50 protein-coding genes, 1 tRNA gene and 2 rRNA genes (2 of these 53 only partly in view) are annotated in these 57289 nt (G+C 65.9%); 30 read left to right on the plus strand and 23 right to left on the minus strand.

All coding sequences use genetic code 11. The annotated features are described in order from the left end of the window. The 18 genes from BSQ44_RS07845 to BSQ44_RS07930 all read left to right on the plus strand — a co-directional run. Positions 1-863 (plus strand): 23S ribosomal RNA (locus BSQ44_RS07845) (it extends 2045 nt beyond the left edge of the window). Between the two features lie 275 nt (positions 864-1138). Continuing rightward, a 5S ribosomal RNA gene (rrf, locus tag BSQ44_RS07850) occupies positions 1139-1253 on the plus strand. Positions 1254-1479: 226 nt separating this feature from the next. Continuing rightward, positions 1480-1556 (plus strand) — tRNA-Met (locus BSQ44_RS07855). 452 nt (positions 1557-2008) lie between these two features. Beyond that, the gene (locus BSQ44_RS07860; RefSeq protein ID WP_072602793.1) at positions 2009-2722 is read left to right on the plus strand and encodes a FadR/GntR family transcriptional regulator; all 714 of its coding nucleotides are present in this window, start codon (positions 2009-2011) and stop codon (positions 2720-2722) included. A 99-nt stretch (positions 2723-2821) separates the two neighbouring features. After that, positions 2822-3958: a sugar ABC transporter substrate-binding protein gene (locus BSQ44_RS07865; RefSeq protein ID WP_072602795.1), complete on the plus strand. Its 1137-nt coding sequence runs from the start codon at positions 2822-2824 to the stop codon at positions 3956-3958. 103 nt (positions 3959-4061) lie between these two features. Next, the gene (locus BSQ44_RS07870; RefSeq protein ID WP_072602798.1) at positions 4062-5573 is read left to right on the plus strand and encodes a sugar ABC transporter ATP-binding protein; all 1512 of its coding nucleotides are present in this window, start codon (positions 4062-4064) and stop codon (positions 5571-5573) included. Continuing rightward, the gene (locus tag BSQ44_RS07875; protein ID WP_072602800.1) at positions 5570-6610 is read left to right on the plus strand and encodes an ABC transporter permease; all 1041 of its coding nucleotides are present in this window, start codon (positions 5570-5572) and stop codon (positions 6608-6610) included. The genes BSQ44_RS07870 and BSQ44_RS07875 overlap by 4 nt, the downstream gene beginning before the upstream one ends. A 9-nt stretch (positions 6611-6619) precedes the next feature. Then, complete coding sequence (locus tag BSQ44_RS07880) at positions 6620-7570, plus strand: ABC transporter permease (RefSeq protein ID WP_072602803.1); 951 nt, start codon at positions 6620-6622, stop codon at positions 7568-7570. Between the two features lie 59 nt (positions 7571-7629). Then, a complete protein-coding gene (locus tag BSQ44_RS07885) occupies positions 7630-8493 on the plus strand; it encodes an SMP-30/gluconolactonase/LRE family protein (RefSeq protein ID WP_072607927.1) in 864 nt (287 codons plus the stop codon). A 192-nt stretch (positions 8494-8685) separates the two neighbouring features. Next, positions 8686-9705 carry a substrate-binding domain-containing protein gene (locus BSQ44_RS07890; RefSeq protein WP_072602805.1) on the plus strand — a complete coding sequence of 340 codons (1020 nt, stop codon included), beginning with the start codon at positions 8686-8688 and terminating at the stop codon, positions 9703-9705. Positions 9706-9789: 84 nt separating this feature from the next. Further along, entirely contained in the window at positions 9790-11322 is a 1533-nt protein-coding gene (locus tag BSQ44_RS07895) for a sugar ABC transporter ATP-binding protein (RefSeq protein ID WP_072602807.1), read from the plus strand. Positions 11323-11336: 14 nt separating this feature from the next. Continuing rightward, positions 11337-12338 (plus strand): ABC transporter permease, encoded by a 1002-nt coding sequence (locus BSQ44_RS07900; protein ID WP_114579934.1) that lies wholly within the window; start codon positions 11337-11339, stop codon positions 12336-12338. A 1-nt stretch (position 12339) separates the two neighbouring features. Next, entirely contained in the window at positions 12340-13320 is a 981-nt protein-coding gene (locus tag BSQ44_RS07905; RefSeq protein WP_072602809.1) for a sugar-binding transcriptional regulator, read from the plus strand. Beyond that, positions 13310-14305, plus strand: coding sequence for an aldo/keto reductase (locus tag BSQ44_RS07910; protein WP_072602811.1), 996 nt, complete (start codon positions 13310-13312; stop codon positions 14303-14305). Before BSQ44_RS07905 ends, BSQ44_RS07910 begins: the two co-directional genes overlap by 11 nt. A gap of 56 nt (positions 14306-14361) precedes the next feature. Further along, positions 14362-16095: a glycerol-3-phosphate dehydrogenase/oxidase gene (locus BSQ44_RS07915; RefSeq protein ID WP_072602814.1), complete on the plus strand. Its 1734-nt coding sequence runs from the start codon at positions 14362-14364 to the stop codon at positions 16093-16095. Beyond that, positions 16086-16928 carry a class I fructose-bisphosphate aldolase gene (locus tag BSQ44_RS07920; RefSeq protein WP_072602816.1) on the plus strand — a complete coding sequence of 281 codons (843 nt, stop codon included), beginning with the start codon at positions 16086-16088 and terminating at the stop codon, positions 16926-16928. Before BSQ44_RS07915 ends, BSQ44_RS07920 begins: the two co-directional genes overlap by 10 nt. Beyond that, positions 16921-18426, plus strand: coding sequence for an FGGY-family carbohydrate kinase (locus BSQ44_RS07925; protein ID WP_072602818.1), 1506 nt, complete (start codon positions 16921-16923; stop codon positions 18424-18426). Before BSQ44_RS07920 ends, BSQ44_RS07925 begins: the two co-directional genes overlap by 8 nt. Positions 18427-18617: 191 nt before the next feature. Next, positions 18618-19049 carry a MarR family winged helix-turn-helix transcriptional regulator gene (locus BSQ44_RS07930; RefSeq protein WP_072602820.1) on the plus strand — a complete coding sequence of 144 codons (432 nt, stop codon included), beginning with the start codon at positions 18618-18620 and terminating at the stop codon, positions 19047-19049. A gap of 111 nt (positions 19050-19160) precedes the next feature. Here the strand turns inward: BSQ44_RS07930 and BSQ44_RS07935 are convergent, their stop codons facing one another. The 7 genes from BSQ44_RS07935 to BSQ44_RS07965 all read right to left on the minus strand — a co-directional run bounded on the left by BSQ44_RS07935 (position 19161) and on the right by BSQ44_RS07965 (position 27202). Next, positions 19161-20762 (minus strand): SDR family oxidoreductase, encoded by a 1602-nt coding sequence (locus BSQ44_RS07935; protein ID WP_072602822.1) that lies wholly within the window; start codon positions 20760-20762, stop codon positions 19161-19163. A gap of 30 nt (positions 20763-20792) precedes the next feature. After that, positions 20793-21380: a flavin reductase family protein gene (locus BSQ44_RS07940; RefSeq protein ID WP_083534574.1), complete on the minus strand. Its 588-nt coding sequence runs from the start codon at positions 21378-21380 to the stop codon at positions 20793-20795. Positions 21381-21479: 99 nt separating this feature from the next. Then, a complete protein-coding gene (locus BSQ44_RS27260; protein WP_072602824.1) occupies positions 21480-22013 on the minus strand; it encodes a nuclear transport factor 2 family protein in 534 nt (177 codons plus the stop codon). Positions 22014-22031: 18 nt separating this feature from the next. Continuing rightward, positions 22032-24146, minus strand: coding sequence for an acetate--CoA ligase family protein (locus BSQ44_RS07950; protein ID WP_072602826.1), 2115 nt, complete (start codon positions 24144-24146; stop codon positions 22032-22034). Next, positions 24131-25048 (minus strand): SMP-30/gluconolactonase/LRE family protein, encoded by a 918-nt coding sequence (locus BSQ44_RS07955; protein WP_072602828.1) that lies wholly within the window; start codon positions 25046-25048, stop codon positions 24131-24133. Before BSQ44_RS07955 ends, BSQ44_RS07950 begins: the two co-directional genes overlap by 16 nt. 69 nt (positions 25049-25117) lie before the next feature. Next, complete coding sequence (locus tag BSQ44_RS07960) at positions 25118-26341, minus strand: ABC transporter substrate-binding protein (protein ID WP_072602830.1); 1224 nt, start codon at positions 26339-26341, stop codon at positions 25118-25120. An 84-nt stretch (positions 26342-26425) separates the two neighbouring features. Beyond that, positions 26426-27202, minus strand: a complete 777-nt coding sequence (locus BSQ44_RS07965; RefSeq protein ID WP_210187926.1) for a glucose 1-dehydrogenase — start codon at positions 27200-27202, stop codon at positions 26426-26428. A 365-nt stretch (positions 27203-27567) separates the two neighbouring features. On the opposite strand from BSQ44_RS07965, the gene BSQ44_RS07970 reads away from it, so the two are divergent. After that, entirely contained in the window at positions 27568-28347 is a 780-nt protein-coding gene (locus tag BSQ44_RS07970; protein ID WP_072602832.1) for an IclR family transcriptional regulator, read from the plus strand. A 38-nt stretch (positions 28348-28385) separates the two neighbouring features. Here BSQ44_RS07970 and BSQ44_RS07975 read toward each other — a convergent pair whose 3' ends face one another. The 15 genes from BSQ44_RS07975 to BSQ44_RS08045 all read right to left on the minus strand — a co-directional run bounded on the left by BSQ44_RS07975 (position 28386) and on the right by BSQ44_RS08045 (position 45315). Then, the gene (locus tag BSQ44_RS07975; protein WP_072602834.1) at positions 28386-29360 is read right to left on the minus strand and encodes a branched-chain amino acid ABC transporter permease; all 975 of its coding nucleotides are present in this window, start codon (positions 29358-29360) and stop codon (positions 28386-28388) included. After that, on the minus strand, positions 29360-30241 hold the full coding sequence (locus tag BSQ44_RS07980) for a branched-chain amino acid ABC transporter permease (RefSeq protein ID WP_072602836.1): 882 nt from the start codon (positions 30239-30241) through the stop codon (positions 29360-29362). Before BSQ44_RS07980 ends, BSQ44_RS07975 begins: the two co-directional genes overlap by 1 nt. Positions 30242-30244: 3 nt before the next feature. Beyond that, positions 30245-30991: an ABC transporter ATP-binding protein gene (locus BSQ44_RS07985; protein WP_072602838.1), complete on the minus strand. Its 747-nt coding sequence runs from the start codon at positions 30989-30991 to the stop codon at positions 30245-30247. Then, a complete protein-coding gene (locus tag BSQ44_RS07990; protein WP_072607931.1) occupies positions 30984-31736 on the minus strand; it encodes an ABC transporter ATP-binding protein in 753 nt (250 codons plus the stop codon). The genes BSQ44_RS07985 and BSQ44_RS07990 overlap by 8 nt, the downstream gene beginning before the upstream one ends. Positions 31737-31823: 87 nt before the next feature. Then, entirely contained in the window at positions 31824-32987 is a 1164-nt protein-coding gene (locus BSQ44_RS07995; protein WP_072602841.1) for an acyl-CoA dehydrogenase family protein, read from the minus strand. Beyond that, complete coding sequence (locus BSQ44_RS26505; RefSeq protein ID WP_072602843.1) at positions 32987-33763, minus strand: enoyl-CoA hydratase/isomerase family protein; 777 nt, start codon at positions 33761-33763, stop codon at positions 32987-32989. Before BSQ44_RS26505 ends, BSQ44_RS07995 begins: the two co-directional genes overlap by 1 nt. Before the next feature lie 15 nt (positions 33764-33778). After that, complete coding sequence (locus BSQ44_RS26510; protein ID WP_072602845.1) at positions 33779-34900, minus strand: acyl-CoA dehydrogenase family protein; 1122 nt, start codon at positions 34898-34900, stop codon at positions 33779-33781. A gap of 108 nt (positions 34901-35008) precedes the next feature. After that, positions 35009-36679: a long-chain-fatty-acid--CoA ligase gene (locus BSQ44_RS08010; RefSeq protein WP_335622623.1), complete on the minus strand. Its 1671-nt coding sequence runs from the start codon at positions 36677-36679 to the stop codon at positions 35009-35011. Continuing rightward, positions 36676-38325, minus strand: a complete 1650-nt coding sequence (locus BSQ44_RS08015) for a flavin-containing monooxygenase (RefSeq protein WP_072602847.1) — start codon at positions 38323-38325, stop codon at positions 36676-36678. Before BSQ44_RS08015 ends, BSQ44_RS08010 begins: the two co-directional genes overlap by 4 nt. 703 nt (positions 38326-39028) lie before the next feature. Further along, positions 39029-39910: a VOC family protein gene (locus BSQ44_RS08020; RefSeq protein ID WP_235633364.1), complete on the minus strand. Its 882-nt coding sequence runs from the start codon at positions 39908-39910 to the stop codon at positions 39029-39031. Positions 39911-39923: 13 nt separating this feature from the next. Further along, complete coding sequence (locus BSQ44_RS08025; RefSeq protein WP_072602851.1) at positions 39924-41234, minus strand: TRAP transporter large permease; 1311 nt, start codon at positions 41232-41234, stop codon at positions 39924-39926. A gap of 4 nt (positions 41235-41238) precedes the next feature. After that, positions 41239-41718 carry a TRAP transporter small permease gene (locus tag BSQ44_RS08030; protein WP_072602854.1) on the minus strand — a complete coding sequence of 160 codons (480 nt, stop codon included), beginning with the start codon at positions 41716-41718 and terminating at the stop codon, positions 41239-41241. Positions 41719-41720: 2 nt separating this feature from the next. After that, positions 41721-42746: a TRAP transporter substrate-binding protein gene (locus BSQ44_RS08035; protein ID WP_083534578.1), complete on the minus strand. Its 1026-nt coding sequence runs from the start codon at positions 42744-42746 to the stop codon at positions 41721-41723. A gap of 11 nt (positions 42747-42757) precedes the next feature. Next, entirely contained in the window at positions 42758-44404 is a 1647-nt protein-coding gene (locus tag BSQ44_RS08040) for an FAD-dependent oxidoreductase (protein ID WP_157894544.1), read from the minus strand. A gap of 53 nt (positions 44405-44457) precedes the next feature. Next, positions 44458-45315 (minus strand): fumarylacetoacetate hydrolase family protein, encoded by an 858-nt coding sequence (locus BSQ44_RS08045; protein ID WP_072602861.1) that lies wholly within the window; start codon positions 45313-45315, stop codon positions 44458-44460. Between the two features lie 107 nt (positions 45316-45422). Here BSQ44_RS08045 and BSQ44_RS08050 point away from each other — a divergent pair, with 107 nt between their 5' ends. Continuing rightward, on the plus strand, positions 45423-46157 hold the full coding sequence (locus BSQ44_RS08050; protein ID WP_083534580.1) for a GntR family transcriptional regulator: 735 nt from the start codon (positions 45423-45425) through the stop codon (positions 46155-46157). Beyond that, complete coding sequence (locus BSQ44_RS08055; protein WP_157894545.1) at positions 46150-47397, plus strand: MFS transporter; 1248 nt, start codon at positions 46150-46152, stop codon at positions 47395-47397. Before BSQ44_RS08050 ends, BSQ44_RS08055 begins: the two co-directional genes overlap by 8 nt. Before the next feature lie 127 nt (positions 47398-47524). Here the strand turns inward: BSQ44_RS08055 and BSQ44_RS08060 are convergent, their stop codons facing one another. Further along, complete coding sequence (locus BSQ44_RS08060) at positions 47525-48394, minus strand: MurR/RpiR family transcriptional regulator (protein ID WP_162276732.1); 870 nt, start codon at positions 48392-48394, stop codon at positions 47525-47527. A 147-nt stretch (positions 48395-48541) separates the two neighbouring features. On the opposite strand from BSQ44_RS08060, the gene BSQ44_RS08065 reads away from it, so the two are divergent. The 9 genes from BSQ44_RS08065 to araD form a co-directional block, all read left to right on the plus strand. Continuing rightward, a complete protein-coding gene (locus tag BSQ44_RS08065) occupies positions 48542-49831 on the plus strand; it encodes an ABC transporter substrate-binding protein (protein ID WP_083534584.1) in 1290 nt (429 codons plus the stop codon). A gap of 85 nt (positions 49832-49916) precedes the next feature. Further along, entirely contained in the window at positions 49917-50837 is a 921-nt protein-coding gene (locus BSQ44_RS08070) for a branched-chain amino acid ABC transporter permease (protein WP_072602865.1), read from the plus strand. Positions 50838-50839: 2 nt separating this feature from the next. After that, entirely contained in the window at positions 50840-51865 is a 1026-nt protein-coding gene (locus BSQ44_RS08075) for a branched-chain amino acid ABC transporter permease (protein ID WP_210187927.1), read from the plus strand. Then, entirely contained in the window at positions 51862-52611 is a 750-nt protein-coding gene (locus tag BSQ44_RS08080) for an ABC transporter ATP-binding protein (RefSeq protein WP_072602867.1), read from the plus strand. Before BSQ44_RS08075 ends, BSQ44_RS08080 begins: the two co-directional genes overlap by 4 nt. Continuing rightward, the gene (locus tag BSQ44_RS08085) at positions 52604-53299 is read left to right on the plus strand and encodes an ABC transporter ATP-binding protein (RefSeq protein ID WP_072602869.1); all 696 of its coding nucleotides are present in this window, start codon (positions 52604-52606) and stop codon (positions 53297-53299) included. The genes BSQ44_RS08080 and BSQ44_RS08085 overlap by 8 nt, the downstream gene beginning before the upstream one ends. 2 nt (positions 53300-53301) lie before the next feature. After that, positions 53302-53925: an ATP-binding cassette domain-containing protein gene (locus BSQ44_RS08090; RefSeq protein WP_072602871.1), complete on the plus strand. Its 624-nt coding sequence runs from the start codon at positions 53302-53304 to the stop codon at positions 53923-53925. Further along, positions 53922-54923 carry a Gfo/Idh/MocA family protein gene (locus BSQ44_RS08095; protein ID WP_083534586.1) on the plus strand — a complete coding sequence of 334 codons (1002 nt, stop codon included), beginning with the start codon at positions 53922-53924 and terminating at the stop codon, positions 54921-54923. The genes BSQ44_RS08090 and BSQ44_RS08095 overlap by 4 nt, the downstream gene beginning before the upstream one ends. Next, positions 54920-55741: an SDR family NAD(P)-dependent oxidoreductase gene (locus BSQ44_RS08100; protein ID WP_072602873.1), complete on the plus strand. Its 822-nt coding sequence runs from the start codon at positions 54920-54922 to the stop codon at positions 55739-55741. Before BSQ44_RS08095 ends, BSQ44_RS08100 begins: the two co-directional genes overlap by 4 nt. Next, positions 55738-57289 carry the 5' portion of an L-arabinonate dehydratase gene (araD, locus tag BSQ44_RS08105; RefSeq protein ID WP_072602875.1) on the plus strand. Its footprint extends 188 nt past the window's final position, so only the first 1552 of its 1740 coding nucleotides appear in the window; it begins with the start codon at positions 55738-55740; the stop codon falls past the right edge of the window. Before BSQ44_RS08100 ends, araD begins: the two co-directional genes overlap by 4 nt.

The following is a 57289-nucleotide window of genomic DNA, read 5'->3' on the forward strand; positions in this document are numbered from 1 at the left end:
CCGTGAAGATGCGGGGTTCCTGCGGTTAGACGGAAAGACCCCGTGCACCTTTACTATAGCTTTACACTGGCATTCGTCTTCGCATGTGTAGGATAGGTGGTAGACTTTGAAGCGCGGGCGCCAGCCTGCGTGGAGTCACCCTTGAAATACCACCCTTGTGGATATGGATGTCTAACCGCGGCCGTCATCCGGGTCCGGGACAGTGTATGGTGGGTAGTTTGACTGGGGCGGTCGCCTCCTAAAGAGTAACGGAGGCGCGCGATGGTGGGCTCAGACCGGTCGGAAATCGGTCGTCGAGTGCAATGGCATAAGCCTGCCTGACTGCGAGACAGACAAGTCGAGCAGAGACGAAAGTCGGTCATAGTGATCCGGTGGTCCCGCGTGGAAGGGCCATCGCTCAACGGATAAAAGGTACGCCGGGGATAACAGGCTGATGACCCCCAAGAGTCCATATCGACGGGGTTGTTTGGCACCTCGATGTCGACTCATCGCATCCTGGGGCTGGAGCAGGTCCCAAGGGTATGGCTGTTCGCCATTTAAAGCGGTACGTGAGTTGGGTTCAGAACGTCGTGAGACAGTTCGGTCCCTATCTGCCGTGGGTGTAGGAATATTGAGAGGATCTGTCCCTAGTACGAGAGGACCGGGATGGACGTATCTCTGGTGGACCTGTTGTGGCGCCAGCCGCATAGCAGGGTAGCTATATACGGAACGGATAACCGCTGAAGGCATCTAAGCGGGAAACCGGCCTCAAAACGAGTATTCCCTATCAGAGCCGTGGAAGACCACCACGTCGATAGGCCGGGTGTGGAAGCGCAGCAATGTGTGAAGCTTACCGGTACTAATAGCTCGATCGGCTTGATCATTCTCATTACTTGTGCCCATCGCCGAAGGCGATGGTCGGTTTGTCCTCACGGATGAGCGCGGCTTCGCCGCCATCCTCCGGACGGGGCGGCGCATCGGCGCCGACGGCCAGTCGGCCTTGCGGGCTTCGCCCGGAAGGCCAGGGCTGCGCAAACCAGGCGGAAAAGACGAGGAACACGGACAAAGCGGCCGGGGCAGGGGCATTCCCTACTCCCCATTCGCTACTCCCTGCTCCCTCACCCCAGCTTCTCGAAAACTTTAGTGTGCGCTTTGTCGACCTGGTGGTCATGGCGGGGCGGCTGCACCCGTTCCCATTCCGAACACGGCCGTGAAACGCCCCAGCGCTGATGGTACTTCGTCTCAAGACGCGGGAGAGTAGGTCGCTGCCAGGTCTACAAATCGCACACCAAAAGCTTCTCACTTCACGATCACGCCGCACAAGCGGCCAAAAAGGCCGCCGCAAGCGGCCTTTCGTCATTCGCAAGACAGCCGATACCCGGCGATCGCAACCACGCGAACGCCACCCGCCCCGGACGCCGCCCCTCGAAGGAACGCACCGGCGCAGGCACCAGAAAAAGTCCGGGCTGTCCCCGGCCGGCAAAACGCCGATATCCTTGACGCGGGGTGGAGCAGCCCGGTAGCTCGTCAGGCTCATAACCTGAAGGTCGTAGGTTCAAATCCTACCCCCGCAACCAAATCAACGCCGCCAATCAAACAAGATTGGCGGCGTTTCGATTCAAAGGGTGGCGGGGCCGAGGCGTGGACACGGCGGGGCAACGGGCAAAGTGGCGGTTGGGGACGACGTCGCTGAGCCGCCGGGCCCAAGGGCATACACTCAGTCAGCTGTCACTTACCGAATCTTTATGGCGATCAGTCGTACCTCGTAAGCGACTTCGGACGCCGGCCGACTCTCGAATCATATTCTGATCCCTTCCCGCGCAATATGTTTTTGGTCGTACAAATGGATGGGCGAGTTTCATCTTGATGCCCGCGCAAGCGGCATGCCTGCTCCACTTTTGGCGAAACATAACCCGCGTAGCCACGAATGCAGCATCATTCACCCGGTTGACTCCGCCCCGGGCTTCGCCTTTACTTCTCTGGTCCAACAAATAGAGATTTCGGCAGGGTCCGTGGGCGTGGCGAGAGCATGAGCGGGAAGGCGGGCGAGGTCGCGGAGGGCGGATCGGCGGTGGATGCCGTGGTGCGCGAGATCCGCAGGTTCATCGCCGAGTCCGGGCTCACCGTGGGCGACAATCTTCCGACCGAGCGCGAGCTCTGTATCCGCTACAGCGCGAGCCGCAACACCGTGCGCGAGGCGATGCGTATCCTGAAGGCTTATGGAATGGTCGACGTTCGCCCGAAGGTCGGCGCGACCATCACCGACAACCGCATGGCGCGGGCCTTCGAGCTTTTGTCCTTCAACACCATGGAAGTATCGCGCAAGACCTTCTCCGACGTGCAGGGGTTCCGCGACCTTTTGGAGGTCGGCTCGGCCGATCAGCTGCTGGAGCGCGTCGCCCACCGCGATATCGAGGAGCTCTATGCCATCAACGGTAGGCTCGCGGACATCCACGATCTGCAGCAGGCCTCCGAGGTGGACTTTTCCTTCCACGTGCGCCTGATCGCGATCCTCGACAACGCGGCCATGCTCGACGTCTACAACGTGATGAAGCCGGTGATCATGCGCATCATGCAGAAGGGCAAGACGCGGCGCACCTTCATGACCGAGACATATTCCGAGCATCAGGGGGTGATCGATGCGCTCGCGGCGAAGGATCGTCTCTCGTTCCAGTACAGGCTGCGCAGCCACCTGATGACCGGCTTCAGGAACTTCAGCGAGGAGATGGCGGGAGCGGCCTGAAGCCGTGGTGGAGGAAACGCGCCCGCGAGGGCGCAGGGGCAGGTGCGCCGGCCCCGCGGAAAGGTCCGCGAACGGTGCCGCCAAGGGAGGAAGTGAAAAATGAAAGCATTGTTGAGTTCAGCCGCCGCGGTCGTCGTCCTGGCGCTCGGCACCCAGTTCGCGCTGGCCGGTCCGCAGATGGTGTCCGGTCCAGGTGTCGAACCGGAATGTTTCGCGCCGTGGTCTGCCGACACCAAGTTCATGCAGTGGGAAGCAAAGCCCGGCCCGTACCGCATCGCGGTGGTCAACGGGTTCGTCGGCAACACCTGGCGAATCCAGATGATCAAGACGGCGAAGGCCTACGCCGAGGACCCGGCCGTCAAGGACAAGATCGAGGAATTCAAGGTCGTGTCGACCGGCACCGACGCGCCGGCCCAGCTCGGCGCCATCGAGGACTTCATCAACCAAGGCTATGACGCCATCGTCACCATCGCCGTCGCACCCGACGGCTTCGACCGGGTGATCCGCCTGGCCGACAAGAACGACGTGGTCATTGTGCCGTTCGACAACGTCCTCGACACGGACAAGGTGATGCAGGTCAACGAGGACCAGCTCGAGATGGGCCGCAAATGGGGCCAGTTCGCCGTCGACGAGCTCAAGGCCAAGGGCATCACGTCGGGCAAGATCCTCGAGGTGCGCGGCCTGCCAGGCAACTCGGTCGACCGTGACCGCTCCGTCGGCATCCACGAGGTGTTCGACGCCAATGGCGGCCCCTGGGACATCGTCACGGTCGTCGGCAACTGGGACGACGGCACCACCCAGAAGGTCGTGGCCGACGCGATCTCGGTGCATGGCGAGTTCGCGGCCGTGGTGGGGCAGGGCGGCTCCAACGGCGTCGTCCAGGCGCTCATGGACGCCAAGCATCCCTGGGTCCCGATCGCCGGCGAATCCGAGAACGGCTTCCGCAAGGCCATCGCCATGCACTCCGACGAGGGCCTGAAGGGCATCTCGATCGGCCAGTCGCCGGGTCTCGTCGCGATCGCCATGAAGGCCGCCATCTCCGCGCTCGAGGGCAATGTCATGCCGCAGCTGATCTCGGTTCCGCTGCCGGTCGCCACCTACAAGGACCTGAAAGACGGCGAGAACTTCTGGTCCGACCTTCCAGACAACTTCTTCACCGTGAATGAATTCCCGCCCTGCGGCGTGAACATCTCCGGTCCGGCCATCATGGCCAAGGACGAGAGCGACGTGAAGTAGCGTCGGTCCTTTCATCGGCCCCGGGGGATCGCCTCCGGGGCCAGCCTTTCGCGTCGCCATTTTCCCAGAATTCTATACCCTGTCGCCGACGGGAGGAGATCCGTTGACCGAACCGATCGTCGAGTATCGCGGAATCTCGAAGTATTTCGCCGGCATCCGCGCTCTCGAGAACGTCGACTTCGCGTGCCGGCCGGGCACGATCCACGCGATCCTGGGCGAGAACGGCGCGGGAAAATCGACCCTGATCAAGATCATGTCCGGCGTGCTCGCGCCCGACGCCGGCGATATGCTGCTCGAAGGCCGGCCGGTCTCCTTCACGTCCCCTGACGAGGCCACCCGTAGCGGCATCGTGTGCATGTTCCAGGAACTGTCGCTGGTGCCGGACCTGACGGTCGCCGACAACATCTGCATTTCCGATCCGCCGCGCCGCTTCGGGCTGATCGACCGTCGCGCTCAGGTGCGCCGGGCGGAAGAACTCCTGGCGCGCGTGCGCTGCGAGGACGTCGACCCCCGCGCACTCGTCCGCGAACTCTCTTTGTCGCGCCGCCAGATGGTGGAGATCGCCAAGGCGCTCGGGCGCGATCCGAAGGTGCTGATCCTCGACGAGGCGACCTCGGCGCTGACCTCGCGCGACGTCCAGACTGTCTACGATCTTCTCGCCGACCTCAAGCAGCGCGGCGTGGCGAGCCTCTTCATCTCGCACCGCATGCACGAGGTCGAGGCGCTCTGCGACACGCTGTCGGTGTTCCGCAACGGCCAGCACATCGAGACCTTCGCCAAGGGCGCCCATTCCGACGCCGAGATCGTGCGGCTGATGATCGGCCGCGACGTCGAGGCGCAGTTTCCGCCCAAACCCGCGCCGAAGGCGGCCGACCCGATCCTGACGGTGAAGGACCTGCGCTGGGAGAACCGCCTCAACGGCGTCGAAATCTCCATCGGGCGCGGCGAGATCGTCGGGCTCGGCGGGCTGGACGGCCAGGGCCAGAAGGAACTGCTCTTGGCGCTGTTCGGGGTGTTGCGCGGCGTGTCAGGCTCAGTCGAGATTGCGGGCAAGCGGGGCATTCCCGGTTCGCCGGACGCGGCCAGCAGCGGCGCCACGCGCATCGCGCTGGTGCCCGAGGATCGCAAGACCGAAGGGCTGATGCTCGGCATGCCGATCGCCGACAACCTGCTCGCCGCCTCCTTCGGCCGCGTCTCGCGCGGCCCGTTCATCGATCCGTCCAGAGCAGCGACGGCGGTGCGAGACGGGTTGGCGAAGCTGCAGGTCAAGATCGGCGCGCCGACGGACGCGGTCATGACGCTGTCGGGCGGCAACCAGCAGAAGGTCGTCATCGCCAAGTGGCTGATGATCGACCCCGACATCGTGCTCCTCAACGATCCCACCCGCGGCATCGACGTCGGCACCAAGCAGGAGATCTACCGGCTGATGCGGTCGCTGGCCGACGAGGGCAAGGCGATCCTGTTCTATTCGTCCGACTATGCCGAGCTGATCGGCTGCTCGGACCGCGTCTACGTTCTCTATGACGGCCGCGTGGTCAGCGAGCTCGAAGGCGACGCCATCACCGAGGAGGGCATCGTCGCCGCCTCCCTCAACCTCGACGTCGAGGCAGCATGACGTCCGTCCCCGTCGTGCGCTGGCTGCGGCAGAACCGGGGTTTCGCCGGCGCGCTCTTCCTGCTCGCGGCGATCTACCTTGTCTACAACATCATGCATCCGCGCGGCTTCTCCTCCGCGGTCTTCGTGCAGAACTCGAACGAGGCGGTGGCGCTGGCCTTCGTCGCCATGGCGCAGACTGTGCCGGTGCTGCTCGGCGGCCTCGATCTCTCCGTCGGCGCGGTGATGACGCTGACGAGTTGCATCGCGTCTGAACTGGTCAGCGGATCGCCGGGACAGATCCTGCTCGGCATGGTGCTAACGCTTCTCTCCGGCACGGCGTTCGGCCTGATGAACGGCCTGATCGTCGTCTACGGGCGCATCCAGCCGATCATCGCGACGCTCGCCACCGGCGCCATCGCCATCGGACTGGCGTTATGGGTCCGTCCCAAGCCGGGCGGCGACGTCGATGGCGATCTGAACTGGGCTCTGACCAACACGGTGTGGGACTTCGCCGACACCTACGGCTTCGACACGAATTCGCCCTGGCTCGCGCCTTTCGCCGACCTGCCGGTGCCGATCCTGATCCTGCTCGGCGTTGCGATCCTGGTCTGGGTGCCGTTTCGCCGCTCCGTCACTGGCCGCACGGTCTATGCCGTCGGGTCCGCGGAAGGGGCGGCCTACATGTCGGGCCTGCCCATCGCGCGCGCCAAGATCGCAGCCTTCACACTGGGCGGGTTCTTCGCCGCCTGCGGTGGGCTCTATCTCGCCATCCAGACCTCGTCGGGCAATGCCGACGTGCAGCAGGCCGGCGCCTATACGCTGAACTCCATCGCGGCCGTCGTGCTCGGCGGCACCTCGCTGCTCGGCGGCGCGGGCGGCGCCATCGGCAGCCTGGTCGGGGCGCTCATCCTTCGGGTCATCTCGTTCTATTTCCGCATCCTGTCTATCGATCCGCTGCTCCAGCCGTTGATCGAGGGACTGGTCCTGCTCGTCGCCGTGTCGTTCGGGGCCATCCGCACGCTCAGGGTGCGCAACAAGCTCGATCTCTTCCGCTGAGGTATCGCCATGTTCGCCAGGCTCTCACCCGAAGACAGACCGATCGCCATCGCGGCGCTGTTTATCGTCGCGATCCTGCTCGCCGGCACGGCCTATACGGTGTCCACCAGCGGCACCGTCCCGCTGCTGTCGCCGGGCTATCTCCTGCAGCAACTGCAGACCGGCGCCTTTCTCGGCATCTGCGCGGCGGGCATGATGATGGTCATCCTGCTCGGCCACATCGACCTGTCGATCCCCTGGACGCTCGCCGCGGCCGGCATGACCGCCACCGCGATCGGCGGCGACCTCGCTTTGCCGACGGCGCTCGCGGTGGGGCTGGCGGTCGGGCTGGTCAACGGCTTCGGCGTCGCCTACCTGCGCATTCCGTCCATGATCTTCACGCTCGGCGTCGACACCGTGCTGCGCGGGCTGATGGTGGCGCAGACCGGCGGTTTCGCCCCGCAGGACCGCGCCACGCCGCTGATGCTCTTCCTGGCCAAGGACAGGATCCTCGGCATCCCGGTCGCGATCTTCGTCTGGGCGGCGGTTTCGGTGGCCATCTCGGTCATCCTCACCCGCACCGCCTTCGGACGCTCGATCTATGCGACGGGATCGCGCGAGGCGGCGGCCTATCTCTCCGGCATCCGGACCCGGCGCGTCATCATCGGCGCCTTCGTCACGTCCAGCCTTTGCGCGGCACTCGCCGGTTTCCTGCTCACGGGCTATTCGGCCAAGGCGTATCAGGGCATGGGCAATGCCTTCCTGCTGCCGGCGATCGCGGCGGTGGTGCTCGGCGGTACGCACATCCTGGGCGGGCGCGGGCGCTATGCCGGCACGCTGGTCGGCGTCATCCTGATCGTGCTCCTGAACTCAGTGCTCTCGATCATGCAGATGCCGGAGGCCGGGCGGCAGATCATCTACGGCGCGGTAATCATCGGCATGCTGCTCGTCTACGGCCGCAACACCCGCGTCACGTCCTGAGGGAGCAAGCACCCGTGCCCGCGCATCACTACGACATCCGCGACGAGCGTTTCGCCCGCATGATCCACGTGAACGCCGCGCCTGAGATCCTCTGGTCCGGCGGGCGGTGGACGGAGGGGCCGGTCTACTTTCCCGCCGGCCGCTACCTAATCTGGTCCGACATTCCCAACGACCGGATCATGCGCTGGGACGAGATGAACGGCGCGGTGGCTACCTTCGAGCAGCCCTGCCGCAACCAGAACGGCCACACGCTCGACCGCCAGGGCCGGCTGATCGCCTGCGAGCACCGCGGGCGCTGCGTCAGTCGCTATGAGTTCGACGGGTCCCGCACCATGCTCGCCGAGCGCTTCGACGGCAGGCGCCTGAATTCGCCCAACGACGTGGTGGTGAAATCGGACGGCTCGATCTGGTTCACGGACCCCTCCTACGGCATCGACGGCGACTACGAGGGAGACGCCTCGGAGATGGAGCAGGACGGACGCCACGTCTACCGGATCGACTTGGACGGAAGCCTGTCGCGGGTCGTGGAGGACATGAAGCAGCCGAACGGCCTCGCCTTCTCGCCCGACGAGACCTTTCTCTACGTCGCCGACACTGGCAGGACGCATTTCCCCGACTGTTCGCCCGACATCCGCCGCTACCTGGTCGCCGAAGACGGAAAGTCGCTCGGCGCGGGCGAACCGTTCGTCACCTGCGATGCTGGGCTTTTTGACGGCCTCCGGCTCGATACGGCCGGGAACCTCTGGTGCTCGGCGGCGGACGGCGTGCACTGCTTCGCGTCCGACGGGACGCTGCTCGGCAAGATCCCGCTCGACGAAGTCGTGTCGAACCTGTGCTTCGGCGGACCCAAGCGCAACCGGCTGTTCATCACCGCCACCACGTCCCTGCGCTCGATCTACGTCAACGTGCGCGGTGCCGGCTGAGGGCGCAGCCCGCCGACCGTCGCTGCAAGAAATTTCACGGCATAGAAATTCGTGCAATCCTGTTGACAGGCACGTCCTGCGCTGGTTGTATTCCCGGCGTTGCGAGAAACATCGCAGCCTGAAAACTCTTGCAAACACCTCGCGATGCCATCAGCATCGGGCGTGAGGGCGGGAGACCAAGCGGAGGAGAGAATGACGAGATTTTCATTGGCCCGGCCCCTGGCCGCGGCAACGATCACGGCTGTCCTGGCGACTTCGGGAACAGCCTTCGCGCAGAGCAAGTTCCAGTGCGAGCCGGGCGAGACCTACGTCATGAACGTCATGGTTTCCGCGCATCCATACTGGGTTCCCGTCTACCAGGGATTCAAGCAGGCGGCGGAAGCCATGGGCTGCGAGACCGTCTTCTCGGGCACGCCCGACTACGACATCGCCAAGCAGATCGCCTCGTTCGAGCAGGACCTGATCAAGAATCCGGCCGGCGTCCTGCTTCACCCGATGCAGTCCGATCCCTTCATCGATCCGATCGACCGCGCGGTCGACGGCGGTGTGGCGATCGTGACCTTCGCGGCGGACTCCCCGAAGTCCAAGCGGATGGCCTACATCATCTCCGACAACGTCGCCGAGGCGAAGTTCGCGGCCGAGGAGATCGTCAAGCAGGTCGGCGACAGCGCCGAATACGCCGTGCTCGAAAACCCTGGCCAGAGCAACCACGACCTGCGCGTGACGGCGCTGATCGCCTACATGGAAGACAACTATCCCAACATGAAGCTGGTCGGCCGCCAGGCCTCCAATCAGGATTCCAACGCGGCCTATCGCGCCACGGCGTCAATGCTGCAGGCGAATCCGAACCTGAAGGCGATGTGGATCCCCGAGGCCGGCTCGGCCGAAGGCGCGGTCGCGGCCGTGCTGGAAGCCAAGGCGGACGTGCTCATCCTGCACGCCGACGTGACACCGACGACGTTGGAGCACATCAAGGCGGGCAACATCCACATGTCGCTCAATCCGAACCAGGGCATTCAGGGTTTCGTCGGCTTCGTGGCGACCTTCATGGCCGCGCATTCGGACATGTTCGACCCGTTCAACGACTACAAGACCTCCGGCTACAACCCGATGCAGATCCCCTTCATCGACAACGGCTTCGCGGTCATCACCAAGGAGAACGCCGACTCCTTCGACCTGAACAAGTACATGGAAGGACGCGATCCGAGCTGACCGCCCCGGATCGTGAGAAAACCCCCGCGCCGGCCACGGTCGGCGCGGGACCCCGAAAAATCATTCATCCACTGGATTGATCGCATGCCGGCAGGCGCGGACGACGACCTGATCCTTCAGATACGCGACCTGACCAAGTCGTTCGGACCGATCCGCGCCCTTCGCGGCTTGGGTTTCGAGCTGCGGCGCGGGGAGATCCACGGGCTCGCGGGAGAAAACGGCGCGGGCAAGTCGACGCTGATGAACATCATCGACGGCATCCTTCGGCCCGACAGCGGCGAAATCCGGCTCGACGGCGTTCCCGTCGACATCACCTCTCCGGCGATGGCCCAGAAGCTCGGCATCGGACTGGTGCACCAGGAGATCGCGCTCTGTCCCGACGTCTCGGTCGCTGAGAACATCTTCATGGGCGTCACCAGCACGAGCCGCGCGATGCTGATGGACTACCGGGCGATCGAGAGGCGCGCCGGCGAGATCCTGCACCGACTGGGCGACATCGATCCGGCGGCCATGGTACGCACGCTCTCGATCTCCCAGCAGCAACTGGTCGAGATCGCCAAGGCGCTGACCCTCGACTGCCGCGTCCTGATCCTCGACGAGCCGACCGCCGCGCTGACCGAGCGCGAGGCGCAGGTGCTCTTCGACATCATGCGCCGGCTCGCGTCGCAGGGCATCTCCATCATCTACATCTCGCACCGCATGGTGGAGATCTTCGACAATTGCGATCGCGTCACCGTGCTGCGCGACGGCCAGTACATCGCCACGATGAACGTGGCCGATGTCAGCCCCCGCGATGTCGTCAGCGCCATGGTGGGGCGCGTGATAGACGAACTCTATCCCCCGAAGCAGGCGGCCGAGGAGAAGTCGGGCGAGATCATCCTCGACGTCCGCGGCCTAAGCGAGAAGAGGCGCTTCCGTGACGTCTCGTTCCATCTGCGCAAGGGCGAGATCCTCGGCCTGGCGGGCCTAATCGGCGCCGGGCGGAGCGAAATCGTCAAGGGCATCTGCTGCCTCGAAGGCGAGGTGTCCGGCGAGGTGCGGCTGAACGGCCGGACGCTGAGGCTCGGCCACTATGCCGACAGCATCCGCGAGGGCATGGTCTATCTGTCGGAGGACCGCAAGGGCGACGGGTTGTTCCTCGACCTGTCGATCGCCGCCAATGTCTCGGCGCTCGCCGTCGAGCAGGTCGCGACCGGCGCCGGCATTATCGACGACCGCTCGGAGACGGCGCAAGCCGAGAAACTAGGCTCGCGCCTCGGCCTCAGATGCGGCCATGTCGGCCAGCCCGTGTCGGCGCTCTCGGGCGGCAACCAGCAGAAGGTGGCGATCGCCAAGATGCTGTCGGTCGATCCCAGGGTCATCTTCCTCGACGAGCCGACACGCGGCGTCGACGTAGGCGCCAAGGCCGAGATTCACCGGATCCTGCGGGAACTGGCGCGCGGCGGCGTCGGCATCGTCATCATCTCGTCGGAACTGCCCGAACTGATCGGCGTGTGCGACCGCGTGCTGGTGGTGCGCGAAGGGCGGATCTCGGGAGAGGTGGCGGGCGATGAGATGACGGAGGATCGCATCATGTACCTCGCCTCGATCGGCGAAGACCGCAAGATGGCGTCGTGAGGGCGGAGGAGACGATGGCGATCGCGGAGACGCGACGGGGGACGCAAGGGGACACGACGAGGCCGACGGGCCTGATCCGGCGCCTGTTCAGGATGCGCGAGACGGGCCTGATCCTGATCATCCTCGCCCGGTTCGTCGTGATGTCCTTCGCCTCGCCCTACTTCCTGACCTGGAACAACATGCGCGCCATGGCGATGGCCTTCGCGGTCGAGGGCATCGTCGTGGTCGGCATGACGATCCTCCTGATCTCCGGCGGGATCGACCTGTCGGTCGGCTCGGTCACGGCGCTGGCCATGGTCATCGCCGGGCTCCTGTTCCTCGCCGGCGTCGATCCGTGGGTCGCCTCGGCCATGGCGATCGCGGCGTGCACCGCGATCGGCGCCATCATGGGCTTCTTCGTCACCCGTGTCGGCCTGCATCACTTCATCGTCTCGTTGGCGGTGATGGTGATCGCGCGGGGACTTTGCCTTCTCGGCACCGGCGGGAGACCGCTCGGCCTCTACACCTTGCCGCCCGAGTTCAAGTTCCTCGGGCAGGGCTCGCTCGGTGTGGTGCCGGTGGTGATCGTCATCTTCGTGGTGGTGGTCGTCGCCTTCGATTTCCTGCTCCGGCGCACCACCGTGTTCCGCAAGGTGTTCTACACCGGCAGCAACGAGAAGGCGGCGGCCTACTCCGGCATCCGCACCAAGAAGGTGATGTTCCCGACGACGACGCTGTGCTCGGCGCTTTGCGGCGTCGCGGGTGTCATCTATATGGCCCGCTTTGGTTCGGCCCAGCCGACCTTCGGCGTCGGCATGGAGCTGAACGTCATCGCCGCGGCCGTCATCGGCGGTGCGAGCCTGTCGGGCGGGTCCGGCTCCATCGCGGGCGCCATCCTGGGAACGATCCTGCTCTCGGTGGTGTCGAGCTCTCTCGCGCTTCTCGACGTCTCGGTCTACTGGCAGGACATCATCCGCGGCTCCATCCTGCTCGCCGCGGTGACCATCGACCACTACCTCAACAAGCGGCGCGGCTGACATGGCGGACAACAAGGACGACTTCGAGGCGATCCGGCAGATCTACACGGTGCTCATGCTGCACTTCGTGGACGGCATGAAGCAGTCCGACATCGCGCAGGCGATGAACCTGTCGGCCTCCAAGGTCAACCGGCTGATTTCCCAGGGCCGCAAGCTCGGCATGGTGCGGATCGCCATCGAGAGCCCGTTCCAGGGCCTGGTCGACCTGGAAAAGCAACTGACGGCCGTGGACGGCCTCTCGGGCGCCATCGTCACGCCGACGGTCTCCGGCAGTCCCGACACGACCTTGCAGCAGGTCGGCCGTGCCGCCGCCAACCAGTTGCTCGAAACCCTGCGCGACGGCGACGTGATCGCCATTACCGGCGGCAAGGCGATCAGTGCCGTGGTCCAGAACATGCAGCCCGAACGCAGCTTCGACGTCACCGTCGTGCCGCTGACCGGCGGGGTGCAGGGCAAGTTCTACACCGACGTGAACCATCTCGCGACGCGGCTGGCCGAACGGCTGGGTGGACGTTCGATGCTCCTGCACGCGCCCCTCTTCGCCGAGAGCCGCCAGCAGCGCGACACTCTGATGGAGATGGCGTCCATCCGCGACGTGCTCGATCTCGCACGCAAGGCGGCGATCGCGCTCGTCGGCATCGGCTCCATCGCGACGCCGGGGTCGAGCTACTACGACCTCCACCCCCTGCCGAACCTCGATCGCGACGAACTGGTCAAGAGCGGCGTGCGCGGCGAGTTCCTGGCGCATCTGATCCGCGAGGACGGCAAGGTCGCCGACCATCCCCTGAATTCGCGTCTCGTCGCGCTCGAACCGGCCGAACTCGCCCGGTGCCCCCGGACCATTGGCGTGGCGGCCGGCCCAGAGAAGGTGCTGCCCATCCGCGCCGCGCTCAACGGCCGCTTTCTCGACACGCTGATCCTCGACGAAGAGACGGCGGGCGCCGTCCTTCAGACCATGGAGCCTATGCAGAATGTCGCATGAAATGCTTACCCGCGAGATCGGCGGTTCGGGGGTCGAGGCCTCCGCCGTTGGCCTGGGAACCTGGGCCATCGGCGGCTGGATGTGGGGCGGGACCGACGAGGCGCAATCCGTCGCGGCCATCCAATCGGCGATCGGGGAAGGCATCACGCTGATCGACACGGCACCCGCCTACGGGCAGGGACTGTCGGAAGAGATCGTCGGCAAGGCGATCAGGGGGGGCCGCGACGAGGTCGTGCTCGCCACCAAATGCGGCCTGGTTTGGCATACCACGAAGGGCAATCACTTTTTCGACTATGACGGCCGGCCCGTGCACCGCCATCTCGGCCGCGAATCCATCTTCCACGAAGTCGAGCAGAGCCTGAAGCGGCTCGGGACCGACTACATCGACCACTACATCACCCACTGGCAGGACCCGACGACGCCGGTCGCCGAGACGATGGAAGCGCTGAAAGACCTGAAGCGGCAAGGCAAGATCCGCTCGATCGGCGCCAGCAACCTGTCGGTGGGCGACCTCGACGCCTATGTCGCCGTGGGCGGCCTGGACGCGATCCAGGAAGAGTACAGCATGGTCAAGCGTGACATCGAGCGCACGCTCCTGCCGGTCTGCGCCCGCCACGGCATTTCCACGCTCTCCTACTCTTCACTGGCGCTCGGGCTACTCACCGGTCGCATCGGGCCCGAACGGGTGTTCACCGGAGACGACCAGCGCAAGGACAATCCGCGCTTCTCCATCGCCAACCGCCAGAAGGTCGCGCGCCTGATGGCCGAGATAGGGCCGCTGGCGAAGGCGCATGAGGCGACACCCGCGCAGATCGTCATCGCATGGACGATCCGTCAGCCAGGCATCACCTTCGCGCTGTGCGGCGCGCGCGATCCGGGGCAGGCGCGGGAGAATGCCCGGGCGGGTCGCATCCGGCTTTCCGACGAGGAGATCAAGACCATCAGCGAGGCAGCGACGCGACATCTGATCGAACTCGACGCCTGATCGCCGAACCCGAGAGAAGAAGGAACGACGCCGTCCCCGACGGCGAACGACGAGCCATGCCCGGACAAAGAGACGACATCCTCGAACAGCTGCGCCGCGACGGCGCGTTCGACGTCGTCGTGATCGGCGGCGGCATCAACGGCATCGGGGTCTACCGCGAACTGGCCCTGCAGGGTCTGCGCGTGCTCCTCGTCGAGCGACGGGATTTCTGCTCGGGATGCAGCGCCGCGCCGTCGCGTATGATCCACGGCGGGCTGCGCTATCTCGAGAATGGCGAGTTCGACCTCGTGCGGGAGTCGCTGCGCGAGCGCGACGCGCTGCTGTCCAACGCGCCGCACATGGTTCGCCCGCTGCCCACGACGATCCCAATCGACGGCGTGTTCTCGGGCCTCCTGAACGGCGCGGCGGCGTTCCTCGGTCTGTCGGGCAAGCCGGCCAGCCGCGGCGCCTTGCCGATCAAGCTGGGGCTCCTGCTCTACGACTGGACGACCCGGCACCGGCGCCTGATGCCGAAGCACCGCTTCCGCGGCGCGCGCGAGACGATGCGGCTCTGGCCTGCGCTGACCAGGCGGCGGCGATTTTCCGCAACCTACCACGATGCCTGGATCAGCCATCCCGAGCGTCTGGGGGTGGAACTTCTGCTCGACACCGCGCGGCTGGCGCCGGGCTGCGTCACACTGAACCACGCCGAGCTGTCGCGTTCGGGCGATGGCGGCTTCGTGGTGACGGATGCGGTCGGGGGCGCCGTCCTGCCGGTCACCACCCGCGCCATCGTCAACGCCACAGGCGCCTGGCTCGACGAGGCGCTCGAAAAGCTATCCGAATCGGAGGCGGCGGCGCACGCCTTCATCTCCGGCACGAAGGGATCGCACCTGATCCTCGATTGCCCGCCACTGCATGAAGCGCTCGGCGGCCACATGATCTATTTCGAGAACGGCGACGGCCGCGTCTGCATCGTCTTTCCCTACCTCGGCAAGGTGCTCGCCGGTTCGACCGACATCCGCGTCGACAAGGCCGCGCGCGTGCGCTGCGAGCCGGAGGAACGCGACTACATTCTCGGCGCGGTTCGCGAGGTCTTTCCCGGCATCGAGGTGACGCCGGCCGACATCGTGTTCAGCTACAGCGGCATCCGGCCCCTTCCGAAGAGCGACCACGCCTTCACCGGACGGATCTCGCGCGGCCATTTCGTCCATCGGCTCGCCGGCCCCGTACCGCAGTTCTGCATGGTCGGCGGCAAGTGGACGACCTTCCGTGCCTTTGCCGAGCAGACGGCCGACATCGTGCTGGAGGAACTGCGACATCGGCGAGCGCGCGATACAATCGATCTTGCGATCGGCGGCGGCGCGGACTTCCCGAAGGACGTCGCCGACCTCGAGGCGGAACTCGCGGCGCGCCACGGCATAGGCGCCGCCCGCGCGGCGCATCTGGCCGATGTATACGGCACGAAGGCCCGCGACGTGCTTGCCTTCTGCCTCGGCCGCCACGACGACACCACGCTCGTTCCCGGTTGCCCGATTACCGCCGCCGAGATCGTCTTCCTCACACGCAGCGAATACGTCGTGCGGCTCGAGGACATGCTGTTGCGGCGCACGCCGCTGGCGATCCGCGGCGAGGTGTCGGCGGCAATCATCGAGGAGGTCGCCTCGATCATGGCGGCCGAGCTCGGCTGGAGCGAGGAGCGGCGGAGATCGGAAATCGCTACGTTCGTCCGCGACCTCGCCGATTATCACGGCGTCTCGCGCGAGATGCTCGAACGAAGAACCAGCGACAGGAGTGACGTATGCGATTGAGCACCAAGGCCCGCATGAACCGGATGTTCACCAACGGCCGATGCCTCGATGTGGCGGTCGATCACGGTGTCTGCAACGAACCGGGCTTCCTGGTCGGGCTGGAGGACATGCCAGGCGTGGTCGACACGCTGATCCGGGCGAAACCCGACGCCATCCAGATGACCTACGGACAGGCGGACCTCCTGCAGAACCGGCCCGAGAAGGACAAGCCGTCGCTGGTCATGCGCATCGACATGGGCAATCCCTACAATGCCCAGCGCCACCGCTCCATGTGGTCGATGCTGCAGAATCACGAAGAGCCGATAGTCGGCGCGCTGGAGATGGATGCGGCCTGCGTGGTCGTGAACCTTTTCATGCTGCCCGACGAGCCGGAACTCTTCCGGCAGTGCGTGGAAAACATCAGCCGGGTGCGGGCGGACTGCCATCGCTACGGCATGCCGCTGATGATCGAGCCGCTGGTGATGCTGCCCAACGAGGTGCGCGGCGGCTATCAGGTCGACGGCGACGCCGACAAGATCGTCACGCTGGTGCGCCTCGCCTCCGAGATGGGGGCCGACATCATCAAGGCCGATCCGACCGACGATCCGCAGGACTTCCACCGCGTCGTCGAGGCTGCGCGCGTGCCCGTGCTGGTGCGCGGCGGCGGCAAGGAGGACCTGAAGGCGGTGCTAGGCAAGTCCGCCGAACTGATGCACCAGGGGGCACACGGCATGGTCTACGGCCGCAACATCTATCAGCATGCCAACCCGAAGGCGGTGGTCGACGCGCTGATGGCGATCATCCATCGCGGGGCCGACGGCGCCGAGGCCTGGGACGTCTACGGCCGTGGCTGAAGGCGGTCCCTATCTGCTCGGGCTCGACGCGGGCAACACCGTCATCAAGGCGGTGCTGTTCGACGCGACGGGCCAGCAGATCGCCGCCCACGGCATCGACGGGGCCACGCACAAGCCCGCTGCCGGCATGGTCGAGCGTTCCGTCCCGGAGCTCTGGGAGAATGCACGCACGGCGATCGCCGGCTGCCTCGCCACCGCCGCCATCGATCCCGGCGCGATCGCAGCGATCGGCACTGCCGGCCACGGCAATGGGCTCTATCTCCTGGACCGCGACCGCGAGCCACTGATCGGCATCCAGTCGCTGGACATGCGCGCGGCAGCACTCGCGGCCGAACTCGATGCGGCGGTGGGAAAGGAGCTTCACGCGATCTGCCTCCAGCGGCCGTGGCCGTCGCAGACGCCGGTGCTGCTCGCCTGGCTGAAGCGTCACCGCCCCGAGATTTATCACCGGGCCGGGACATTGCTCTTCGCCAAGGACGTGCTCACCACGAGCCTGACGGAGGCCCCCGCCAGCGACATCTCCGACATGTCCGGCGCAGGGCTGCTGCGCCTGCCCGAGGCCGAATACGACACGGACCTGCTCGCACTCTACGGACTGGAGGACGCGCGCGACCTCCTGCCGCCGCTCCATGCGCCCGTGGATGTCGTCGGCGCGGTGACGCGGAAAGCCGCGGAGGCGACGGGGCTCGCCGAGGGAACACCCGTCGTCGCCGGCTACTTCGACGTCATCGCCTCGGCTCTCGGCGCGGGCGCGGGAAGCCCGGGAACGGTCTCGATCGTCGCCGGAAGCTGGTCCATCAACCAGGTCTTCTCGACCCGGCCGGTCCGCGACGACCGCGTCTTCATGGTTTCGGCGGTCGGAGAAAAGCTCTTCGCAAACATGGAAAACAGCGCGACGTCCGCCGCCAATCTCGAATGGTACGTGCGCACGCTGGTCGAGCGCGGCGGCCATCACGACGATCCGTTCGGCGTCGTCAATGCCGCGGTCGCGACCGTGAGCCCCGCTCCCGACGATCCGCTGTTCCACCCATTCCTCTATGGCGGCCGCCTCGGCGCCCACCAGCGCGGCGGCTTTTTCGGGCTCGCCGGCTGGCATGGGGAAGGCCACATGCTGCGCGCGGTGATGGAAGGCGTGACGTTCGAGCATCGGCGCCATGTCGAGGTGCTCGCCCAGGCAGGCGTGACCTCTTCGCAGGCGACGCTGTCGGGCGGCGGCGCCCGCTCGCCGCATTGGCCGCAGATCTTCGCCGACGTGCTCGGGATCCCGGTCTCGGTGGCGCAGGCCGAGGAAACCGGGGCGCTGGGCGCGGCGATCGGCGCGGCCGTGGGAGCGGGTATCCATTCCGACGTCGATGCCGCTGTGAAAGCCATGACCCATGCGGCGCGGAACTACGATCCCGATCCGACAATGCGCGCCTACCACGATCGCCGATACGCGATCTGGACGCGGCTCACCCGCGCCGTCGATCCGCTGTGGCACGAACTCGCGGGCCAGTGACCAGCCGGGTGACGCCCGGCAGACTATTGTCGCGCCAATTCTGCCGTCTGCGACGAGGCGGACGGTGGCCGTGAACTCGTGGCACGCCGGCCGGGAGAGAGTGGCCGACGGCATTGGAATGTTCTTTACTGGCCTTCGCTGCAAGCGCCCGGCAAATCTGCGCCGGCGAGGGGAAGAACGGGGAAGGCTCGATGCAAGTTAGCTCCAGCATGCCGGGGCATCTGATCCGCCGGCTGCATCAGCTCTCGACGCAGGTCTTTCTCCAGAGAGTGCGCGAGGCGGGATACGATCTGACCCCGGTGCAGTTCGCCGCGCTCGACGCTCTTCGGCACAGTCCGGGCATCGACCAAGCCGGCCTTGCGCAGGCGATCGGCAAGGATCGCGCGACCGTCGGCGCGGTGGCCGACCGGCTGGTCCAGAAGGAGTTGGTGACGCGCATCGTCAGCGACCGGGATAAGCGCTCGCGCGAATTGGCCCTGACGGGGGAAGGTGAAGCGACCCTCGCTGCGCTCGAGCCGGTGGTGGAACGGCTGCAGAAGGAGATTCTTCCCGGCCTCGACGATGCCGAATACGAAGCGTTCATCGCGCTTGCCCGAAAGGCGGTGGTGGCGGGGCGGGGTTGAACCGACGCCGGAACACCGCGCCGGGGATCGCCGGCGAACCGTACCGTCCCGGGCATCGGCCAGTCTCCGCCCCGGATTGGCGGAGGCGTCCCGGTTGCCGTGCGCTGTTTGCTACTCCGCCGCCTCGGTCGCCATATTGTCTTCGTGCACGCTCGCATTGCCTGCATTGCCGAACGAGGTCCATCCGCCATCGACGTAGAGGATCGAGCCGTTCACGTAGGATGCCTCCGGCGAGACGAGGAACAGGGCTGCATCGGCGATGTCTTCGGGCAGGCCAAGGTCTCCCATCGGGATGCGGCGCCGGATCGCGGGCGTGTCGATCCGGCCTGCGCGTTCGAGTTCCGCCACCCCCGGCGTCCGGATGTAGCCCGGGGCGATGGTTGCGGTCCGGATTCCGGACGGGGCAAGTTCGGCCGCCATGCAGCGGGTGAGGATGTCAATCCCCGCTTTCGACGCACCATAGGCGTGCCGCGGCGCGAAGGGCAGGAAGGTGTTGATCGAACCGACGTTCAGGATCATCGCGCCCGGACGCATCGCCTTCAGCGCCTCGCGGCTGCAAAGGAAGCTTCCCGCCAGGTTCACGTCCAGCACTGCCTCCAGGTCGCGCGGCGACTGGTCGAGCCCCGGCTTGAATTGATCGGCGATCGCCGCATTGTTGACCATTATGTCGATGCGACCGAAGTGCGAACGGATCGTCGCGAATGCCTCGACGACGCGCTCCTCCGAGGTCACGTCGAGGGCCAGCGCGAGATGCGGCGAACCGAGCGAATTCGCGACCGCCAGCGCGCCCGCACTATCCTGATCGAGCGCCACCACCGTATCGCCGTTTGCGGCGAAGGCGTGCACCATCGCCTCGCCGATGCCGCGGGCGGCGCCCGTCACCACCACGATGCGCCCGTCATGCGGGAGGTCGGGTCGCTCGAGTTCCTCCGCCGGAGTTCCGTCAACCGGCGGATGCGCATCGCCCGGCTGGTTGAAGGAGGCCCAGCCGCCGTCGACGGCGAGCACAGACCCGGTGGCGTAGCGGGCCCGGTCCGACGCCAGAAACCGCAGTGCCTGGGCGATCTCGTCGGGGCGGCCCATGCGGCCCATCGGGACGCGCCTGCGAACCGCCGCGAGATCGGCCTTCCCGAGCCGCTCGAGCTCCGCGACCATCGGCGTGCGGACATAGCCGGGCGCCACCGCGTTGACCCGGAGGCCGCGGGCCGCCCATTCGCAGGCGAGCGATTTGGTGAGCGAGATCAACCCGGCCTTTGAGGCGGCGTAGGCGTTGCGGCGCGGATTGCCGAGGACGCCAGCCAGCGAGGCGGTGTTGACGATCGCGCCGCCCGGTTTCATCCGCCTCGCGGCTTCGCGGGCCATCATGAAAGGTCCGACCATATTGACGCCGATCGCCTTGCGGAAGGCATCGAGCCCCGTCTCGATCGTGGGCGCCATCGTCGGCCCCATGGCGGCGTTGTTGACGAGCACGTCGATCCGGCCGAACCGCTCATCAATCTGCGCGAAGAGCGCGAGTATGTCGGCTTCGCTCGAGACGTCGCAAGCCAGTCCGACGTGTTGCGGCCCGAGCGAGGCCGCGACCTCTGCCACGTCCGTGCCGGCCAGATCGACCGCCACCACGCGGTCTCCGTCGGCGGCGAAAAGCTCGACCAGCGCCCGGCCGATCCCGCCGGCCGCACCCGTGACGACGACCACCCTTCCGGTATCTTCCATGGCGTTCTCCCTTGCGGACTGCTTGCCGCTTCAGACGACGGGCGCGAGGCGGCGGAAAGATCCGTCGCGCCAGATCAGGCCTTCCTCGTCGAGCGACAAGGCTGCGACGACCCTGCCGAAGACGATCGTATGGGTGCCGTGCGAAATCTGCTTCTCGACCTGGCAATCGAACGTGGCCAGAGCGCCGTCGAGCACCGGCGCTCCGGTGACGAGCCGGTCCCAGCCGCCTTCGGCGAAGCGTTCCTCGGGCGTGGCTTCCGTTCCCGTGAAGAGGCGCGCGATCCGGTGCTGTTCCTCGGTCAGGAAGTTGATCGCGAATGCGCCGCTTTCCGCGATCAGGCGTTCGGCCGCCGAGTCCCGGTTGAGGCTGACCAGCACGAGCGGCGGCTCGGTGGAAACCGGGCAGAGCGACGCCGCCGTCAACCCGTTCGCCTCCTCGCCGGATCGCGCGGTAAGCACGAATACTGCGCTCGCCACCTGCCGCATGGCGGACTTGAATTCGCGTTCGCCCACGGCCGGCAGATGCCCGTCGCCGCCATGCCGTGCAGTCCCGCCATCCGGCCGCTTCGGTGCGCGGCGGCCCTTTGCGTCCGGTCGCCCTGGCCGGGGGGAAGACATTGCACCGCCTCTCCGTCGCTCGCATTGTGATCGGATGCCGGTCCGGGGACCGCTTTGATGAGTTGGGAGCGGCGGGCGCTCCCATAGTCGATGTGACGCTCAGCCCGGCGAGATTTCGGCGAGTAGCGCATAGACGGGATCGTCCGGCGATGGCGCGCCGATCGGTTGGCGCGGACCGAAGCGTGTCGCTTCGTCTGCCACCGGGGGCGACTGCTCCTCAACCCAGTCGTAGACGACCGTGCGCCGGGCAACCCGCCATTCGCCGGCGCGCTTCTCGAAGCGGTCGCAGTAGCGTCCCGCGAGCAGGAATTGCCGCACCACGCCTGTGGCGTCGGGCCCGCGCTGGAGTGCGGTGAAATAGCTTTCCACGGCCGCTAAGTCGGATCTCGCGAATTCGATCAGGATGTTGGCCACCTGGTGCACATTGCGTGGCCCGCTCTTGAAGACTTCGAGCGCATGGCGGATGAACCCTTCTGCGGGACCGTCATAGGCCCCGTGGCAATCATGCGCGTCCTCCCAGTACGAGCCGCGCAACGCAGCCTCGTCGGCCCGGTCGATGCCGCGGCAATAGCGGTAGATGCAGTCGCGGATCGCCTCGCGGTCGAGAAGTTCGATGAGTTTAGCCTCGTCCAAAGCCTGGTCCTCCGTCGTTCACGGGGTGGAACTGCGCGTCACGATCAGGGCGTCGAGCGCCACGACGCCCTTGCCGGCCTCGAACACGCGCACGGGATTGAGATCGACGCTGTCGAGGCACCGTTCGTTGGCGGCGGCAAAACGCGACAGTGCCGACAGCATGTCGGCCAGCGCATCGATGTCGGCAGGCGGTGCTCCGCGAGCGCCTTCCAGCACGGGATATCCTCGAATCTCCCGGATCATCCGGTGCGCTTCGGAGACATCGAAGGGCGCGGCCCGGAAGGTCACGTCCTTCAGGACCTCGACGAATATGCCGCCTAGCCCGAACATGACCACGGGACCGAACGAGGGGTCGATCGACACGCCCGCGATCACCTCGACACCGCCCGATATCATCGGCGAGACGAGGAGGCCGTCGATCTGGGCGTCCGGCCGGTGCTCGGCCGCGCGTGCGAGGATCGCCGCTCCCTTCGCGCGCGCCTCGGCTTCGTCCGCGACGCCGATGGCGACGCCGCCGATCTCGGTCTTGTGAGCGATGTCGGGCGAGGCGATCTTGATCACGCAGGGAAAGCCGATGGATACCGCCACCGCGCCGACGTCGTCTCCGGGACCCGCGAGCGCCTCGGCGGGAAAGCGGATGCCCGCTGCGGAGAGGATTGTCTTGGCCTGGTGTTCGCCGAGCGGGCCCGCGCCGAGCGTCGCGGGCGCGGGGAGCGGGGCGTCGCTTTCCTTCTGCCTGGCGCGGTCGAAGCTCTCGCGGAAATGAACCAGCGCGCCAAGGGCGGTCATGAGCGCGGTGCCGTCCTCGTTCACAATGAAGCCATGTGCTTCGTAGGACCGAACGATTTCAGGCGGCGCCGACATGGTGAGCGACATGATCGTGGATGCCGACGAGCGGGAAGCCGTCTCCAGCATTTCGCGCAACCGATGAGCGAAGGTGGGGCTCGCCGGGCCGCTTCCGAAGATGCCGGTGAAGAAGTCGTAGCCGCCCTTTTCGAGCATCGCCGCCACGTAGCTCGTCATCAACGGCAGGTCGGTGAGAGCCTGCGCGGTGGCATCAACCGGATTGCGCGGAGAGGCGTAGGGCAGCATGGCCTTGAGTTTCCGCTGCGCGTCCTCCGGCATCGGCGCGACGTCGAGGCCCGCCGCTTCCGCGTCGTCTGCCATCTGGATGCCGAAGCCGCCCGACAGCGTGAAGATGCCGATCCTGTTGCTCTTGGGATAGACACCGCGGGCGCATGCCTGGGCAACGTCCAGCTGTTCGGCCGTGGTGCGGGCGCGCCAGACACCGTACTGCCGGAAGACGGCGTCGAAGACGGCGTCTGAACCGGCAAGCGCGGCGGTATGGGAACTGACCGCGTGAGCACCGACTTCGGAGCGGCCGACCTTCATGAAGACGATCGCCTTTTCCCGCTTCTGCGCAACATGGAGCGCATCGAGAAAGACATCGCGGTTCCGGATGCCTTCGGCATAGGCCATCACGACGTTGATGTCGGGCTGCTCCACCGTCCAGCGCAGCGCCTCGGCCACGTCGATGTCGCATTCATTGCCGGTGGTGATGAACTTGCCGATGCCCATGCCCCGCTGCCGCGCCAGGTGCGCGATGTGCGAGCCGTAGGCGCCGCTCTGCGAGACGATACCGACCGGGCCGGGCTGCATGAGCGTCCCGTCGAGCATGGCCGAAAAGGTGCCGTACCAGCCGGTCGCGGGACTGAAGACGCCGAGGCAATTCGGACCGAGAAGCCGCATGCCGCTTTCGCGGGCGATGCCGGTCATCTCCTCCTGCAGGGCACGGCCCGCGTCGTCGGCCTCCGCGAACCCGGCCGAAAAGACGATCGCAGCCTTGACCTTGCGCGCCGCGCAGGCGCGCACGGCGTCCAGCGTTCCGGCGGCGGGGACCGCGAGGATCGCGACGTCAGGCGTCTCGGGCAGGTCAGCCACCGAGGCATAGCTGCGCAATCCCTGCACCGTGTCGCGCCGGGGATTCACCGGAAAGACGGTGCCGGCGAACCCGGCTTCGCGAAGATAGCGCAGCGGACGGCCGCCGATGCGCTGGGGATCGTCGGAGGCGCCGATCAGCGCGACCGAATTCGGTGCCAGGAGCGGGGCGAGGGAGTTCATTCGCTCGAGCATCGGTCGCTCCCGTCCTCCTCGAGAAGGGGGATTCCGAAACGTGCTTCCGGGAGGCCGCGGACGCCCAGCCCCCCGATGGCGTAGAGGCATCCGCCCTGCGGGTGGCGCGAAATGGCGCGGCCCGATCCTGAATCCTTGATCGAGGTGACATAAAGCGTCGAGAGGTCGTCGCCGCCGAAGGCCACGCAGGAAGGCATGTCCGTCGGCGCGTCGATCAGGCGGTCGAGTTTCCCGCGCGGCGTGAAGCGGGCGATCTTCCCGACCTGGACGAGGCAGACCCAGAGGCAGCCCTCCGCGTCCACTGTCGCGCCGTCGGGACCCGAATCGAACACGTCGGTGTCGACGAGAATTCGCGGATCGCCGATCTCTGTATCGCCCGGACCATAGGAAAAAGCCCGGATCGTGCGATCGAGGCTGTCGGAGAAATACATCGTCCGTCCATCGGGGCTGAAACACAGCGAATTGAAAATGCGGATTCCGGTGGCGAAAATGCTGGAGCGGCCGTCGCGGTCGACCCGCCACAGCTTGCCGAGCGGATCGGCGTTGATGCCCATCGTGCCGCACAGGAACCGACCGTAGCGGTCGTTCTTGCCGTCGTTGAAGCGGACCTTCCGGTCGACAGGTTCCGGTATCATCAGCGGCTCGAAACCACCGGTGGCAAGGTCGAGCAGATAGATTCCGTCGACCAGCCCCACGACAAGCGTTCCGCCTTTGCCGAGCGCGATCGAACCGACCATCGAGGGCGTGGTCCAGGCCTCGAACGCGCCGGAACCCGGAACATGGCAACGGATGACGCGCGACACGCCGTCGACCCAGTAGAGCCGCTTGTTGTCATGATCCCAGACGGGGCTTTCGCCGAGGAGGTCCGGCGTCTCGGAGACGAGGGAGCAGTTGATCGTCATGTGCGGGCCGGCCGGTGAAAAGGGAGGGGCGGAGGGGATTGCCCCTCCACCCCGCGAGCCTTGGGAGGCTTACTTGAGCAACGCGCAGTTGCTCTCGGATACCGGGCGCCAGGCATCTGCGGCCGGGACGACGCCGGTGATGGTGTAGTAGTCGTAGTCGCTCTTGGACTCGTCCGGGCTCTTGATGGTGGCGGCGTACATGGGCCGCATCACCTGGCCGTCGGCGCGGATGGTCACATCCTTCATCTCGAAGTCGTTGACCGGCGTTTCGTGCATGGCCTTGACGACCGCCTCGCCGTCGTCCGTGCCGGTGGACTTGACGGCCTTGAGGTAGTGGTTGACCGCGCTGTATGTGCCGGCCATCGTCTCGTTCGGCGTGCGGCCCCGGAAGCGCTCGCGGAAGCGCTCACCGAACTCGCGCGTCTCGTCATTGTAGTCCCAGTAGAAGGGCGTGACGATCTGCAGGCCCTGCGCCACCTGCAGCCCGATGCCGTGGACCTGATTGATCTGAACGCCGAGCGGGGCGAGTTTCTGGCCGGCGGCCGTGATGCCGAACTCCTGCGCCTGCTTGATCACGTTGGCGAAGTCGGAGCCGGAGTTGGCCAGCGCGATCACCTTCGCGCCGCTGGCCTGCGCCTGCAGCAGGTAGGACGAGAAGTCGTTCGAATTCAGCGGATGCAGGACCGAACCCACGACCTTGCCGCCGGCATCCTCGATGAACTTCGTCGTATCGGCCTGCCACTGCTTGCCGAAGGTGTAGTCGACGGTGATGAAGAACCAGGTGTCCTCGCCTGCTTCCACCAGCGATTTCGCCGTCGCCTTGGGCAGCGAATAGGTGTCGAGCACCCACTGCATGCTGTACGGCGTGCAGGCATCGTTGGTGAGCGAGGACGAGGCCGTTCCCGCCAGCATGTAGGGCTTCTTCTTCTCGGCCATCATCGTCTGCACGGCGAGCGCGATGGAGGAGGCGGAACCGCCGACGATGGCGTCCACGCCTTCCTCGTCGACCCACTTCTGCGCGATGGCCGCGCCGATGTCGGGCTTGTTCTGGTCGTCGGCAATGACGAGCTCGATCTTCTTTCCGTCGATCTCACCGCCGAAATCCTCGATCGCCATGCGGGCGGCCTCGACGGAGCCCGGGCCGCCGTTGTCGGCGTAGGGGCCGGACTGGTCGGCCATGATGCCGATCTTGATCACGTCGCCCGAGATGCCCTGCGCCAGCGCTGCCGATGCCAGCGCCGTTGTGCCTGCGAGCACTGCGGCGAAGGCCGCGAAACCCCTGATCTTCTTCATGTCATTTTCCTCCACTTTGATCTCCGGACTATCTCCACCGCGCCGGAAGCGGGTTGCACATCCGGCGCATCGCGCCGGCAGATCTCACGAAAACGCGAATGTCATGGCGCCGTCGACCAGCATCATGTCGCCGCTCACCCACGCCGACTCCGCGCTGGCGAGGAAGAGCGCCGCGTTGGCCACGTCCTGCGGTTCGCCGAGCCGTCCGAGCGGCACCTTCTGCCTGCGCCGCTCCCAGCCGTCCTCGTCCACGACGCGGTTGGCGCCATCGGTGCGCGTCGATCCCGGCGCGATGGCGTTGACGCGGATGTTCATGGGGCCGAACTCCGCCGCGGCCGATCGTGTCGAGGCTTGAACGGCGGCCTTGACGGCGCTGTACATGATGCCGTGACGCAGCGCGATGAGTGCGGCCGGGGATGCGATGTTGATGATCGATCCGCCTCCGGCATCCCGCATCTGCGGAACCACGGCCTGATATCCCCACACGACGCCCTTGAACCCGACGTCGATCATGCGGCCGACCGTGGTCTCGTCCTGCTCGAGCAGGGAGCCGTAGCGGTTCCACATGGCGTTGTTGACGAGCACCGTGACGGGACCAAAGGCATCGGACAGCGCCGCGGCTGCGGCGAAGACATCGGTGCGGTTGGCGACGTTCCCGACCAGCGGGATCGCGTTTCCGCCGGCGTTCTTGATGGCGTCGGCCGCTTCACTCGAGATTTCGGGCTTGAGGTCGAGGACGCCCACCGCGGCGCCTTCGCGAGCAAAGGTTTCGGAGATGGCGCGACCGATCCCCCGTCCTCCTCCCGTGACCAGCGCCACTAGACCTTCAAGCCGCCCCGACATGCGCGTCCTTTCAAGCATTCCTGTTCCACCCGGACGGTTTCCAAAACGCTGCCAAAGCTGCTTTGGCCTGGCTCGAAACCGTCAGCCCGACGGCGCGATCAAACGCTTCCCCTTTCGCGATGCGCGCGAAAGATCCGACATGCGTTTTTTCCGCCGTCCAACATCTATCGAAGGTTCCAGGCAACCCGGGCGGTACGGCCCGGTTTCCTCCCGAAGCGGGCTCGCCCTGGGGCGCCCGTCTTTTCCTTCCTCCCAGGACCGGATGGTGTCCGGTCTTGACGAGAGGCAACTTGTCATGCGCAGTGCGGTGAGGCCAGAAGCAATTCCTACGTAGCGAGCAGTTTCACATTCTTGAAAATGACGATCGCTGGGAGGAGCGTTCGATGCAGAATTCCCAGGTGAAGTCCGCGACGCGGGCCATCGAGATACTCGAGTACTTCAAGCTGTTCAGGCAGCCGCGCGCGATGTCGGAGATTGCGCTCGCTCTCGGATATCCGCAGTCGAGCACCACCGTGCTCCTCAAGACGCTCGTCACGCTGGGCTATCTCAACTTCGATCGCAAGGAGAGGCTTTATTTCCCGACCCCCAAGGTGACCGCGCTGGGAGACTGGGTGCCGCGTGCGCTGTTCGGAACGGGGAGGGTGCTGGAAGCCTTGCGGGACGTGCACGCCGCGACGGGCGAAACCGCCTCGATCAACACGCGCAACGATGTCTATCTGCAGTACGTCAAGATCATCCAGTCGGTGCACGCGCTTCGCTTCCACGTGGACGAAGGCACGCTGCGTCCGCTCACGCAGTCGGCCGTCGGCTGGCTCCTGCTATCCACCATGTCCGACGACAAGATCGACAACACGGTGCGCCGCGCCAACATCGCGACGCCCAGGGCAGCCGATCGCGTCAAGGTTTCCGACATGATGGAGCGGGTGCGCGAGATCCGGCAGCAGGGCTACGCCTGGACGGAGAATGTCCCGTTCCTCGGCGGCGGCACGGTCTGCGTGCTTCTGCCGATCACGATCCAGAACCAGCCAGCCACGATCGGCGTGGGTGGCGCTGCCGAGCGTGTCCGGCAGAACCGCGAGCGCTACCTCGCCATCCTCCAGCGCGCGGCCCGGTCGGTCGCGCCGACCGACCCGTTCGACCAGCCGATCGACATCGAGTTCTGAACGGGCCGTTCCGCCCGAAGACCGCGGCGTCCGGAGGGTCAGACCGTCTGGACGGGCTTGTTGGCGTCGATGGTGGCCGTTGCGGCCCTGCGGCCGCGCAAATAGCGCGCAAGCGCGTCGAGCTCGCCGACGAAACCGCGGCGGAAGAAGACGATCACCACCAGCAGGATCACGCCCTGGCTGATCAATGCCCATTCGCCGAAGCCGGCGAGATAGTCGTTCAGCATGATGATGATGCCCGCCCCGAAGATCGGGCCCGTCAACGTGCCGAGGCCGCCAAGCAGCGTCATCAGGATCACCTCGGCCGAGATCGGCCAGGATGCGTCCGTAAGCGTGGCGAACTGATAGACGGTCGCCTTCATGCCGCCGGCGATGCCGGCCATCGTGGCCGACAGCACGAAGGCGAGAAGCTTGACGCGCTCGGGATCGAAGCCGAGCGACTCCACACGCGGCTGGTTGTCCCGGACGGCCTTCAGCACCTCGCCATAGGGCGAATGGACGATGCGGTAGTAGACGAAGACGCAGACCAGCGTCACCGCGAGCACCACATAGTAGAAAACCGAATTGTCCGACACGTCGAACAAGCCGAAAAGGGCGTTCCGCGGGATGGCCTGCATTCCGTCCTCGCCGCCCGTGAAGGACGACTGCAGGAAGATGAAGTAGACGAACTGCGAGAAGGCGAGCGTGATCATCGCGAACTGAATACCCTGCCGGCGGATCGCCAGCATGCCGATGACCAGGCCCAGCAGGCCGCTGAAGATGCCGCCGCACAGGATTGCCAGTTCGAGCGAGAGCGGCGTCGTCTTGAGCAGGTGGCCGGTGATGTAGGCGGCGCCGCCGAAAAACATCGCATGCCCGAAGCACAGCAGGCCCGAATAGCCGAGCAGCAGGTTGAACGAGCAGGCGAAGACGACGAAGCACAGGATCGTCATGAGCGTGACGGAGTAGAAGTAGAAGGGCGCGACGAGGAGTAGCGGGACCGCGATCAGGGCGGCGAAGAGCGAAAGTCTCATCAGTTGGCCTCCCGTCCGCTGAAGATGCCTTGCGGGCGCAGATAGAGCGCCACCGTCATGAACAGGAAGATCACAACGCTCGCGGCTTCTGGATAAAAGACCTTCGTCAGGCCTTCCACGATGCCGAGCATGTAGCCCGTCGCGACGGCCCCGATGATCGAGCCCATGCCGCCGATGACGACGACCGCGAAGACGACGATCATCAGGCTCGAACCCATCGAGGGCGAGACCTGGTAGATCGGTGCCGCCAGCACGCCGCAGAGACCGGCGAGCCCCACGCCGAACCCGTATGTCAGCGTCATCAGCTTGGGCACGTTGATGCCGAAGGTCTGCACGATCTGCGGGTTCTCGTTGGCCGCGCGCAGGTAGGCGCCGAGCTTGGTGTGGTCGATCAAGAGCCACGTGCCCACGCAGGTGACGACCGAAAACGCCACCACCCAGAGGCGGTAGTAGGGCATGAACATGAAGCCCAGATTGACGCCGCCTGGTATCGGGTTGTCGTAGGGCAACCCCGTCGAACCGTACTGGATCCGAACCAGCCCCTCCACGATCAGGGCGACGGCGTAGGTGGCGAGCAGGCTGTAGAGGTGATCGAGACCAGCCAGCGGTCGCAACAGCACGCGTTCGAGAAAGATGCCGAAGAGCGCGACGGCGAAGGGCGCAAGGACCAGCGAAGGCCAGTAGCCGATACCGAGATAGTTCAGGAGGAGCCAGGCGCAGAAGGCTCCGAGCATGTACTGCGCGCCGTGGGTGAAGTTGATGACGTGCATCATGCCGAAGATGATGACGAGACCCATGGACAGCATGGCGTAGAAGGAGCCGTTGATCAGGCCGATCAGGACCTGTCCGAGCAGGAGTTGCGTGCTGATGCCATCGAACATTGCTCACACTCCCAGATAGGATTTGACGCGGTTCATATCCGCTGCCAGCTCGGCGTTGGTCATGCGGTCGACCACCTTGCCGTTCTCGACGACGACGTGCCGGTCGGCGACGAGGCGGGCGAAGCGCAGGTTCTGTTCAACGAGGATGATGGTGAATCCCTTGGCCTTGAGCCTCCTGATGATCTCGCCGATCTCCTTGACGACCACCGGCGCCAGGCCTTCGCTCGGCTCGTCGAGGAGAAGCAGCCGCGCGCCGGTGCGCAGGATGCGTGCGATCGCCAGCATCTGCTGCTCGCCGCCCGAAAGCTTGGTGCCCTGGCTAGCCGACCGCGCCCGGAGATTGGGAAAGGTCTCGAAGATTTCCGCCTCGGTCATCCCGCCCGGCTTCAGCACGGGCGGCAAGAACAGGTTTTCCTTGACCGAGAGCGAGGAAAAGATCGCCCGCTCCTCGGGACAGTATCCGATGCCGAGGCGTGCGATCTCGAACGGGCGCATCCCGATGAGATCGCGACCTTCGAAGCGGATCGCGCCGGTCTTCTTTTGCAGGAGCCCGACGATCGAGCGCAGCGTGGTCGTCTTGCCGGCTCCGTTGCGGCCGATGAGGGTAACGAGCTCGCCCGGCCGCACGTCGAACGCCATGCCGTGCAAGACACGCGACTCGGCGTACCACGCGCTCAGGTCGTTCACCTCGAGAAGGGTCTCGCCGGTTCCGGTCTCCGCCGGAGCGAGAGTTTCAGCGCCGCTATTCATCGATGCCTCCCATGTAGGCTTCGACGACGCGCGGATCGTTGGAGACGTCCTTATAGGAGCCCTCCGCTAGCACTTCTCCGTGCTGCAGCACGGTGATCCGGTCGCACAGCGTCGAGACGACCGAAAGATTGTGTTCCACGAGCAGCACGGTGCGGCCGACGGCCACCCGCTTGATGAGGTCGGTGATAGGCTCGATGTCTTCGTGTCCCATCCCCGCCGTCGGCTCGTCGAGAAGCATGACGCGCGGCTCGAGCGCGAGTGTCGTCGCGATCTCCAGCGCCCGCTTCTTGCCGTAGGACAAGGCTGCGGCCGGGCTGTCGCGGTTGTCCTGGATGCCGACCTGCTCGAGCAGCTCCTCGGCGCGCCGGTTGAGCGGCGCGACCGCCCGAAGCGAGCGCCAGAAGTGGTAGCCCGTCCCGAAGGAGGACTGCAGCGCGACGCGTACGTTCTCGAGCACCGTCAGATGCGGGAAGATCGCCGAGATCTGGAAGGAACGGACCAGCCCGCGCCGCGCGACCTCGGAGGTGCGCATGCGCGAGATGTCCTCTCCGTCGAGCAGGATGCGTCCCCGGGTAGGCGTCAGCGTCTTGGTCAGAAGGTTGAAGCAGGTCGTCTTGCCGGCACCGTTCGGTCCGATCAGCGCATGGATGGATCCCCGCCTAACCGACAGGTTCACGTCCTTCACCGCCGCGAAGCCGCCGAAGACCTTCGTCAGGCCTTCGCCGACCAGCGCCTTGTCCGCGATTTCAGCGGCGGACCTCGCGCCGGGTGGCGCGACTGCTGCATTCGTCGCCATCGTCTCCTCCCTCGCGCACGCCCGCGGCGGCGCTTGTCAACTCGGCAGTTTCAGCACGGCCTTCGCAAGAATGTTCTTCTGGATTTCGTTCGATCCGCCGAAGATCGCCGGCGCGCGGGAATCCAGAAATAGGTTCATCGCGTCGACCTTGCCGTTGCCGGCGTCTATGTCGTCGAAGTAGCGGGCGTCATCGTCCGCGAGCGTCAGCGTTTCCTCGGTGATGCGCTGATAGAGTTCGGTCGTGAAGATCTTCAGCATGGAGACGTCGGCACCGAGTTCGCCGCCCTCGCGCAGCACCTTCGCAAAGCGGTCGAAAGCCGAGCCGAGATCGTAGATGTCGAGCCTGTGCCGGGCATAGCGCGAACGGAAGGCGGGATCCGAGAACGCTCCCTTGGCTTGGGCGAGTTTTTCCAGGCGTTCCATGGCGATCTCGGGACGGGTGGTCGCGCCGAGAAAGATCCGCTCGTGTCCGAGAACGGATTTCGCGACGTTCCAGCCCTGATCGATCTCGCCCACGACGTTGCCGACCGGCACGCGTACGTCGTCGAAGAACACTTCGCAGAAATCCGTCTCGCCGCGCAGGTTGGCGATCGGGCGGACCGTCACGCCGGGCGTCGTCATGTCGATGAGAAGGACGGTGATCCCCTTCTGCCGGACTTTCTCGTCGCGGCTCGTGCGCACGAGCGCGAAGATCCAGTTGGCGCAGTGGGCGAGCGTGGTCCAGATCTTCTGGCCGTTGACGATGAACTCGTCGCCGTCGCGCACCGCGGACGTCCGAAGGCTCGCCAGATCCGAACCCGAACCGGGTTCCGAATAGCCCTGGCACCACACGTGCTCCCCCGAAAGGATGCGCGGCATGTAGTATGCCTTCTGTTCCTCGGTGCCGTGTTCCAACAGAAGCGGCCCGACCAGACCGATGCCATGGTCGGGGATGCGCGGACAGCCGAGCCGGCCCCATTCCTCGACATAGATCATGTGCTTGGCCGGGGAGAGGCCCATGCCGCCATGTTCCACCGGCCAGACCGGTGCCAGCCAGCCTTCCTCGGCCAGCGCGTGATACCACACCGCCACTTCGTCGAAGAGCGGCCGCTGCTTGCGCATGAAGCGCAGTTCGGCAGGGAGCCGCCGCTCGACCAGATCGCGAAAGGCGTCGCGGAAGGCTTCGTCCGACAGCGCGTTCCAGTCCTTTGGCGCAGCCATCACAGCGTATCCTTGAAGACCGCCGGACGCTTCTCGACGAAGGCGCGCATGGCTTCCTTGGAATCCTCGTGGCGCGTCATCTCGACCGTCAGGTTCTGCTCGAAGCGGTAGCCGTCGCGCAACGGCATGTGTTCCACCGTGTTGATGGCGCGCTTGGCGAGGCTGAGCGCCTTCGGGCTCTTCGCGGCGATGATGCGGGCCATCGCCATGGCTTCGTCCATGAGCTTTTCGAGCGGCACGCAGGCCTCGATTATGCCGCGCCGGTAGAGTTCCTCGGCGGGCGCGCGGTAGCCGGTCAGAATCATGCGCCGGGCGAGAGACTTCGGAAACATCGTCATGGTGTGGCGCGCGCCCCCCATCAGGCCGATGTCGATCTCGGGCAGCCCGAACACCGCGTTGTCGGAAGCCAGGACGATATCGGCCGCATAGACGGGACCCAGGCCGGCGCCGAGCGCAGGGCCGTTGACGGCGGCGATGACGGGCTTGCCGCACTCCATGATGCAGTTCGACACCTCGCGCGTGCGGCGCAGATGGCGATACGTCTCGCCCTTGATGTCACCCACCGCCTGCCGGTTCTTGATGTCGGCGCCAGCCGAGAAGATCTTTCCGCGGCCGGTGATGACGATGCAGCGCACCTCCGGCGTATCGTTGAGTTCGTCGAACACCTCGATCAATTCGTCGGAGAAGTCGCGCGAGTAGGCGTTGACCGGCGGATTGTCGAGCTGGACGACCGCGATGCGCTCCTCGATCGTCACCTTGATGAGCTTGTTCTGCACGATTTCCTCCCCGCCTCAGGCGGCGCGTTCCAGATTGACGAATTGGAGCCGAAGGTCCTCCGGCTGGCCGAGCGTGGCGTTGAGACCGGTGGCACGCTTCAGGTAGAGCCCGATGTCGCTTTCGTCGGTAAATCCCATGGCGCCGTGGAGATGCACGGCGCGGCGACAGACCGAGACGGCGGCGTCGCCGGCGCGTGCCTTGGCCGCGAGAACGGCCATCCGCCCCGCGCGATCATCGCCGAGCGCGAGCGTCTCGACCGCATTGACCACGGCCGCGCAGGCGAATTCGGCGTCGGTCCACATGTCGACGAGGCGATGCTGAATGACCTGGAAGCTCGCGATCGGCTTCCCGAACTGCACGCGCCCCTTGGTGTAGTCGATGGTGATCTCCACGGCGCGCGAGGCGATACCGGCGAGTTCCGCGGCCAGCCCGACCCGCGCGGCGGCGATCGGCTCATCCATCAGATCGTCGAGCGACGGCGCCGAGGCGATCAGAGCCTCTGCCGGAACCGCACACCGTTCGAGGCGCAACGTGCCTATGACGGCCCCGTCGACCCCGGCGGCCGTTTCCACCGACATGCCTGGGCCGCCGGCGCGCACCGCGAACAGTCCCACGCCATCCGGCATGTCTGCGGTCACCAGGAAGTCCGTGGCGGAAAGTGCCAGATCGACGTGGCGCTTGGTGCCGGAGAGCGAGAATCCACCGTCCCGCACCGTTTGCGCAGTCATGGCGCGGTCCGGCGCATCGATCCAGGCGGGCGCAAGAGCGAGACTGCCGTCAACCAGACCCGCTGCGAGACGGTCCCGTTCCCCGGACGGTGCGGCCGCGGCAAGGAGGCGCGAAGACAGAACGGCCGAAATCGCCACAGGCTCGCTGATCAGCGCGCGTCCGAGCGCCTCGCTGACGACCACCTGCTCGGCGAGCGTGAGACCCGCGCCGCCCAGTTCCTCCGGCAGGAGGATCGCGGTCCAGCCGGCTTCGGCCATGGCCTGCCAGAGCACCGCGTCGCGGTCTCCTCCAGCGGCCCGCTTGGCACGCACGGATGCTGGTCCGGGATATCGCGAGGCCAGCGTCGCGACGCTGTCGCGCAGCATGGCGAGCGTTCCCTCGGGATCGTCGAGTTGAGCCTGGGGCATTCTTCCTCCCTTGCGCGGCTATCGCCGTCTTGAAGAAACGGTAGGCGATGGGGCCGCCTCGTACAACGCAAACACCGCGCTGCGGATCGGTTTCATGGATGTGAAGACCTAGCCGGGCAGGGCGTGGCTTCCATACTGTTCGCGAAGCTTCGTTTTCTGCAGCTTGCCCGTCGCGGTGTGTGGCAGTTCCTCGGCAAACACGATGTCGTCGGGCAGCCACCATTTCGCGACCCGCACCGACAGGAACGCCATCAGCTCGTCGCGACCCGGCGTCTTTCCCGGTTTCGGCACGACGATCATCAATGGCCGTTCCTGCCATTTTGGATGATGCACGCCGATCACCGCCGCCTCCGCGACGTCCGGATGCGCGACGGCCGCGTTTTCGAGATCGATGGACGATATCCACTCGCCGCCGGACTTGATGACGTCCTTGGACCGGTCGGTCAGTTGCACGTAGCCGTCGGCATCGATCTTGGCGACGTCGCCGGTCGCGAACCAGCCCTCCGCGTCGAGCACGTCGCCGCCTTCGCCCTTGAAATAGCCGGAAGCCACCCAGGGACCGCGCACGAGCAGATCGCCGGCCTGCGACCCGTCGTGGGGGAGCGGCTCGCCGTTCTCGCCGCGGATTCTGAGTTCCACCCCGCAGATCGCACGCCCCTGCCTGACCTGCACGTCGACCTGCTCCTCTTCGGAAAGGCCGCGATGCTTCGGCAGAAGGTTGCCGATCGTCGCCAGCGGGCTCGTCTCGCTCATGCCCCAGGCATGGATGACGAAGACGCCGAAGTCGCGCCGGAACCGTTCGATGATGGCGCGGGGCGCGGCCGATCCGCCGATGACGACGCGCTCCAGCTTCAGACGGGAAAGATCGAGGCCGGGCGTCTCGTCGATATGCTTGAAGAAGCCGAGCCAGACGGTCGGGACGCCGAGCGAGAAGTTGCAGGCCTCTGATACGGCGAGTTCGAAAAGGCTCTTTCCGTCGAGGTTCGGTCCCGGCAGCACCAGCTTGGCGCCGCACATCGCGGACGCGTAGGGAACGCCCCATGCGTTGACGTGGAAGAGCGGCACGACCAGCAGGACGCTGTCTGCGCTCGAAAGCCCGAGGCCGTCCGCCGCGCAGGCCGTGAACGAATGGAGCACCGTCGACCGGTGCGAATACAAAACACCCTTCGGATTGCCCGTCGTGCCGGATGTGTAGCAGAGCGAGGACGCGGAGCGCTCGTCGAACTGGGGCCAGACCAGCTCGTCGGTTTCGCCTTCGATGAGGGCCTCGTAGGCGATCGTTCCGTCCGGTGCGTCCGGAAGGTGCGCCTCATCGGTCATCGCCACTGTCCGCTCGACCTTGCCGAGCCTCGGCTGGAGATCCGACACGAGTTCCGCAAACGTCACGTCGAAGAACAGCACGCGACTTTCCGCGTGGTTCAGGATGTAGTCGATCTGCTCGGGGAAGAGCCTCGGATTGACTGTGTGCAGCACCGCGCCGATGCCGGAAACGGCGAAATAGAGTTCGAGATGCCGGTGCGTGTTCCAGGCAAGGGTGGCGACGCGGTCGCCGGGGCGGATGCCCATGCTGAGCAAAGCGTTCGCGAGCTTCGCCGCGCGGGAACGGACCTCGGCCCAGTTCGTGCGCACGATCGGCCCCTCGCAGGTGCGGCTCACGATCTCGACGTCGGGATGATAGCGCGCCGCATGCTCGATCAGCCCCGATACCAAGAGCTGCCGGTCCTGCATGAGCCCGAGCATGGCCGCGCCTTCGGGAGCGGATCCGCGAACCTCCATCATGCCGCGGCACTCTCGCGGGTCTTCTCGAACGACATCCCCTCATAGCCGTCGGCCGCGGCGACGCAGAGATCCCGGTACTTGTTGAAGCCGCCGACGAACATGGTCAGGCCCTGCGGCTTGCCCTTGACGTTCGAGCCGACCCACCAGGTCTTGGCCTTGCGGATCAGCGAGCGCTCGGCGAGCCGGGCTACCAGTTCCATCCAGGCGGCCTCGGCCTTTTCGGTGGCTTCCGCGGTCTCGATGCCGTTCTGCTCCATGTATGTGATCGTCTGGGCTATCCAGTCCACGTCGTGTTCGGCGATGGTGATCAGGTTGGCGAGAGCGGCGGGACCGTTCGGGCCGCTCGGGGCGAAGAGGTTCGGGAATCCCGCCACCAGGAACCCGAGATAGGAAACCGGTCCGTTCTTCCATTTCTCCTTCAGGGAAAGACCGTTGCGGCCGACCACGTCGAAGGCGAGCAGCGCGCCCGTCAGCGCGTCGTAGCCCGTCGCGAAGATGAGGATGTCCAGCTCGGTCTCGCCGGCTTCGGTGCGGACGCCTTTCTCGGTGATCTCCACGATCGGCGCCTTCAGGCAGTCGACCAGATGGACGTTGGGCCGGTTGTAGGTCTCGTAATACTCGGTATCGAGGCAGGCACGACGCGCGAAGATGGGATATCCCCTCGGCTTCAGTGCCTCGGCGGTCTCCGGGTCCTTCACGATCTTTCCGATCTTGTCGCGCACGAAATCCGCGACCTGGTCGTTGGCCTCCTGGTTGGTCATCAAGTCGGCGAAGGAGCCGAGGAAGGTGTGGCCGCCGTTCTCCCAGGCCTGCTCCATCGCCTGCAGGCGCTGCGAGGGGGGAAGGCTGAAGAACGGCCGCGTCGAGACGGGGCGGGTGCCTCCCGTGGGATTGTTGCGCATCGCCTCGCGCATGGCGGGATAATGCCGCTTCATCTCGGCGATGTATTCTGGATCAAGATCATGGTTGCGCATGGGCAGCGTGTAGCTCGGCGTGCGCTGGAAGACGAAGAGTTCGCCTGCTTCCTTCCCGAGCGTCTGGACTATCTGGATGCCGGTCGAGCCCGTACCGATCACACCGACGCGCTTGCCGCTCAAATCCACCGGCTCGTGCGGCCATCTCTGGGCGCGCAGGAGTTGCCCTTTGAAGCGTTCGATGCCCGGAATGTCGGGATCCTTGGGAACGGAGAGCGGCCCCGTGGCCATGATGCAGTAGGGCGCTTCCAGGATCTCGCCGCCATCCGTGGTGGCACGCCAAACGCGGCCGGCGTCGTCCCAGACCGCGCTGACGACACGCGTGTCGAACGCGAAATGCTTGCGCAGGTCGAGCCTGTCGGCGACGAAATTGGCGTAGGCCAGAATTTCGGGCTGGGCGGCGAACTGTTCGGACCAGGTCCACTCCTGCTGGACCTCTTCGGAAAAGCCATAGCTGTAGTCGACGCTCATCAGGTCGCAGCGCGCGCCGGGATAGCGGTTCCAGTACCAGACGCCGCCGACGTCGCTGCCTGCCTCGATCCCGGCGACCTGCTTTCCCATCTCGCGGAACCGGTACACGGCATACATGCCCGCGAAGCCGGCCCCGACCACGATCACGTCGATCCTGCGGATACCCGTCCCTTTGCTGGGTGATTGGTCTGCTCGCGCCATTTCGGCATCCTCCGTCCGGTGTCCGAGCGGGCCAAATCGTGCCGGCTCGGGTAAGTGCGTGCTTCGAAGCAGGTCATCATGCCGGGCCGCTGCAGGGCGCAAAAACCCTCCAACCGCCCCACAGGCAGCCTCGATCGGCAACAACAGATGTTTCGTGTGTCCTCCAAGGCTGCCGATCTCGTCGACGCCTTGCTACGGAGGATCATTTCCTGGAGGCGACAAGTCAACGACTGCGAGAGCCGGTAGGAAAGTTTCACGAATGTGAATTCCCTTCGGCGCGATTTGGCGACGCGCGGGGTGGATGGCGGCGCAGATCGCCATGCCCGGGATCGCAAAGATTGGAGGCAGCGCCAGCCCTGCGCAGATGTAGCTTCGGATCCTGGAAGACGACGCCGATGCGTGGATCGCTTCCCGGCAATGGGAAGGATCTGGGCAGGCTCCAACTTCCTAAAGATGGGCAGGCACCTCGTCTCGCTGCGGCAGGGGAGTCCCGACTACAGATTCAGAGGTCTGCTTCTGCGACCTTCATTTGAACTGTGGTGGGCGCAGGCCGCAATCGCCCATATCTCCCCTCTCGGCGCGCAGCGTGGCGGCGCGCCGATGACGGAAGACCCGATTGTTCCGCGACAGAAGTCTTCGTCGGCGCCGGATCAGCGCGTGAGCTTCTCAAGGAGAAGAACCCGGACGCCGGGATCGGGGCGCGTCAGCCTTGCGCGAGGTCGAAACCGAATTCGACTTCCCAGGCGCTGAACTGCGGATCCCAGCGCTTGGGTTTCATCGGGAAATGTTCGTGCCAGGGACGGGGCTGGCACATGCCGAGTTCCGGCACGAAGACGTCCATGTCGGTGTACAGCTCGATCAGGTTTTTGTCGGGATCGTAGTGGTAGGACGCCACGTTGTGGCCGGCGGTGTGGCGCGAGGGGCCCCATTTCGTCGGAACGCCATCGGCTATCAGCCTGTCAGCGGCACGGAACTGATGGCTGTTGTCCTGCAGCTGGAATGCGATGTGGTGAACCTTCGACAGCGGCGCGTTGACGATGTTGACGACGTGGTGCTCGTAGCTGCAGGTCAGGAAGTTGGCCAGATCGCCGATCCAGTCGGTCTCCCAGAAGCCCAGAAAGTCGCGATAGAAGGCGATCAGCTTTTCCGCCTCGTGCGAGATGACGGCCACGTGGCCGAGGCTCAGGGGCGATACGGCCCCACTCTTGAAGCCCGGCGCCGGTGCGTCGATCGTTTCGTAGAACTGGAAGATGTTGCCTCGCGGACCTTCCACCTCGACGAGTTCGGCGATGCCGGGCTGGGAATCGGACTTCTTCTGCGCCTTGAGCCCGAACGCGCCCACTTCCTTGGCGAAGGCGTCGAGTTCGGTTCCCGCGTTCAGCTGATAGCCGAGATGCAGCAGCGACTTGTCGTCCGCAGGGCGCAGCACGATGTCGTGGTGGTGGTAGCCGACGCTGAGATAGACGGTCCCGTCCTTCTCGCGGTCCACTTCGGTGGTGCCGAATGTGTCGACATAGTAGTCCCGCGTCCGTTCGAAGTCGGCGACTCCGAGGGCGACGAAACCCAGCTGGAATACCTTGGGCATGCTGGTCTCCATTTCAGTGAAGTTGCGAGGGCAGCCAGAGCGCCAGCTCCGGCCACAGGATGAGCAGGGCGATCAGCACGAGCGGCGCGGCAAGGAAGGGGAAGGCGCCGCGGTACATCTGCGCGATCGTGATGCCCGGGCTGACGGCCCGGATGACGAAGAGGTTCATCCCCATGGGAGGCGTGATGAGGCCGATCTCGATGAGGATGACCAGCATGACGCCGAACCAGACGGGATCGAAGCCGAATGACAGGATCAGCGGCAGCGTGATGGGCACGGTGATCAGGATCATCGCGACACCCTCGAGGAAGCAGCCCATGAGGATGTATACGGCGCAAAGGAGGATGATCACGCCCGTCGCGCCGATCCCGGCCGACTGCATGGCGGACGAGATCGCTTCGGCGACGCCGGTCTGGACGATGAAGTAGGAAAAGAGCGTCGAAGCCATGACGATGAAGATGATGCTGGACACCAGCCGCACGGTCTCGCCGAAGGATTGCACGAGATCGCGCAGGCCCATCCGGCCAAGCATGAGGCCGAGCAGGATCGCGCCGAGCGCGCCGACGGCCGCAGCTTCCGTGGGCGTGAACCAGCCGGTGTAGATTCCGCCGAGTGTCACCACGAACAGGAGCACCACGTGCCAGATACGCGCCAGGGCCGGCAGCACTGGCTCGCGCGGGGCGGCGGCGGCTTGGGTCTCGATGGACGGGTCGCCGGCGGTCCGCCGGACCAGCAACAGGGTCACCGCGCAGTAGAGCGCCGTCAGCACCAGGCCGGGCACCAGTGCCGCCATGAAGAGTTCGGCCACCGACTGCTGGGCGATGATGGCGTAGATCATCAGGATGAGCGACGGCGGGATGAGGATGCCGAGCGTCCCGCCGGCCGCCACCGAGCCGGCAGCGAGGCTCGGCCGGTACCCTGCCGCGAGCATCTGCGGGATCGACACCTTGCTCATGGTCAGCGCCGTCGCGACCGAGGAACCGCAGACCGCTCCGAAGAGGGCGGATGCGAAGATCGATGCAATGGAGAGCGAGCCGCGCATTCCGCGCAGCACCGCGTTGCTTGCGCGGAAGAGATCGGTCGACAGGCCGGCGCTGGCCGCCACGGCGCCCATCAGCGTGAACAGCGGGACGACCGAGAACGTATAGGCCTGCGCAAGCTCGATGGGGGCTGCGGCGGCGGTCAGGCTGGCGCGGCGGAATCCCTCGATCAAGCCGTAGCCGACAAAGCCGACGAGGCCCAGCGCCACGGCCACGGGCATGCGCAGCATGATCAGGGCCACGAGGACGACGATGCCGATCCAGCTCAGCGTGATGGGCTCCATCGCTCTATCGCCCCCCGGCGGCGATTTCGCGCAGCATCGCCGCCAAACAGCTGAGGATCGATGCGGCGAAGGCGAAGATGATCAGCGCGTAGAGCGGCCAAACCGGTACGCCGAGATCATATTTGACGTCGCCGAACTGGCGGGCATCCAGCATCGGCTGGTAAACGTTCACGGCTATGATGCCGAGCAGGACCACGGAGAGCGCCAGTCCGGTGATCTTCAGGAAAGCCACGGCACGTGTCGGCAGGAACCCGTCCACGAGATCGACCCTGATCTGCTCGTCGCGCAGGAACGCTTCCGGAAGACCGAGCATGGCGCTGGCGAGCACCATCACCTCGACCAGTTCCACGACCCCGTGCAGGGGTCTGTTCGCCGCCCACCGGGCGACGATGTCCCAGCAGGTGGCAAGCATCATCACGGCGATGGCGAGCGCGCCGACAAACGTGCAGACACGGGCCAGCAGTTCGAGGGCGCGCCCCGCCATGATCAGAGCTCGGCCATCTTCGCCTTGATCTCGGCGATCAGTCCGTCGATGTCGTGACCTGCCGCCTTCAGATCGGCGATCTGCTTGTCCGCGACAGGCTGAAGCGCGGCCCGGAACGCGTTGGCGGCATCGCCCCTGAGGTCGATCACCTCCACGTCGGCTTCTTCCATGAAGGTGCGCCCCGCGCCCTCGGCGGCGTCGTAGAGCCCGCCCACTCGCGCGGCGGCGTCGGGTCCGGTGGTCTCGGCGATCGCGCGCCGTCCTTCCTCGGGCAGGCCTGCGAGGCTGTCGCTGTTCATGACGAGGGCGAAGTAGCCGACCGAGTTCGCCAGCGTGCTGACCTTCGTCACCGACTGCTGGAGCTGGAAAGCCTTGCCGCCTTCGAAGTTGAAGATGGCGCCGTCGACGACCCCCTTGGCGATCGCGTCGGCCAGCTCGGTCGGGGGAATGGTGGCCGGCGAGGCGCCCAGCGCCACGATCTGGGCAGCAGCGGCCGCGCTCGTCGGTCTTACCCTCAGGCCCTTCATGTCGTCCGGCGTTTGGATCAGCTTGTCGCGCATGAACCAGCCACCCGATGTCGTCACCACGGCGTAGAGCAGTTCGGTCCCCTGGAACTCGGCTGCGGTCCGATCCTTGAGCGACGTGGCGATCCGCGAAGCCTGGGCAGTCGTGACGGGGTTGCCGTCCTCGTCTGCGAAGAGGAACGGGATCGACAGGGCATCGACCAGCGGAAACCGTCCCGGCGTCAGCGCGGTGAAGATGAAGGACAGGTCCGAAACGCCGGTGCGGGCGAGATCGTACTGGCGCGGGGGCGGTCCCATCTGACCGGCAGGGAAGACCTCGATGTCGGCCGCACCGCCCGATTTCTCGCGAACCTCGTCAGCCCAGCGCATCAGTTCGGCATTGATCTGGTGCTGCGGCGGCAGATAGTGCGACAGTTTGAGCTTGCCTGCCTGTGCGCGACCGATCGCCGGCATGGCCAGCGTCGCGGCGGTCGCCGCCACGAATCCTCGTCTCGTAAGCCTCATTGTCCTCTCCCTTATGTTGTAGCTGCCGCCCGTTGCGTTTCCACCGCCACCGGCTTGCCGCGGATGCGGTCGAGCAAGGCAGCCGGTGCAGTGAGCCGGTCGCCGCGCCAGGCGACGTGCTGATCCGGGCGGACGAGCGCGTAGTCGGCGCCATAGAGTTCGCGCACGGCTTCGTCGCGCAACGCGAACAGTTTCAGGGGCAGCTTCAGGGCCGCTGCGGCCTTCGTCAGCTCGCTCTCTGCCGCCTCTTCCGCCTGACCGAGCCGCAACAGCGTAAAGCCCGTTCCGAAATGGTCGTAGAGCGACGATCCATCGTCGGGCCACGCATGCGGGGCAAGCGAGCCGGGGAAGGCCGTCGGGGTATAGCGTGTCACCGAAAACTCCGGCGGAGCACCCTCATCGTCGGTCACGATCTGCGGCGAGGCGTAGCGGTAGCCCAGCACGACGCCGAGCGAGCGAAACTCGGGCGCCTTGGCTTCCTCCACGGCCTTCGCGGCGACTGCGCGGGCGTCCGCGCCTTCCGCCGTGTCGTCGTCGAGGCCGGGTGCGAGGAACTTGTCGCTCAGCGCCGCGACGTTCTCTGTCGAGGTTTCGATGACCAGGCGGTGCGCCGGCTTGCGCTCCGTCTCGTAGCTGTCGAGCAGATCGGCGCCTGCCCATCCTTCGAGTGCCGCCGACAGTTTCCAGCCCAGGTCGACCGCGTCGGCGATGCCGAGGTTCATGCCGTGCCCGCCGAAGGGGGAATGCAGATGGCACGCGTCGCCGGCGAGGAACACGTCGCCGTCGCGGTAACGGTCGGCCAGGAGCTTGTGCACGGTCCACGGGTCGCGCGCCAGGATCTCCATCTCGCAGTCCTTGCGCATTGCCTTGCGGACGAAGCCGAGCAACTCCTCGTCCGTCATCTCACGTCCCGGCCGCTGCGGCATGCCCCAGAACCAGACGTCCTGCTTGTCCATCGGTCCCATGACGCAAGGCGCCTCAGGGCTGACCAGCCAGTGGAACAGCGCGGGCTCCAGCTCCGGATCGGCGTTGAGACCCGGAACACGCAGGATCAGCGTCACGAAGGACATCAGCGAATGCAGGCCCTGCATCTGGATGCCAAGCAGCTTGCGCACGCTCGAGCGGGCGCCGTCAGCGCCCACCAGGAAGCGCGCCGTCACGCGCTCCACCTTCCTAGTCTTGAGATCCCGCACCGTTGCCGCCACCCCGCCGCCGGACATCTGCTCCAGCTCTTCGAGCCGCGTGTTGAAGCGGACGGTCGCACGAGGATGCGCCTTCACATGGTCGAGCAGGATACCTTCGACGACATATTGCGGAATGAACTCGGCATGCTCGGGAAAACGCTCGTCGCGCACCGGCGCGGCACAGAACGCATTTTCGAAGGAGAAGATGTCATGGCCGAAGAGCCCCGTCGCGAACCTGACCCGGCGCGGGAATTCGGGCGCCAGCGGCGAGCGGCGGCGCATTTCCGGCGCCAGTCCCCATCGCCGCATATGGGTCATCGTGCGCACGTTCGTGGTCTTCGCGCGAGGCTGCACGCCGACGCGGTCGTTCTGCTCGATCACGCAGACGGTATGGCCGCGCGCGGTCAGCTCGGTGGCGAGCGCCAGCCCGACCGGTCCTCCGCCAATCACGGAAACGTCGAAATCCCAGTTCACCACATGCTCCTCCCGCATGAAGTTCGGGTCTTTGCGCCCGCTGTCGGGTCTTCTCACCGGCCTTGCGAAACGACCGTATTCCTCAGCGTCCCGATCCGTTCGACCTCGACCTCGCACACGTCGCCGGGCTTCATGAACACCGGCGGCTTGCGCGCCGCGCCCACGCCCGATGGCGTTCCGGTCACGATGATGTCGCCGGCCTCCAGCGTCATCGCGATGCTGAGAAGCGAGACGAGCTTGCGCACGTCGAAGATCAGGTCGCTCGTGCTGGCGCTCTGCATGACCTCGCCATTCAGCCTGGTCTCGATGCGCAGGCCCGAGCCACCCTCGGGCAGTTCGTCGGCAGTGACGAAGACCGGCCCGAAGCCGCCGGTTCCGTCGAAGTTCTTCCCCACGGTCCATTGCGGGGTCCGCAGCTGGTAGTCGCGGATCGAACCGTCGTTGAAGATCGAATATCCGGCGATGTGGTCGAGCGCGTCGGCCTCGGCGATCTCGCGGCCGGGCTTACCGATCACCGCTACCATCTCGCCCTCGTAGTCGAACTTGTCGGAAACGTTCGGCTTCACCAGCGACGCGCCATGCGCCACCAGACCGGAGCTGAAGCGGGCAAAGACGGTCGGGAAGTCGGGAGCCTGCATGCTGCTCTCGGCAGCGTGGTCGCTGTAATTCAGGCCCACGCACAGGATCTTGGAGGCGCGTACGAACGGCGGCCGATACTTTGCGGTTGCAGGATCGACCGGGGAGCCTCCCTGCAGCCGCTTCGCCGCGCCCGCGAAGTCGCCGCTGCGAACGATATCGTCGAGGGTTCCCGGAAATCCGTCGGACGATGCCAGCAGGCCGCGGAACTCACCGGTTCCCGTATCGACGGCCAGTCCGCCGGTGCCATCGATCTCGTAACTGAGGAAGCGCACGACACCATCCCGTTCAGATTGCGATGGGGATGCACTTACTCAAATAAAAAAGATCAGTCAATAAAAAATACATTTTATTGGGTCGCCGATTCGGATATCGTGGATCCATGAAATCCTCCGATGAGATGGACGGCGTCGGCGTCCACAAGAGCATGACGTCGCGGACCTATGACCGGCTCCGCTACGCGATCATCACCGCGCGATACCGGCCCGGCGAGAAGCTCCGCATCGATGCCCTCAAGCAGGAATTCGATGCGAGCCTCGGCGCAGTGCGCGAGGCGCTGGCGCGGCTGACATCCGAGGGACTGGTGACGGCAGAGCCGCAGCGCGGGTTTTCCGTGTCGCTGATCTCACGCCAGGACCTGACGGATCTGACCGAGGCGCGCATCGTCATCGAGACCACGTGCGTGGGATCCTCCATCGCCAATGGCGACCTCGCCTGGGAGGGGAGGGTGCTCTCGGTGTCGCACCAGCTCTCGCGGCTCAGCCTTTCGGTCGGCAAGGTGGGCGCCGATACCGAAACCTGGCACCGCTATCACGAGCGCTACCACGACGAGATCACCGCGGCTTGCAGCAATAGCTGGTGGCTGCGGCTGCGCAAGCAGCTCTTCGTCCAGTCCGAGCGCTACCGCCGGCTGTCCGGCCCGTTCGCCGAATACGATCGCGACATCGATGCCGAGCATCGCGCCATCACCGAAGCCGTGCTGGCCCGCGACGCCACGCGCGCGGCCGCGCTTCTGACCGACCATCTGCGCGCAACGACCGATATCCTGCTGGCCTCGAAGATGCCGTTCTCGTCAGATCCCTCCGTCGCTCAGCCTGCAAGGATCGCCGGTGGATGAGGTGTCCCGGCCGAAGCCGGCCGATCTCGGTGCCTATCGCTGGTTCCTGCTGTTCGGCATCTGGCTCGTCTACTTCTGCTTCGGGCTGGTCGCAGCGTCGATGGCGCCCCTCATTCCCGTCATCCGAGCCGAACTCGGGATCTCCAACGCCGGAATGGGCGCGATCCTCGGCGCCTGGCCTCTCGTCTACATCGCCGCCGCCATTCCCTGCGGCGTGCTTCTCGACCGGCTTCCGGCGCGCTGGTCGCTGCTCGTCGGCAGCGCGGTGGTCGGGCTGTCGGCACTCCTGCGCGGGCTTTCCTGGGACGAGCTTTCGCTCTTCGCGGCCGTGGGGCTGTTCGGGGTCGGCGGGCCGCTGATCTCCGTCGGCGCACCGAAGCTGACCGCGAAATGGTTCGATGGGCGCGACCGGGGCGTCGCAATCGGCATCTACACGACCGGGCCGGCACTCGGCAGTGCCGCCTCCCTCGCGCTCATGACCAGCGTCCTCATGCCTCTTTTCGACCAGGACTGGCGCATGGTCATGTTCGCCAATGCCGGCATCGCCGTCGCCGCAGGCGTGGCGTGGTTCCTGCTCGCAAGCCACCCGCTGGCCGATCCCGGCTCCGCGACCGAGGCCTCCCGGCCTGCTGCCTTCGACCCCCGCACCGTGTTGGCCCTCCTGGCGAGGCCCCCGGTGCAGGTGCTGTTGCTCATGGGCGTCGGCATCTTCCTGGTCAATCATGGGATCAACAACTGGCTACCCGAGATACTGCGCGCCAAGGGGCTTCCGGCGGCGGAGGCCGGGAGATGGGCGTCGCTCACACAGATCGTCGGCATCGTCGGATCGTTGGTGGTGCCGCGCTATGCCGTCGCCGGCCGCCGTCTCGTGCTGATCTCGCTCATCTTCGCCGGCATGGCGGTCGCCGGCCTGCTGCTGCTCCTGCCGGCCGGGCAGGCCCTGGTCGCCTCGCTCGTCCTGCTCGGGATCGCGCGCACCTCGGCCACGGCCATCGTGATGCTTCTCCTGCTCGACCTGCCCGGAATAGACAGGCAGCGGCACGGCCTGCTCGGCGGCATGTTCTTCGTCGCGGCCGAGATCGGCGGCGTCCTCGGCCCGACGACGATCGGGCTTCTGTCCGACCGGAGCGGCGGCTTTTCGAGTTCATTATGGGCGCTTTCGGCGATCGGCGTCGTGCTGCTCGTGCTAGCCGGTCTGCTCGCGCGAATCGGCCACCGCGAACGCCCGCTCCCTCGTTGATCAGCGCCGAGAAGTCGGAATCGCCCGAGATCGGCAGCTTCGGGACCTTCATCCCGCAGACGCGCCGCGCCGTCCGGCATACATGCCGAACCCGACGAAGGCGACCACAGCGTCTCGCGCATTTGGTTCAGGACGGGGCTTTTCGAACCTCCGCGCGGCCGAGGCCGGAGACCATAGCCTGCACCAGCGCTATGGCGCCTGAAATCGGGCGGAACTGCCCGGTCGAGGCATTGTCGACGAAGAAGGCAAGTTTCGCATGCTTCGCAAGCGGGCTTTGAGGGGAGTCCGTGAATGCGAGCACCGGCTTGCCGCTGAGATGACAATCCACGACCACATCCACCACCGGTTCGGAATAGGGCGGGAAGGCGATCGCGACCAGCAGATCGGTCGACTTCATGTTGGCCACCTGCTGCGAAGCCATGCCGCCACCGAAGTCGAGCAGGCTGCACGGGCGTTCCGAACGAGCGAGCCCGTAGGCGAGATAGGTGGCAATCGCGCGCGAGCGGCGTAGCCCGGCGATGTAGAGGTGGTCGGCCGCTTCCAGCATCGAGACTGCGCTGGAAAGTTCGGAAACAGAGACCGTGCGGCGGAGTTCTTCCAGGGAGGCAGCCAGGGCGTCGATGGATCCGTTCAGCAATATGCTGAGGTCGGCGGGTGGACGCGCCGCCTGCGTCGCGTAGACCTGTTCGCGCATGTCCGCCGCGCCCTCGATGAGCCTGTGGCGGAAGATGCGCTGCATCTCCAAAAAGCCACTGTAGTCGAACTCCTTTGCAAAGCGGATGAGTGTCGACGGCTGGACCCCGAGCTCGGCGGCGATCGAGACGGTCGTGCGCAGCGCGAACTCGTTCGGCTGTTCGAGCGCGGAGCGGGCGATGCGCTGCAGGTGGGGGGAAAGCGTCTCGAAACGGGCGCGGATGCGCGACCTCAGCGCCTCGAAGGTCTCCGGGCCACCACGGTACGCATGATCCAGCGACGGTAGCGGGGTGATATCGGACAAGGCGAACTCCTCATTCGAGGGACTGAATGTCATTGTCAACGCCGCTTGACAAGAATGAAAAGAAAATTCATTCTCTGTGAAAATTCATTCAAACCGGGTGAATTTGCACGGCGGCGGGGGAGCGCCGCCCTTCCAAGGGAGGATGACATGTCGGACAGCAGAATTACACGTCGCCGCTTGTTGACCACGGCCGCGGCCGGTGGCGCCGTTTCGGTCTTCGCCGGGCCGTGGAAGCACAATCGGGTCTGGGCGCAGGCGACCGACAAGCCCATCCGCATCGGCATCACCTCGGACGCCAGCGGCCAGTACGCCAATTCCGGCGCAAGCGACCGCCGCGGCATGATGATGGCCATCGACGAGGCGAACGAACGCGGCGGTGTGCTCGGACGCCAGATCGAGTACATTCACATCGACACGGAGACGACGCCGGCAACCGGCAGCCGCGTGGCCGAGCGCATGATCACGCGCGAGGAATGCGGCTTCCTGGTCGGGGCGGTTCATTCCGGTGTCGCAAACGCCATCAGCCAGGTCGCGCAGAAGTACGGTGTTGTCTACCTCAACACCAACTCCTCCTCGCCGACCGAGAGCGGCCAGAACTGCCACCGCGTCAAATTCGTCTGGGACGGCAACGGCACCAATTTCGCCAAGGCGGCAGTCAAGAACGCCATCGATACGTTCGGCCCGAAGTGGATGCTGCTCACCAATGACTACGTCTGGGGGCACGATACGGCCAAGGCCACGAAGGCACTTCTCGCGGAATACGGCGGAGAGGTCTCCGAGGAGATCCTGATCCCGCAGGGCACGCGCGATTTCTCCTCCGCTCTCCTGCGCGTGCAGCAGCAGAAGCCCGGCGTCGTGTCGGCAGCCATCGGCGGCGACGACCAGAAGGCGTTCCGCCAGCAGGTCGCACAGCTCGGCATGGGCAACAGCCCGGCCTGGATCAACAGCCAGCAGGACTGGCCGGACGTCTACGGTCTGCCGCTCGAAAACCTCTTCGGCGTGTTCGGCACCACCTGGTACTACAAGCTCGACCTGCCAGGCGTCGCCGAGTTCGTGAAGAAGTACCAGGAGCGCTACCCCGATACGCAGATGCGGGTCCCCGGCAACGTCTTCTACAATGGCTACATGGCGACCCGCGAACTCCTTGCGGCCGTCGAACGGGCCGGGTCGGCCAACAACATCGCCGTGATCAAGGCTTTGGAGGATCACAAGATGCCGGCTGCCGAGCGCATGCAGCACCACGACGCCTGGATCGATGCGAACACCCACCAGGTGCAGCAGACGATCTATCTGGCGAGCGCCAACGGCAAGCCGTCCGAGGACGACGACATGTTCGAGATCGTGGCCAACGCCGCGCCGGACGTGGTGATGGACAAGGGTGCGGCGGCGGCCTGCGCGCTCGAGAGCTACGAGGACACGCCGAGCTTCGACGCCTGACAGCGGGCGATCCGTTCTTCCGATGCCATGGCCGGCGCGACCCGGCCATGGCCAATCTTGAGGCATGCCTCCTCGTGACCCCGCGATGACCTATCTCCTGCCGCATATCCTCAACGGCCTGACGCTCGGTCTGCTCTTCGCGCTGATCGCGCTGGGCTTCACGCTCATCGTCGGCGTCATGGAGGTGATCAACCTCGCGCACGGATCGCTCTTCGCGCTCGGGGCCTATTTCGCGCTGACCGTCATCGGCGGCGGATGGTTCTCCGGCACCGAATTCGGAGTCTGGTGGCACGGCCTGCCGATCGAACATCGCTACGTGCTGGCGCTGATCCTCGGGCCTGTCCTCGCCGCGGGCGCCGGGATGCTGCTCGAGCTGTGTCTGCGCCCCACGCACGGCAAGGCGCCGCTCTACGGCCTGCTCCTGACCTTCGGCGCCGCGCTGGTGATCGAGGAGATCATCCGGCTCGGCTGGGGAACCGGCGAGCAGAACCTCGAAGTGCCGGAGGTTATCAACGGCCCGGTGCTGATCGGCGGCTTCATCTATTCGAAGTACAAGTTCTTCGCAGCCGGCTTCAGCGCCGCGTCGATCCTCTGCGTCTGGCTGTTCCTGGAACGCACGCCCTATGGCGCGATCATCAAGGCCGGAGCGCACGACAGCGAGATGGTGCGTGCGCTCGGCTACGATCTCTCCCGCCTGCGGCTTCTCGTCTTCGGCTTCGGCGCATCGCTGTCCGGTCTGGCCGGCATCGTCATGGTACCGATCTGGGGGCTGCGGCCGCATGTCGGCATCGACGTCGTCATCCCCGCCTTCCTGATCATCGTCATCGGCGGCATCGGCAGTTTCTGGGGGGCGGTGGTCGCCGCCCTCATGGTCGGGCTGGCCGTCGGCATCACCGGCGCCTATGCCGGCGCCTGGGCGACGATGTCGATGTACATCCTGCTGATCCTTGTGATCGGCCTGCGCAGCCGCGGCCTGTTCGGCCGCAAGAGCGCGCTGGAGAACTGACGGTGATCTCGCTCTCCGACGTCCCCTCCCGCTCGGCCTTCGCAAGCGTCGGCCCTATGGCGTTGGCCGGGCTTCTGCTGCTGACCGCGCCCTGGTGGCTGCCGGCGATCGGGCTCTACCAGTATCTCGGGACCGAGATCGCGATCTGGCTCATCTTCGCCCTCGGCTTCAATCTGCTGTTCGGCTACGCGGGACTGCACTCCTTCGGCCATGGCGCCTATCTCGGCATCGGCGCCTACGCCTTCGGCCTGTGGCAGCAGAACGTGGCGGTCGGCCTGTGGAGCGGGCTTGCGGCCGCGGTCCTCGCAGCCGGCATCGCCGGCGCGATCGTCGGAGCCCTGATCTCGCATCGCCGCGGCATCTACTACGCACTCATGACCATCGCCTTCGGGCAGGTGTTCTGGTTCAGCGCCATGAAGCTGCATTCCATCACCGGTGGCGAGGATGGTCTTCTCGGCATCCCGCGGCCACCGCTGGAGCTCGGCTTCGCCGCCATCGACATGCGCAGCAACGTCGCACTGTTCTATCTCGCGGTGGGGCTCCTGGTGGTCGCGCTGGTCGTGCTGCGACGGCTTGCGAATTCGCCGTTTGGAAGGGTGCTCCAGGCGATCCGGCAGAACGAGACGCGCGCCCGCTTCGCCGGATACGAGGTCTGGCGCTTCAAATGGGCCGTCTTCGTCATCTCGGCCATGTTCGCCGGTCTCGCCGGAGGCCTCTTCTCCATGGCGCAACAAAGCGCCTATCCCGACGTGATGAGCCTGCACCAGTCCGGCCTCATCGTCATGATGGTGCTCGTCGGCGGGGGACTGGTCAGTTTCTGGGGGCCGGTCTTCGGCGTCATTTTCTACTTCGTCGCCCGCGACGTGCTCGGCGGGCTGACCGAGACCTGGCTGCTCTGGTACGGCCTGATGTTCATGGCGATGGTCATGCTGCGTCCGGAGGGCGTGGCGGGCATGCTGCATCTTGCGACGCACCGCCTGGCGAGCCTGCGCGGCGGCACTCACCTGGCGGCGGAGAAGGCGTCATGAGCCTGTTCGAGGCCCGCAATATCCACAAACGCTTTGGCGCGCGTGTCGTGCTGGAAAACATCTCGCTTTCCTTCGAAGAGGGACAGGTCAGCGGCATCATGGGGCCGAACGGGGCCGGCAAGACGACCTGCTTCCATGTGCTGACCGGCCAGCACAGGCCCGACCGCGGCGAGATCGTGTTTGACGGGCGCCAAATCACCGGGCTCGCCCCGCAGCGCATCGCCACCATGGGCATCGCACGATCCTTCCAGATCATGAACCTCTTCGACGACAGTGTCGTCATAGAGAACGTCATGCTGGCATTGCCCGAATTCCGCGCTCGCCGCCGCAGCATCCTGGCGCCGGTGTTCGACGATGCGGCCCTGGTGGAAGCGGCGATAGAGGTGCTGGAGCAGGTCGGTCTCGCCGCCAAGGCCTGGGAGAAGGCGACGTCGCTCAGCTATGGCGAGCGGCGCGCGCTGGAAATCGGCGTCGCGCTTGCGGCACGCCCGCGCATCCTGTTCCTCGACGAACCCACCTCCGGGCTCGGCACGGAGGGAATCCGCAACCTCGCCAAGCTCGTGAAGCGGCTGCGCGAGACGGTGACCATCGTCATGATCGAGCACGACATGCGCTTCCTGTTCGAACTCGCCGACCGCATCTCCGTCGTTCACTGGGGGCAGGTGATCGCCGAAGGCACACCGTCCGAACTCCAGTCGAATGCCTGGATCCGGCGCTCCGCGCTGGGAGAACTCGCCGATGCTTGAAGTCGCCGGCATCGACGCCTTCCACGGAGAGACGCAGGCGCTGTTCGGCGCCTCGATCAGCGTCGGCGCCTCGGAGGTGGTGGCGCTGCTCGGGCCGAACGGTGCCGGCAAGACGACGACGCTGCGCTCCATCCTCGGCCTGACGCGCGCCCGCGCCGGCCGCATCCGCTTCGCTGGAGAGGACATCACCGCGCTGCCGACGCATCGCATCTCGAAGAAGGGTATCAGCTGGGTGCCTGACGACCGCCGCGTCTTTCCGACGCTAACGGTGGCGCGCAACCTCCAGATCGCCCGCCGGCGCACCGCGTTTCGCCAATGGAGCGTTGGCGAGATGTTCGGCATCTTCTCCGCGCTCGAACATCTGATGCCGCGCGAATGCGAAAACCTGTCGGGCGGGGAGATGCAGATGGTGGCGATATCGCGCGCGCTGCTCGCCTCGCCGGGCCTCGTGCTGTTCGATGAGCCGAGCCAGGGCCTCGCGCCCAAGATCGTCCAGGATGTCCTGAAGACGATCCGCATGCTCAAGGCCGAAGGCATCGCCTCGCTGGTCGTCGAGCAGAACGCCCTCGCGGCCCTCGAAGCGTCGGACCGCGTCTACGTCATGAAACAGGGGCGCATCGTCCACCACGGCCCGGCGCAGGACCTGCTTCGCGACGTCGTGCTGCGCCGCCGCCTGATCGGAATCTGACCATGCCGCCGATGCTTCAAGTCAGCAATCTCTCGAAGGTCTACCATCGTGGCCGCTTCGACCGCACGGAGACGTTCCGTCTGTCGGCGGACTTCACCATCGACGAGCCCGGTATCGTCGGCATGATGGGACCCAACGGGTCCGGCAAGACGACGCTGTTCGAACTGATCACCGGCTCCAATGCGCCGAGTGACGGCTGCGTTCTCGTCCAGGGGCGCGACATCCATCGCGTGCGCACTGACGAGCGCGACCGTCTCGCCATCCACTATCACCAGTCCTACCAGGTCCGGCACTTCCGCTCTCTCTACCCCAACGCGCTCATGGAACGGGCGGGTTCCGACTATCCGGTCGTGCATCTCTTCGACGAGCCGCAGTTCAACACGCAGGACGGCTACATCGGCTTCATGCTCGACTTCTTCCGCCGGCTGCGCGGCGAAGGCAGGCTCGTCTTCTTATGTGTCCATCCGAACGAACGCTTCCACCTCGAGATCTTGCAGGAGATCTGCGAACGCTTCATCTTCGTCCAGAAGGGCACGGTCATGCCGATCCCCGACTATGACAGTCTCGTGTCCCACGACGCCTGCCGCGCCTATCTCGGCGATCTTCTGTCGGAGCGCACGGCATGATGGGGAGACCGCGCGTGGCGCTTTTCGGCGCGGGCCTGATCAGCCTCTATCACCTGCGCGCCTGGGCCAGCGCGGGGGCGGAGGTCGTGGCGGTCTGTGACGTCGACCTCGAAAAGGCGCGGGCGCGAGCGCAGGAGTTCGGCGTTGCCCGCGTCCACGACGATCCCGCCGCACTCTTCGCGGAAGGCGGCTTCGAGATCGCCGACATTGCCGCCTCGCTCGGCGCGCACGTTCCGTTGACGCGAATGGCTGCCGACCACGGCGTCCAGGTGATGCTGCAGAAGCCGATGGCGGCCACCGTGAGCGAGGCAGAGGCGCTGGTCGCCTATGTGGGCGAGCGCGTGCGCTTCATGGTGCACGAGAACTATCGCTTCCGACCGCACTACATGACCGTGCGGCGATGGATCGCCGAGGGGCGGATCGGCCCGGTTCGCCACGCGTCCATCTCTTGCCGGGGTTCCGGCCTCTGCCCGCGCGACGGCGACGTGCCCTTCCTGATCGAGCGCCAGCCCTACTTGAAGAGCTACGAACGCAATCTTGTATTCGAGACCATGATCCATCATCTCGACGTGCTGCGCTGCTTGTGCGGTCCGCTGAAGGTGGTCGCCGCCCGTCTCACCCGGCTTGCAGACGGGCTGCCGGGCGAGGACACTGCCGCGATCCTGCTCGAAGCCGAAAACGGCTTCATCGCCACCGCCGACGGATCGATCTGCGCGCCGGGTTATCCGCCCTTGCATGGCGACCGGCTGGAGGTGATCGGCACGAGCGGCACCGTGGTCATGGACTACAACCGCGTCCAACTCGTCGGCTCTGAACAGGACGCAGTCGAGATCGACCTCCTTGGCCGCTATCAGGAGTGCTTCGACACCGCGATGGCCGCCTTCCTGACGGGCTTGCGCGACGGCACGGCCTTCGAGACCGACCGCCTCGACAACCTCGAAACCGTGCGGCTGATGGAATCCGTCTATCGCGCCGCCGGCGTGGAGATCCCGCAATGAACCGCCCCGAACCCAACCTTACCCCTGCGGCCGATCCCGCCGCCATGGACCGGCTGTTCGACATCGCGGGCCTGCGCGTCTTCGTCCCCGGCGGATATGGCGCGATCGGCGAAGCGACGGTACTAGCCATGGCACGTCGCGGTGCCGTCGTGGCGGTGGCAGGGCGCAGCCAGGCCAAGGCCGGGGCACTGGTCGAGCGGGTGGCGAGCGGCGGTGGCCGGGCTCACGCCTTTCGCCTCGATGCCGGTGAACCATCCCAGATACGCGAGGTCACGGCCAAGGTTGCCGAGGCGATGGGTGGTATCGACGTGCTGGTCAACTGCGTCGGCATGCAGCGCGAGCAGGCGCTGCTCGAGGTCACCGAAGAAACCTTCGACGAGATCTACCGCATCAATCTCAAATCCGCGATGTTCCTCGCCCAGGCGGTCGCCCGCCAGCAGATCGCGCAGGGCGGCGGGGGACGGCAGATCCACCTCCTCTCGGTGCGCTCGCAACTGGCGCTGCGCGGCCGCGGCTATTCCGCCTACTGCGCCACGAAGGGCGGCCTCGCCATGCTCGTCAAGCAGCATGCGATGGAACTTGCGCCGCACGGCATCACCGTCAACGGCGTCGCCCCCACCTTCATTCGGTCCGAGCGCATCCGCCACCATCTCGAGCGCGAGGGTTTTCGCGACTTCATCCTGGAGCGCAATCCGCTCGGCCGCATCGGCGATCCGCTTGAGGTCGTCGGCCAGATCATCGCCTTCGCCGCGCCCGCCGGAAGCTACATGACGGGGCAGATCGTCTATGTCGACGGCGGCGTGACGGCCAGCCAATGACGAACGGTTCGCCCACGAAGAAGCCGCTGCGCAGCGCGCGCTGGTTCGATGCCGACGACCTGCGCGGCTTCGGCCACCGCTCCCGCCTGATGCAGATGGGTTATGGCCTCGACGATTGGGACGGCCGCCCGGTTATCGCCATCATCAACACCTGGTCCGACATCAACCCGTGCCACGTGCATTTCAGGCATCGGGTGGAGGACGTGAAGCGCGGCATCCTCCAGTCCGGCGGCTTTCCGCTCGAACTGCCGGCGATTTCGCTGTCGGAGAACTTCGTCAAGCCGACCACGATGCTCTACCGCAACCTGCTCGCGATGGAGACCGAAGAGCTGCTGCGCTCGCATCCCGTCGACGGAGCCGTGCTGATGGGCGGTTGCGACAAGACCACGCCGGGCCTGCTGCTCGGCGCGATCAGCTTGGACCTGCCGGCGATCTTCATGCCGGCCGGACCGATGCTGCGCGGAAACCTGCGCGGGGAGGTGCTGGGCTCCGGTTCGGACGCCTGGAAATACTGGGACGAGCGGCGGGCGGGCAAGATCGATGCCGCCGAATGGCAGGCGGTGGAGGCCGGGATCGCGCGGTCCTACGGCCATTGCATGACCATGGGCACCGCAAGCACCATGACGGCGATCGCCGAGGCGATGGGCATGTCGCTTCCCGGTGCGTCCTCGATCCCGGCCGCAGATGCCGGCCACATCCGGATGGCGAGCGCCACGGGACGCCGGATCGTGGCGATGGTGGACGAGGACCTGCGTCCCTCGGCGATCCTGTCGCGATCCGCGTTCGACAACGCCATCGTCGTGGCCATGGCCATGGGCTGCTCAACCAACGCCGTCATCCACCTCGTTGCGATGGCACGACGCGCCGACCATGCCGTGGGTCTCGACGATTTCGAGCAGGCGAGCCGCCGCGTTCCGGTGCTGGCCAATGTCAGGCCATCCGGGGAGCGCTACCTGATGGAGGACTTCTTCTACGCCGGCGGCCTGACGGGATTGCTGAACCGGCTGTCCGATCTGCTCGACAAGGACGCCATGACCGTGACGGGCGAGCGGTTCGGCGCCGGCTTCGCCGACGCACCGGTCTGGAACGACGACGTCATCCGGCCCCTCGACCGTCCCGTCTCCACCGAGCCGGCTATGGCCGTGCTCACCGGCAATCTCGCGCCGCGGGGCTGCGTGATGAAACCCTCCGCCGCCGACCCGCGGCTGTTGAAGCATTCAGGTCCGGCGCTCGTCTTCGACAGCTACGAGGAGATGAAGCGCCGGATCGACGATCCGGACCTCGACGTCACGCCAGACACGGTGCTGGTGATGCGCGGTGCCGGTCCGCAGGGCGGGCCCGGCATGCCGGAGTGGGGCATGCTGCCGATCCCGCAAAAGCTGCTCAGGCAGGGCGTGCGCGACATGCTGCGCATCTCCGACGCGCGCATGAGCGGCACCAGCTACGGCGCCTGCGTGCTCCACGTCTCGCCCGAATCCCATGTCGGCGGTCCGCTGGCGCTGGTCCGCAGCGGCGACACGATCGCCGTCGACGTCGCCGCGCGCACCA

Origin of the sequence: Aquibium oceanicum, from assembly GCF_001889605.1 — a bacterium.
Lineage (GTDB): Bacteria > Pseudomonadota > Alphaproteobacteria > Rhizobiales > Rhizobiaceae > Aquibium > Aquibium oceanicum.

Bases quoted from the DNA above. Each gene is read 5' to 3' on its own strand.
- BSQ44_RS07880 (WP_072602803.1), top strand. From the start codon at position 6,620: ATGTTCGCCAGGCTCTCACCCGAAGACAGACCGATCGCCATCGCGGCG.
- BSQ44_RS07910 (WP_072602811.1), top strand. From the start codon at position 13,310: ATGTCGCATGAAATGCTTACCCGCGAGATCGGCGGTTCGGGGGTCGAG.
- BSQ44_RS07885 (WP_072607927.1), top strand. From the start codon at position 7,630: ATGATCCACGTGAACGCCGCGCCTGAGATCCTCTGGTCCGGCGGGCGG.
- BSQ44_RS08025 (WP_072602851.1), bottom strand. From the start codon at position 41,234: ATGGAGCCCATCACGCTGAGCTGGATCGGCATCGTCGTCCTCGTGGCC.
- BSQ44_RS07905 (WP_072602809.1), top strand. From the start codon at position 12,340: ATGGCGGACAACAAGGACGACTTCGAGGCGATCCGGCAGATCTACACG.
- BSQ44_RS08020 (WP_235633364.1), bottom strand. From the start codon at position 39,910: ATGCCCAAGGTATTCCAGCTGGGTTTCGTCGCCCTCGGAGTCGCCGAC.
- BSQ44_RS07895 (WP_072602807.1), top strand. From the start codon at position 9,790: ATGCCGGCAGGCGCGGACGACGACCTGATCCTTCAGATACGCGACCTG.
- BSQ44_RS07920 (WP_072602816.1), top strand. From the start codon at position 16,086: ATGCGATTGAGCACCAAGGCCCGCATGAACCGGATGTTCACCAACGGC.
- BSQ44_RS07875 (WP_072602800.1), top strand. From the start codon at position 5,570: ATGACGTCCGTCCCCGTCGTGCGCTGGCTGCGGCAGAACCGGGGTTTC.
- BSQ44_RS07865 (WP_072602795.1), top strand. From the start codon at position 2,822: ATGAAAGCATTGTTGAGTTCAGCCGCCGCGGTCGTCGTCCTGGCGCTC.
- BSQ44_RS08080 (WP_072602867.1), top strand. From the start codon at position 51,862: ATGAGCCTGTTCGAGGCCCGCAATATCCACAAACGCTTTGGCGCGCGT.
- BSQ44_RS07930 (WP_072602820.1), top strand. From the start codon at position 18,618: ATGCAAGTTAGCTCCAGCATGCCGGGGCATCTGATCCGCCGGCTGCAT.
- BSQ44_RS07980 (WP_072602836.1), bottom strand. From the start codon at position 30,241: ATGTTCGATGGCATCAGCACGCAACTCCTGCTCGGACAGGTCCTGATC.
- BSQ44_RS07955 (WP_072602828.1), bottom strand. From the start codon at position 25,048: ATGACGATCAACTGCTCCCTCGTCTCCGAGACGCCGGACCTCCTCGGC.
- BSQ44_RS08070 (WP_072602865.1), top strand. From the start codon at position 49,917: ATGACCTATCTCCTGCCGCATATCCTCAACGGCCTGACGCTCGGTCTG.
- BSQ44_RS07940 (WP_083534574.1), bottom strand. From the start codon at position 21,380: ATGTCTTCCCCCCGGCCAGGGCGACCGGACGCAAAGGGCCGCCGCGCA.
- BSQ44_RS08095 (WP_083534586.1), top strand. From the start codon at position 53,922: ATGATGGGGAGACCGCGCGTGGCGCTTTTCGGCGCGGGCCTGATCAGC.
- BSQ44_RS08085 (WP_072602869.1), top strand. From the start codon at position 52,604: ATGCTTGAAGTCGCCGGCATCGACGCCTTCCACGGAGAGACGCAGGCG.
- BSQ44_RS08100 (WP_072602873.1), top strand. From the start codon at position 54,920: ATGAACCGCCCCGAACCCAACCTTACCCCTGCGGCCGATCCCGCCGCC.
- BSQ44_RS08035 (WP_083534578.1), bottom strand. From the start codon at position 42,746: ATGAGGCTTACGAGACGAGGATTCGTGGCGGCGACCGCCGCGACGCTG.
- BSQ44_RS07975 (WP_072602834.1), bottom strand. From the start codon at position 29,360: ATGAGACTTTCGCTCTTCGCCGCCCTGATCGCGGTCCCGCTACTCCTC.
- BSQ44_RS07860 (WP_072602793.1), top strand. From the start codon at position 2,009: ATGAGCGGGAAGGCGGGCGAGGTCGCGGAGGGCGGATCGGCGGTGGAT.
- BSQ44_RS08010 (WP_335622623.1), bottom strand. From the start codon at position 36,679: ATGATGGAGGTTCGCGGATCCGCTCCCGAAGGCGCGGCCATGCTCGGG.
- BSQ44_RS07915 (WP_072602814.1), top strand. From the start codon at position 14,362: ATGCCCGGACAAAGAGACGACATCCTCGAACAGCTGCGCCGCGACGGC.
- BSQ44_RS07995 (WP_072602841.1), bottom strand. From the start codon at position 32,987: ATGGCTGCGCCAAAGGACTGGAACGCGCTGTCGGACGAAGCCTTCCGC.
- BSQ44_RS07960 (WP_072602830.1), bottom strand. From the start codon at position 26,341: ATGAAGAAGATCAGGGGTTTCGCGGCCTTCGCCGCAGTGCTCGCAGGC.
- BSQ44_RS07950 (WP_072602826.1), bottom strand. From the start codon at position 24,146: ATGCTCGAGCGAATGAACTCCCTCGCCCCGCTCCTGGCACCGAATTCG.
- BSQ44_RS08015 (WP_072602847.1), bottom strand. From the start codon at position 38,325: ATGGCGCGAGCAGACCAATCACCCAGCAAAGGGACGGGTATCCGCAGG.
- BSQ44_RS07890 (WP_072602805.1), top strand. From the start codon at position 8,686: ATGACGAGATTTTCATTGGCCCGGCCCCTGGCCGCGGCAACGATCACG.
- BSQ44_RS08065 (WP_083534584.1), top strand. From the start codon at position 48,542: ATGTCGGACAGCAGAATTACACGTCGCCGCTTGTTGACCACGGCCGCG.
- BSQ44_RS07970 (WP_072602832.1), top strand. From the start codon at position 27,568: ATGCAGAATTCCCAGGTGAAGTCCGCGACGCGGGCCATCGAGATACTC.
- BSQ44_RS26510 (WP_072602845.1), bottom strand. From the start codon at position 34,900: ATGCCCCAGGCTCAACTCGACGATCCCGAGGGAACGCTCGCCATGCTG.
- BSQ44_RS07965 (WP_210187926.1), bottom strand. From the start codon at position 27,202: ATGCTTGAAAGGACGCGCATGTCGGGGCGGCTTGAAGGTCTAGTGGCG.
- BSQ44_RS07985 (WP_072602838.1), bottom strand. From the start codon at position 30,991: ATGAATAGCGGCGCTGAAACTCTCGCTCCGGCGGAGACCGGAACCGGC.
- BSQ44_RS08090 (WP_072602871.1), top strand. From the start codon at position 53,302: ATGCCGCCGATGCTTCAAGTCAGCAATCTCTCGAAGGTCTACCATCGT.
- BSQ44_RS08050 (WP_083534580.1), top strand. From the start codon at position 45,423: ATGAAATCCTCCGATGAGATGGACGGCGTCGGCGTCCACAAGAGCATG.
- BSQ44_RS08030 (WP_072602854.1), bottom strand. From the start codon at position 41,718: ATGGCGGGGCGCGCCCTCGAACTGCTGGCCCGTGTCTGCACGTTTGTC.
- BSQ44_RS07935 (WP_072602822.1), bottom strand. From the start codon at position 20,762: ATGGAAGATACCGGAAGGGTGGTCGTCGTCACGGGTGCGGCCGGCGGG.
- BSQ44_RS07900 (WP_114579934.1), top strand. From the start codon at position 11,337: ATGGCGATCGCGGAGACGCGACGGGGGACGCAAGGGGACACGACGAGG.